The organism is Leifsonia sp. GW821-FHT13C05 (genome assembly GCF_058806515.1).
In genome coordinates this window covers 153477-209518 of sequence record NZ_JBXAPT010000006.1, presented here as the reverse complement: position 1 = coordinate 209518, position 56042 = coordinate 153477, and the positions used below count along the sequence as shown (strand labels likewise).

At 69.1% G+C, this 56042-nt stretch carries 51 protein-coding genes (1 of these 51 only partly in view); 15 read left to right on the top strand and 36 right to left on the bottom strand.

The window, feature by feature from the left end; genetic code table 11:
• The 8 genes from AC1ROC_RS16455 to AC1ROC_RS16420 all read right to left on the bottom strand — a co-directional run.
• Window positions 1-1458: DUF11 domain-containing protein (locus tag AC1ROC_RS16455; protein WP_493001471.1), on the bottom strand; the 1458-nt coding region annotated here is incomplete at its 3' end.
• Window positions 1459-1731: 273 nt separating this feature from the next.
• Complete coding sequence (locus tag AC1ROC_RS16450; protein ID WP_493001469.1) at window positions 1732-2409, bottom strand: phosphatase PAP2 family protein; 678 nt, start codon at window positions 2407-2409, stop codon at window positions 1732-1734.
• A gap of 118 nt (window positions 2410-2527) precedes the next feature.
• Window positions 2528-3757, bottom strand: a complete 1230-nt coding sequence (locus tag AC1ROC_RS16445; RefSeq protein WP_493001467.1) for a multidrug effflux MFS transporter — start codon at window positions 3755-3757, stop codon at window positions 2528-2530.
• 270 nt (window positions 3758-4027) lie between these two features.
• Complete coding sequence (locus AC1ROC_RS16440) at window positions 4028-5200, bottom strand: ROK family protein (RefSeq protein ID WP_493001465.1); 1173 nt, start codon at window positions 5198-5200, stop codon at window positions 4028-4030.
• A 40-nt stretch (window positions 5201-5240) separates the two neighbouring features.
• Window positions 5241-6338: a Gfo/Idh/MocA family protein gene (locus tag AC1ROC_RS16435; protein ID WP_493001463.1), complete on the bottom strand. Its 1098-nt coding sequence runs from the start codon at window positions 6336-6338 to the stop codon at window positions 5241-5243.
• A complete protein-coding gene (locus AC1ROC_RS16430) occupies window positions 6323-7015 on the bottom strand; it encodes a ThuA domain-containing protein (protein WP_085371011.1) in 693 nt (230 codons plus the stop codon). The genes AC1ROC_RS16435 and AC1ROC_RS16430 overlap by 16 nt, the downstream gene beginning before the upstream one ends.
• Complete coding sequence (locus AC1ROC_RS16425; protein WP_085371010.1) at window positions 7012-8235, bottom strand: Gfo/Idh/MocA family protein; 1224 nt, start codon at window positions 8233-8235, stop codon at window positions 7012-7014. Before AC1ROC_RS16425 ends, AC1ROC_RS16430 begins: the two co-directional genes overlap by 4 nt.
• Before the next feature lie 138 nt (window positions 8236-8373).
• Window positions 8374-9381: a LacI family DNA-binding transcriptional regulator gene (locus AC1ROC_RS16420; protein WP_493001460.1), complete on the bottom strand. Its 1008-nt coding sequence runs from the start codon at window positions 9379-9381 to the stop codon at window positions 8374-8376.
• Between the two features lie 76 nt (window positions 9382-9457).
• Here AC1ROC_RS16420 and AC1ROC_RS16415 point away from each other — a divergent pair, with 76 nt between their 5' ends.
• Window positions 9458-10426, top strand: a complete 969-nt coding sequence (locus AC1ROC_RS16415) for an acetylxylan esterase (protein WP_493001458.1) — start codon at window positions 9458-9460, stop codon at window positions 10424-10426.
• 13 nt (window positions 10427-10439) lie between these two features.
• Here the strand turns inward: AC1ROC_RS16415 and AC1ROC_RS16410 are convergent, their stop codons facing one another.
• From AC1ROC_RS16410 to AC1ROC_RS16395, 4 genes are all read right to left on the bottom strand, one after another.
• Window positions 10440-12860, bottom strand: a complete 2421-nt coding sequence (locus AC1ROC_RS16410; RefSeq protein ID WP_493001518.1) for a beta-xylosidase/alpha-l-arabinosidase — start codon at window positions 12858-12860, stop codon at window positions 10440-10442.
• A 102-nt stretch (window positions 12861-12962) separates the two neighbouring features.
• Complete coding sequence (locus AC1ROC_RS16405; RefSeq protein WP_168688700.1) at window positions 12963-13856, bottom strand: carbohydrate ABC transporter permease; 894 nt, start codon at window positions 13854-13856, stop codon at window positions 12963-12965.
• Window positions 13856-14887, bottom strand: a complete 1032-nt coding sequence (locus AC1ROC_RS16400) for a carbohydrate ABC transporter permease (protein ID WP_168688699.1) — start codon at window positions 14885-14887, stop codon at window positions 13856-13858. Before AC1ROC_RS16400 ends, AC1ROC_RS16405 begins: the two co-directional genes overlap by 1 nt.
• A gap of 9 nt (window positions 14888-14896) precedes the next feature.
• The gene (locus tag AC1ROC_RS16395; RefSeq protein ID WP_493001455.1) at window positions 14897-16186 is read right to left on the bottom strand and encodes an ABC transporter substrate-binding protein; all 1290 of its coding nucleotides are present in this window, start codon (window positions 16184-16186) and stop codon (window positions 14897-14899) included.
• 167 nt (window positions 16187-16353) lie between these two features.
• On the opposite strand from AC1ROC_RS16395, the gene AC1ROC_RS16390 reads away from it, so the two are divergent.
• From AC1ROC_RS16390 to xylB, 4 genes are all read left to right on the top strand, one after another.
• Window positions 16354-17382 (top strand): LacI family DNA-binding transcriptional regulator, encoded by a 1029-nt coding sequence (locus tag AC1ROC_RS16390; protein WP_085371003.1) that lies wholly within the window; start codon window positions 16354-16356, stop codon window positions 17380-17382.
• A 75-nt stretch (window positions 17383-17457) separates the two neighbouring features.
• On the top strand, window positions 17458-18714 hold the full coding sequence (locus tag AC1ROC_RS16385) for an endo-1,4-beta-xylanase (protein ID WP_493001453.1): 1257 nt from the start codon (window positions 17458-17460) through the stop codon (window positions 18712-18714).
• A gap of 11 nt (window positions 18715-18725) precedes the next feature.
• Window positions 18726-19916 (top strand): xylose isomerase, encoded by a 1191-nt coding sequence (gene xylA, locus AC1ROC_RS16380; protein WP_085371001.1) that lies wholly within the window; start codon window positions 18726-18728, stop codon window positions 19914-19916.
• Window positions 19917-20013: 97 nt separating this feature from the next.
• Window positions 20014-21447 (top strand): xylulokinase, encoded by a 1434-nt coding sequence (gene xylB / locus AC1ROC_RS16375; RefSeq protein WP_493001450.1) that lies wholly within the window; start codon window positions 20014-20016, stop codon window positions 21445-21447.
• A gap of 42 nt (window positions 21448-21489) precedes the next feature.
• On the opposite strand, the gene AC1ROC_RS16370 is transcribed toward xylB, so the two are convergent.
• The gene (locus AC1ROC_RS16370; protein WP_493001448.1) at window positions 21490-23322 is read right to left on the bottom strand and encodes a bifunctional sugar phosphate isomerase/epimerase/4-hydroxyphenylpyruvate dioxygenase family protein; all 1833 of its coding nucleotides are present in this window, start codon (window positions 23320-23322) and stop codon (window positions 21490-21492) included.
• Window positions 23322-24194 carry a shikimate dehydrogenase gene (locus AC1ROC_RS16365; protein WP_493001446.1) on the bottom strand — a complete coding sequence of 291 codons (873 nt, stop codon included), beginning with the start codon at window positions 24192-24194 and terminating at the stop codon, window positions 23322-23324. The genes AC1ROC_RS16370 and AC1ROC_RS16365 overlap by 1 nt, the downstream gene beginning before the upstream one ends.
• 136 nt (window positions 24195-24330) lie before the next feature.
• On the opposite strand from AC1ROC_RS16365, the gene AC1ROC_RS16360 reads away from it, so the two are divergent.
• Window positions 24331-25683 carry an MFS transporter gene (locus AC1ROC_RS16360; protein ID WP_493001444.1) on the top strand — a complete coding sequence of 451 codons (1353 nt, stop codon included), beginning with the start codon at window positions 24331-24333 and terminating at the stop codon, window positions 25681-25683.
• A gap of 103 nt (window positions 25684-25786) precedes the next feature.
• On the opposite strand, the gene AC1ROC_RS16355 is transcribed toward AC1ROC_RS16360, so the two are convergent.
• Both AC1ROC_RS16355 and AC1ROC_RS16350 read right to left on the bottom strand, forming a co-directional pair.
• Window positions 25787-26206: a DUF5684 domain-containing protein gene (locus AC1ROC_RS16355; RefSeq protein ID WP_256922111.1), complete on the bottom strand. Its 420-nt coding sequence runs from the start codon at window positions 26204-26206 to the stop codon at window positions 25787-25789.
• A gap of 184 nt (window positions 26207-26390) precedes the next feature.
• The gene (locus AC1ROC_RS16350; RefSeq protein ID WP_085370996.1) at window positions 26391-27806 is read right to left on the bottom strand and encodes an MFS transporter; all 1416 of its coding nucleotides are present in this window, start codon (window positions 27804-27806) and stop codon (window positions 26391-26393) included.
• Window positions 27807-27842: 36 nt separating this feature from the next.
• Between AC1ROC_RS16350 and soxR the strand changes: the two genes are divergently transcribed.
• Complete coding sequence (soxR, locus tag AC1ROC_RS16345) at window positions 27843-28307, top strand: redox-sensitive transcriptional activator SoxR (RefSeq protein ID WP_434951722.1); 465 nt, start codon at window positions 27843-27845, stop codon at window positions 28305-28307.
• A 5-nt stretch (window positions 28308-28312) separates the two neighbouring features.
• On the opposite strand, the gene AC1ROC_RS16340 is transcribed toward soxR, so the two are convergent.
• Together AC1ROC_RS16340 and AC1ROC_RS16335 are read right to left on the bottom strand one after the other, a co-directional pair.
• Entirely contained in the window at window positions 28313-29329 is a 1017-nt protein-coding gene (locus tag AC1ROC_RS16340) for a LacI family DNA-binding transcriptional regulator (protein WP_493001441.1), read from the bottom strand.
• Window positions 29330-29336: 7 nt separating this feature from the next.
• Window positions 29337-30659, bottom strand: coding sequence for an APC family permease (locus AC1ROC_RS16335; RefSeq protein ID WP_493001439.1), 1323 nt, complete (start codon window positions 30657-30659; stop codon window positions 29337-29339).
• Window positions 30660-30760: 101 nt separating this feature from the next.
• Between AC1ROC_RS16335 and AC1ROC_RS16330 the strand changes: the two genes are divergently transcribed.
• Complete coding sequence (locus AC1ROC_RS16330; RefSeq protein WP_493001437.1) at window positions 30761-31702, top strand: helix-turn-helix domain-containing protein; 942 nt, start codon at window positions 30761-30763, stop codon at window positions 31700-31702.
• Window position 31703: 1 nt separating this feature from the next.
• Here AC1ROC_RS16330 and AC1ROC_RS16325 read toward each other — a convergent pair whose 3' ends face one another.
• From AC1ROC_RS16325 to AC1ROC_RS16285, 9 genes are all read right to left on the bottom strand, one after another.
• On the bottom strand, window positions 31704-31982 hold the full coding sequence (locus AC1ROC_RS16325) for a hypothetical protein (protein ID WP_085370991.1): 279 nt from the start codon (window positions 31980-31982) through the stop codon (window positions 31704-31706).
• Between the two features lie 68 nt (window positions 31983-32050).
• Window positions 32051-32692, bottom strand: a complete 642-nt coding sequence (locus AC1ROC_RS16320) for a winged helix-turn-helix transcriptional regulator (protein WP_085370990.1) — start codon at window positions 32690-32692, stop codon at window positions 32051-32053.
• A 5-nt stretch (window positions 32693-32697) separates the two neighbouring features.
• The gene (locus AC1ROC_RS16315; protein WP_085370989.1) at window positions 32698-33132 is read right to left on the bottom strand and encodes a VOC family protein; all 435 of its coding nucleotides are present in this window, start codon (window positions 33130-33132) and stop codon (window positions 32698-32700) included.
• 86 nt (window positions 33133-33218) lie between these two features.
• Window positions 33219-34364, bottom strand: coding sequence for a glutamate--cysteine ligase (locus AC1ROC_RS16310; RefSeq protein ID WP_085370988.1), 1146 nt, complete (start codon window positions 34362-34364; stop codon window positions 33219-33221).
• A gap of 84 nt (window positions 34365-34448) precedes the next feature.
• Complete coding sequence (locus tag AC1ROC_RS16305; RefSeq protein ID WP_493001434.1) at window positions 34449-35741, bottom strand: calcium:cation antiporter family protein; 1293 nt, start codon at window positions 35739-35741, stop codon at window positions 34449-34451.
• Between the two features lie 329 nt (window positions 35742-36070).
• On the bottom strand, window positions 36071-36757 hold the full coding sequence (locus AC1ROC_RS16300) for an alpha/beta fold hydrolase (protein ID WP_493001432.1): 687 nt from the start codon (window positions 36755-36757) through the stop codon (window positions 36071-36073).
• Window positions 36757-37173, bottom strand: a complete 417-nt coding sequence (locus tag AC1ROC_RS16295) for a VOC family protein (protein WP_493001430.1) — start codon at window positions 37171-37173, stop codon at window positions 36757-36759. Before AC1ROC_RS16295 ends, AC1ROC_RS16300 begins: the two co-directional genes overlap by 1 nt.
• A 66-nt stretch (window positions 37174-37239) precedes the next feature.
• Window positions 37240-38415 (bottom strand): cystathionine gamma-synthase, encoded by a 1176-nt coding sequence (locus tag AC1ROC_RS16290; RefSeq protein WP_281727831.1) that lies wholly within the window; start codon window positions 38413-38415, stop codon window positions 37240-37242.
• Window positions 38412-39776, bottom strand: a complete 1365-nt coding sequence (locus AC1ROC_RS16285; protein WP_493001428.1) for a cystathionine beta-synthase — start codon at window positions 39774-39776, stop codon at window positions 38412-38414. The genes AC1ROC_RS16290 and AC1ROC_RS16285 overlap by 4 nt, the downstream gene beginning before the upstream one ends.
• 49 nt (window positions 39777-39825) lie before the next feature.
• On the opposite strand from AC1ROC_RS16285, the gene AC1ROC_RS16280 reads away from it, so the two are divergent.
• Window positions 39826-40494, top strand: a complete 669-nt coding sequence (locus AC1ROC_RS16280; RefSeq protein ID WP_168688685.1) for a metal-dependent transcriptional regulator — start codon at window positions 39826-39828, stop codon at window positions 40492-40494.
• Window positions 40495-40512: 18 nt separating this feature from the next.
• On the opposite strand, the gene AC1ROC_RS16275 is transcribed toward AC1ROC_RS16280, so the two are convergent.
• Both AC1ROC_RS16275 and AC1ROC_RS16270 read right to left on the bottom strand, forming a co-directional pair.
• A complete protein-coding gene (locus AC1ROC_RS16275; protein WP_168688684.1) occupies window positions 40513-41778 on the bottom strand; it encodes an Nramp family divalent metal transporter in 1266 nt (421 codons plus the stop codon).
• Between the two features lie 63 nt (window positions 41779-41841).
• Window positions 41842-43728 (bottom strand): ABC transporter ATP-binding protein, encoded by a 1887-nt coding sequence (locus tag AC1ROC_RS16270; protein ID WP_493001425.1) that lies wholly within the window; start codon window positions 43726-43728, stop codon window positions 41842-41844.
• A 136-nt stretch (window positions 43729-43864) separates the two neighbouring features.
• Here AC1ROC_RS16270 and AC1ROC_RS16265 point away from each other — a divergent pair, with 136 nt between their 5' ends.
• The 5 genes from AC1ROC_RS16265 to AC1ROC_RS16245 all read left to right on the top strand — a co-directional run bounded on the left by AC1ROC_RS16265 (window position 43865) and on the right by AC1ROC_RS16245 (window position 48455).
• Entirely contained in the window at window positions 43865-45148 is a 1284-nt protein-coding gene (locus tag AC1ROC_RS16265; RefSeq protein ID WP_085370981.1) for an ABC transporter substrate-binding protein, read from the top strand.
• A gap of 82 nt (window positions 45149-45230) precedes the next feature.
• Complete coding sequence (locus AC1ROC_RS16260) at window positions 45231-46265, top strand: carbohydrate ABC transporter permease (protein WP_085370980.1); 1035 nt, start codon at window positions 45231-45233, stop codon at window positions 46263-46265.
• A complete protein-coding gene (locus AC1ROC_RS16255; protein WP_085370979.1) occupies window positions 46265-47179 on the top strand; it encodes a carbohydrate ABC transporter permease in 915 nt (304 codons plus the stop codon). Before AC1ROC_RS16260 ends, AC1ROC_RS16255 begins: the two co-directional genes overlap by 1 nt.
• 4 nt (window positions 47180-47183) lie before the next feature.
• The gene (locus tag AC1ROC_RS16250) at window positions 47184-47432 is read left to right on the top strand and encodes a hypothetical protein (protein WP_085370978.1); all 249 of its coding nucleotides are present in this window, start codon (window positions 47184-47186) and stop codon (window positions 47430-47432) included.
• A 15-nt stretch (window positions 47433-47447) separates the two neighbouring features.
• Window positions 47448-48455 (top strand): LacI family DNA-binding transcriptional regulator, encoded by a 1008-nt coding sequence (locus tag AC1ROC_RS16245; protein WP_085370977.1) that lies wholly within the window; start codon window positions 47448-47450, stop codon window positions 48453-48455.
• A gap of 214 nt (window positions 48456-48669) precedes the next feature.
• On the opposite strand, the gene AC1ROC_RS16240 is transcribed toward AC1ROC_RS16245, so the two are convergent.
• Window positions 48670-49908 carry an MFS transporter gene (locus AC1ROC_RS16240; RefSeq protein WP_493001421.1) on the bottom strand — a complete coding sequence of 413 codons (1239 nt, stop codon included), beginning with the start codon at window positions 49906-49908 and terminating at the stop codon, window positions 48670-48672.
• A 91-nt stretch (window positions 49909-49999) separates the two neighbouring features.
• Entirely contained in the window at window positions 50000-50467 is a 468-nt protein-coding gene (locus AC1ROC_RS16235; RefSeq protein WP_493001419.1) for a MarR family winged helix-turn-helix transcriptional regulator, read from the bottom strand.
• Window positions 50468-50559: 92 nt separating this feature from the next.
• Between AC1ROC_RS16235 and AC1ROC_RS16230 the strand changes: the two genes are divergently transcribed.
• Window positions 50560-52083, top strand: coding sequence for an amino acid permease (locus tag AC1ROC_RS16230; RefSeq protein WP_493001417.1), 1524 nt, complete (start codon window positions 50560-50562; stop codon window positions 52081-52083).
• 47 nt (window positions 52084-52130) lie between these two features.
• On the opposite strand, the gene AC1ROC_RS16225 is transcribed toward AC1ROC_RS16230, so the two are convergent.
• From AC1ROC_RS16225 to AC1ROC_RS16205, 5 genes are all read right to left on the bottom strand, one after another.
• On the bottom strand, window positions 52131-52772 hold the full coding sequence (locus tag AC1ROC_RS16225) for a class I SAM-dependent DNA methyltransferase (RefSeq protein WP_493001415.1): 642 nt from the start codon (window positions 52770-52772) through the stop codon (window positions 52131-52133).
• A 474-nt stretch (window positions 52773-53246) separates the two neighbouring features.
• Window positions 53247-53633, bottom strand: coding sequence for a 50S ribosomal protein L7/L12 (gene rplL / locus AC1ROC_RS16220; RefSeq protein ID WP_085371183.1), 387 nt, complete (start codon window positions 53631-53633; stop codon window positions 53247-53249).
• A gap of 60 nt (window positions 53634-53693) precedes the next feature.
• Window positions 53694-54209 carry a 50S ribosomal protein L10 gene (rplJ, locus tag AC1ROC_RS16215; protein WP_085371184.1) on the bottom strand — a complete coding sequence of 172 codons (516 nt, stop codon included), beginning with the start codon at window positions 54207-54209 and terminating at the stop codon, window positions 53694-53696.
• A 255-nt stretch (window positions 54210-54464) separates the two neighbouring features.
• A complete protein-coding gene (locus tag AC1ROC_RS16210; RefSeq protein WP_085371185.1) occupies window positions 54465-55241 on the bottom strand; it encodes an alpha/beta fold hydrolase in 777 nt (258 codons plus the stop codon).
• A protein-coding gene (locus AC1ROC_RS16205) for a sensor histidine kinase (RefSeq protein ID WP_493001411.1) crosses the window boundary here: on the bottom strand, window positions 55238-56042 show its 3' portion. Its footprint extends 758 nt past the window's final position; only the last 805 of its 1563 coding nucleotides appear in the window; the start codon falls outside the window, past its right edge; the stop codon is at window positions 55238-55240. Before AC1ROC_RS16205 ends, AC1ROC_RS16210 begins: the two co-directional genes overlap by 4 nt.

Below are 56042 nucleotides of genomic sequence, written 5' to 3'. Positions count from 1 at the left end.
GTTCGTCACATCCGCCGACGCATCCGTCGACGCCGTCGGGTTCGCCGCAGCCTGCGCCGCAGCCTGAGCCGTCGTCGTCCCCGAAGCCGAAGCCACCGAATCCGCATTCCCGAACGCCGCAGCCTCCGCAGCAGGATCCGCATCCGCCGACGCCGCAGCAGAAGCCGACGCATTCTCGTTGCCCTGATCGACGAGCACCTCTGTGGTCGCCGCGGAAATGTTGTTCGTGAGGTCCGGGTCGTCCTCGTTCGCGATAAGCGTCGCGTTGTTTGTGACCGTCGTCGGCGCGCTCGGAGCCTGCGCTGTGAACTCGACACGGTGCACCGCGTTCGGGGCGAGAACCGGCACGTTGCAGGAGATGTCGCTTGCGTCGAGGAGGCAGCCCTCAGGCAGCTGGACGTTTGTGAGTCCAGCGGGCAGGGTGTCTGTGATCACCGAACCAGACGACGTGTCCGTGGCGGAGTTGTTCGTCACCTCGAGCGTGTAGGTGATCGTCGATCCGGGGGTGACCGTAGCAGGTGCCGACTTCACGAGCTGAAGGTCGGTCGAGAGGTCATCGAGCCCAACGAACGTGGCGTCAGACGCCGCGTTCGACCCGGGGTACATGTATCTCCCGACGAGCGTGAACGTGGGATTGCCTGATCCGGGGTTGTCGATCTTCAGCTGTAACGCGGGTCGACCAGATCCGGTGGCGATGTTCGCGTACATGAAGCCGAGGTTGCCGTTCGGGAAGGTCCAAGCGCCTCCCGAGCCGACCATGACTTCCGGAGCCAGATCTGCCGGGCGGGGGAAGATCGTCGTGGTCATGAGCGTCGGATCGATTCGGACGATCGAGGTCGCGCTGAGAGCCCAGTAGTACCCTTGCGAATAGGACAGGTCACCTCCGGTAAAGCTGATGTCCGGAATTTCCTTGTAGCTACCCTCGAGCGGATTACCGTCGCTGTCGACGGTCAGGACACCCGTGTAGTACTTGATCTCATCCACGACCTGGGCGAAGTACTGGAAAACGAAGGTGTTCGCGTACGCACCCTTTCCAAAGGCACCACCGGCGATGTACACGCCGTTCATGTCCGTGCCGTCGGGGAAGACGCCGCTAGGAATCCCGTACTGGGTGACCGCGCCGTCCGAAGCGATACTGGTCCACCAGCCGTTCCTCGTGAAAGGCCGCTCCGTGAATCCGAAGATGAACCCGGAATCTGCGTGATATCCCACTGCCTTGTAGCCGTCTTGAGGGTCGCCAACAGGCTCGACGGTCAGACCGGATTCCAGGTTCTGCACCCTGAGCAGCAGCGATTGCGTATTCGCTTGGTCGAGGGCAAGGCTCGTGTAGATCGCGCCGACCTCCGGGTCGAACGGCTGACCGGGTGCTGCGGCGGCCGGGAGCGCGACGATGCCGCCGGCTCCCACACCCCCCGCCACGGCGAGGGCAATAGACGTCCTCAGTTTTCGTGAACGCACGTTGTGTTGTCTCCAATCGCCAGCGGATGCGCGAGCCGACTATGTCGGTCGGGTTCTCGCATTCCGCGGGCAGGTTCGAATTCGAATTGTGATGCCCGGAGGTGACCGCCAGTCGAACCAGCAGTTCTCTCCTCAGGAATACCCAGAACGGTCTGCAGTGCGGCAGATCGCTAGGTGACCTCATACATCCAGAGTGCGAAACATTGTGTTGATAACGCGAGGAATACGAAATATTTCAGCGGTCGGGTCTGAGCGATCCGGCCGGCTCAGTTTCTAGCGCCGCGCGAGGAAGAACGGATGCGGCTCCAGCCGCTCCTTTGCCAGGCGCAGCGCCAGCGGCGCCCACACGATCACCGCGATGGCCGCGCCGAGCAGCAGCCCGCCGATCGTGTCGCTCAGCCAGTGAGCCCCCAGGTAGGTGCGGCTCACTGCCATCAGCACCGCCCAGAGCACGCCGACGATCCACACCCAGACGCGCGGGAAGACGATCGCGAGGACCACCACCATCGTCGCAGCGTTGGCCGTATGCCCGGACGGGAATGATCCAGTGTCGGAGTGCACGAGGATCTCGGTCGGGCGCGCTCTGCCCACCGTGTGCTTGAGCAGTTGGACGCACGCCACCGACAGGACGCTGGCCACAGCGAAGAAGGTCGCGCCCCACGGTCGCCGGAAAGAGAGCAGCAGCAGGAAGATCACGACGGGCACGACGATCGAACCGACGATGCCTCCGCCCGCGTAGTTGAAGAACAGGGCGGGCCCCAGCCAGATCGGCGAGCGGTGTTCGACGATCTCACCCATCCACTCGAGGTCGAGGGAGAACGGCTCCTTGGGGCGGAACGCGATGATCGCGCCGAGCACCACGACGAGCCCGACGGCGACCGACGCCGAGATCACCGGCCAGCGCCTGCTGACCTTCGCAGCCTGCCTGACCTGCTCGTGCGCCGTTCCCATTGCACCAACGTACTCATTCCACGGCGCGCATCAATCGAGTCCGAAGGTATTCACGGGTGCCACCGGCGTGTCGTGTGAATAACTTCGGACTCGATTATCAGGGGATGGGAAGCGCGGGTCAGTGGGCGAGGGCCGGGACGGTGCGGGGACGGACGATGAGCCAGAGAGCGGCGATCGAGACGACGGCGCAGATGGCCATGACGAAGCCCATCGGGGTCGCGCTGCCGACGCCGAGGATGCCGACGACCGGCGAGACGATGCCCGCGATGCCGAAGTTCAGAGCGCCGAGGAGGGATGCGGCCGTGCCCGCCTCGTGCCCGTGACCGTTGAGCGCGAGCACCTGGACGCAGGGGAAGCCGAACCCGCAGGCCGCGATGAAGAACCAGAGCGGGATCGCCGTTCCCCACAGGCCGACGTGCGCCTGGTCGAGGATGACGATGAGCACGCTGGAGACGAACATCACGACCGTCGAAACGGCGAGGATCCACTGCGGCCCGACGTATTTGGTGATGCGCGCGGCCGACTGCACGCCGATGATGATTCCGATGGAGTTCACGGCGAACAGCAGGCCGTACTCCTGGGCATTGAATTTGTAGATCTCCTGGAACACGAATGAACTCGACGAGAGATAAGAGAACAGGCCGGTGAAGTTGGCTGCGCCGACGATGGCGATGCCGACGAAGATCCGGTCGCTCAGCACGGCCTTGTAGCGCTGTCGCATCGTGGAGTGACCCGCGTCGTGACGGCGGGCTTTCGGCAGCGTCTCGACGATCCAGAGCGAGACGCAGATGACGACGAAGAGGCCGTAGCAGGCGAGCACGACGAAGATGCCGCGCCAGGGCATGACGAGCAGCAGCCAGGATCCGAGCACCGGGGCGAGCACGGGGGCCAGGCCGTTGACGAGCGCGAGGCGGCTGAGCATCCTGACCAGCGGGCGCCCGCCGAAGAGGTCGCGCACCATCGCCATCGCGACGACACCGCCGGCGGCGGCGCCGATGCCCTGCATGGCGCGGGCGAGGCCGAGCAGCTCGACGTTCGGAGCGACGGCCGCGCCGAGGCAGGCGAGGATGTGCACGCAGGTCGACAGGATGAGCGGGAGGCGGCGGCCGATCTTGTCGCTCCACGGGCCGACGAGGAGCTGCCCGACGCCGAATCCGATGGTGGTGGCCGTGAGGGTCAGCTGGATGGCGGCCGTCGAGACATTGAAGTCTTCCTGCAGCGTCGGCAGCGCGGGCAGGTACGTGTCGATGGTGAACGGACCGAGCGCCGTGAGCGCACCGAGGATGAGGATGTATGCGAGGCGCTGGCGGCCGGAGAGGGAGTCTCCGGGATGCACGACGGTGGTCACGAAAGTTCCTTGTGGAGAGAAGACGAACACCGCGACCGTGGCCGCGGTTGGTGGGAGGGGTGGGATTCTGCTCGCTCGTTCGAATCGATTCGACCGTCGTTGCCTGGTAATCCTATCGGATACCGGACGCGAATGTTACCGTGCACATCCCCCGGTTTCGGGGGGGGGGGGGGGGGGGGGGGGGAGGAGAACNNCGTACCTACCCCCCCCCCCCCCCCCCCCCCCCCCCCCCCCCCCCCCCCCCCCCCCCCCCCCCCCCCCCCCCCCGCGTCAGTCGGCGGGAGCGGCCAGCAGCGGCGCGAAGGCGAGTTCGGCGGCGCCGATCATCAGGATGTTCGCCCCGAGCTCTGCCCGCGCGATGCGGAGGTGCTCCCCCGATGCGGCGAGCGCCTCCCGCGACACGAGCAGGATCAGCCGCTCCGGCGCGACGGCGAACAGCGCGCCGAGGAAGCCGCCGAGCACCACCAGCTCCGGGTTGAACACGTTGGTCGCGTTGCGCAGGGCGATGGCGAGGAAGCCGAGCTGCCGTTCGATCTCCGCCAGCACGGCCGTGTCTCCGCGCTCGACGGCGGCGGCGAGCGCCCCGTCCAGCTCTTCCCCGTCCGCCGTCTCCAGCCCGAGGGCGGCGAGGAGCGCGCGCTGGTTCACCTCGGTCTCCAGGCAGCCGACGGCGCCGCAGTGGCAGCGGATCCCGTTCGTGTTGACGAGCGTGTGGCCGAGCTCCCCCGCGTATCCCGAGACGCCGGTGAGCGAGACGCCGCCGACGATGACGCCTGCGCCGATTCCGGATGCTCCACCGTTCAGGTAGACCAGGTCGCTCGCTCCACGCCCCGCGCCGAACAGCCGCTCGGCGTTCGCCCCGAGGTTGGCGTCGTTGGCCGCGCTGACGCTGAGGCCGGTCGCCTCCGCGAGCTCGGCGGCGAAGGGTTCGTCGCGCCATTCCAGATGAGGGGCGAGCCGGACGACGCCGTCGCTCTCCCGCACCAGTCCAGGCACGGCGACCCCGATGCCGACCACCCTGGTCGCAGCGGACAGGTCGGGGCGGAGCCCGTCGATGACCGCCGCGGCGACGGTCGCCGCCTCCTCGGCTCCCGGCACGTGGTCGAGCGGGAACCGGACGCGGCGGTGCACGACACCGTCGAGTCCGACGATGCCGACCGTCACGGCGTCGATCTCCGGGTTGACGGCGATGGCGACGACGCGGCTGTCTGCGACGACGACGGGAGACGGCCTGCCGACCCTGTTGCTCGTCTCCGGCTCACGCTCGGTGACGAGCCCGAGCTCGACGAGCTCCGCGACGAGCGCCCCGACGGTCGACCGATTCAGCCCGGTCGCGTGCGTCAGAGAGGAGCGGGCGGCCGGTCCACCCCGGTGGACGAGCCCGAGCACGGTGGCGAGGTTGTTCCGGCGCACGGTGTCGAGGTTCGTCCCGGTGGTGTTCATGGTCCTGTGTACTGTACCGTTTCGCGCCGGGCCGGACGGTTCACCAGCTCTCGGGCCGCACTCCGAACGGGACGGGCTCCGGTCGCTCCACCGTCGACGTGAGCGTGACCACCTCGTGGGCGCGCCCAGCGGCGATGATCGACTCCATGATCTCGAGCACGTGGAACGCCAGCTCTCCGGATGCGCGGTGCGGCCGCCCCGTCTCGACCGCGCGGGCGAGGTCGGCGAGCCCGACGCCGCGCCCGGCATCCGCATAGCCGGCCGACGCAGGCACCTCGCGCCAGGTGCGGTCGTCCGCGGTGGCGATGGATGCGATTTCCGAGAAGGCGTTCGGGTCGGGCACGGCGATGCTGCCGGTGGTGCCGAACACCTCGAACAGCGGAGCGCGGGACTCCCACACCTCGAACGACACCGTCACCGTGGAGATGACGCCGTTCGCGTGCTCCAGGATCGCGGTCACGTGCGTGTCCACATCCACCGGGATGGGGGTTCCGGCGAGCGGTCCCGTGGCGACGGTGCGCTCGCGCTCTGAACGGCCGACGGCGCCGGAGACCCGCACGACGGGTCCGAAGAAGTGGACGAGGCTGGTCAGGTAGTACGGGCCCATGTCGAACAGTGGCCCACCGCCCGGCTGGTAGTAGAACGCCGGAGCGGGGTGCCACAGCTCGTGACCAGGGGCCGTCCACGAGACGGCGGCGCCGACCGGGCGTCCGATCCTGCCGTCGTCGAGCAGAGCGCGCGCGGTTTGGATGCCGGTGCCGAGCACGGTGTCGGGGGCGCTTCCGACGCGCAGGCCCTTCTCGGCGGCGCGCTGCAGGACCGGAAGCGCGTCGGCCGTCGCGAGGGCCAGCGGCTTCTCGCCGTAGACGTGCTTGCCCGCATCCAGTGCCCTGAGCGCGATCTCGGTGTGCGCGGCGGGAATGGTGAGGTTGAGGACCGCGTCGATGCGCGGGTCGTCGATCAGCGCATCCACGGTGAGCGCGTCCACGCCCTGCTCGGCCGCGACCACGGATGCGCGGTCGAGATCGAGGTCGGCGACAGCGGTCAGCGCGAGGTTCGGGAGGTGCAGGAACTGCTCGAAGTACTGGCGGCTGATGTTGCCGACCCCGACGACGCCGACGTTCAACGGGCTGCCCACAGGAGTCCCCTTTCGATGATGGTGCGGACGGGCTGGCTCTCCACGATCTCGAGCCGGTGGCCGGGAGCAGAGACGAAGATGCGGCCCTTGCCCCACTGGCGGGTCCAGATGGCCGGCGCCGTGACGGGGCGGTTCCACGCATCCCACGGCCGCACGGACTGCGTCGTCGTGGCGAGGACATCGTTGTACTCGTCGCTCAGCACCCAGTACTGCTCGCTGACGAGGTCGAAGTCGTCGATGCCCTGCGTGATCGGGTGCGTGCGGCCGTAGTCGGTGATGTGCACCGTGTACGGGATGTAGTTGTCCGACTGCTCCCCGGTGCGCTCGGCGGGATCTTTGCCCGCGTGGTGGGCGAACTGCCCGCCGATCATGTGCAGGTAGTCGGCGTTGTCTCGGTAGGCGTCCGCGATGCCGCCGTGCCAGCCCGCCATGCCCGTCCCGTTGAGGACGGCGCGCTGCAGCCCGGCGAACTCCTCGCGGGTGATGGTGTTCATGGTGTTGATCTGGAGGATCAGGTCCACGGTGTCCAGATACGCCTCGTCGGTGTAGATGGCCGGGCCGTCCTCGATGCGCACCTCGAAGCCGTTCGCTTCGAGGTGCGGGATGAAGAGGTCGGTGGTCTCGACGGGCATGTGCCCGTCCCAGCCGCCGCGGACGACGAGTGCTTTCCTGGTCATGCTTCCTGTCCTGTCGATTCTGCTGTCGTCTGTTCTGTCGCCGTCCACGCGCTGCCTGTCGCGGCACTGCGCTCGACGGCGGCGAGGACTCGCTGCACGTGCAGACCGTCGGCGAACGACGGCTGCGGGTCGCGGCCGTCCGTGATGTCGTCGACGAAGTCTTTGATCTGGTGGCTGAAGGCGTGCTCGTAGCCGATGGCGTGCCCGGTCGGCCACCAGTTGGCCATGTACGGATGCTCGGGCTCCGTCACGATGATCCTGGTGAACCCCTGCTCCCCGGCGGGGAGGGTCGCGTCGTAGAACTGGATTTCGTTCATGGCTTCGAGGTCGAACGCGATGGCGCCGCGCGATCCGCTCAGCTCGATCCGCAGGGCGTTCTTGCGTCCTGTCGCATAGCGGGTCGCCTCGAACGCGCCGATGGCCCCGGAGGCTGCGCCTCCCCCGCCGAGCCGCGCGGTGAACCACGCTGCGTCGTCGACGGTCACCCGACCGCGCTCGGACGAGGCGGTGCCGGAGAGCCCGACCGTCTCGCCGAGCAGCGGGCGCTCCTCGACGAACGTCGCGAGGGTGCCGGAGACGCTGTCGAGGCGGGAGCCGGTGATGTGCTCGACCAGGTCGATCGCGTGCGCGCCGATGTCGCCGAGCGAGCCGGAGCCTGCTGCGTCCTTGTCGAGACGCCAGGTCATCGGGCCGTCTTCGTCCGTCAGCCAGTCCTGCAGGTAGAGCGCCCGCACCTGACGGATCGTGCCGAGCCTGCCCTCTTCCACGAGCCGTTTGGCGAAGCCGATGGCCGGAACGCGCCGGTAGCTGAACCCGACCATCGAGCGCACGCCGCGCGCCGCTGCACGTTCGGCGGCGGCGACCATCGCCTCCGCCTCCTCGACCGTGTTGGCGAGCGGTTTCTCGCAGAGCACGTGCTTGCCGGCATCCAGTGCCGCGATGGCGATCTCGGCGTGGGATGCCCCCGGCGAGCAGATGTCGACGATGTCGATCTCCGGATCGTCGATGACGCGGCGCCAGTCGGTCTCGGCGTGCTGCCAGCCGAAGCGGTCGCGTGCTGCCTCGACGCGGGCACTGTCCCGGCCGACGATGGTCCTCATCACCGGTTCCGCGGCGAGAGGGAAGAACCGAGGGGCGACCCGCCAGCCCTGTGAGTGCGCGGCTCCCATGAACCCGTAGCCGACCATCGCCACGCGCAGCTGCCTGGCAGCATCCGTCATCTCTCGCTCCTTCGCGTCGTTCCGCCGTACGACGCTATGGCCGGGGCGAGGGCGGCCACAAGTTTCGATAGATCATTGGAAAACTTTCGCATCCTGATGGTCGGAACGGCCGCTCCGACGGCAGCTGCGAACGCGGCGTCAGGCGGCGGGAGCAGCCGTCGAGTGCCGCACCACGAGCGACGTCGAGAGCTCCAGCCGCGCATTGTCGATCTCCCCGGAGCGCAGGCGCAGCGCCATCCTGGTGGCCTCCTCCGCCATCTCCTGCAGCGGTTGCCGCACGGTGGTCAGCGGCGGCCTGGCCCACAGCGCAGGCCGCACGTCGTCGAAGCCGACGACGGACAGGTCGCCCGGCACGTCGAGCCCGAGCGAGGCCGCCGCGTCGTAGACGCCGAGGGCCTGCAGGTCGTTGCCTGCGACGATCGCGGTCGGGCGATCCGGCAGGCTGAGCAGCCTCCTGCCCTCCCGCTCGCCGACCAGCTGCTCGAAGACGCCGCCCGCCGAGAACTCCTCCACGATCGGGATGCCGGCCTCGGCGAGCGCAGACTGATATCCGGCCACCCGGGCGCGGGAGCACATCAGGTCGGCGGGGCCGGAGATCACCCCGATCTTCGTGTGGCCGAGCGCGATCAGGTGGCGCGTCGCCGCGACCCCGCCCGCCCAGTTGGTCGCTCCGACCGCCGGGACGTCCGCGGGCGGGTCACCGGCAGGGTCGACGACGACGAACGGGATGTTCCTCGTGCGCAGCTGCCTGCGGTGCTCGACAGTCAGGTCGGAGAACTGCAGGATCACCGCGACCGGCTTGCGCTGCAGCACCCCGGTGATCCACTCCTCGTGCGGGCGGTGGTGGTCGCCGAGGGCGGACAGCGCCAGGACGAACCCGGATTCGCGGGTGATCCGTTCGACGCCGCGGATGATCTCCACCGACCACTCGCTCTGCAGGTTGTCGACGACCAGCTCGACCAGCCCGCCGCGCTCGGGGTCGAGACCGCGCCGGGCGTACCCGGAATCGCGCAGCAGTTCTTCGACGCGCTGCCGGGTGGCCGTGGAGACGCCCGGGCGCCCGTTGAGGACCTTGGATGCGGTCGACAACGACACGGACGCCTGCTGCGCTATCGCCTCCAGGGTGGGCCTGGTTCGATCGGACATGCTCACACTGTGCCACAATGTGGCCCATCCCTTTCGCCCGATCCGGCGAAAACTTCCCAGGAGGATCCCCTCAGCGATGGCTTTCACCGACTTGTCCCCCGCCGAACTGCTCGCTTTCCGCCCCGAGGTGGACGAGCCGGACGACTTCGACGCGTTCTGGACGGAGACGCTCGCCGAAGCGCGCTCCGCCGGCGCAGAGGTCACGCTCACCCCGGCGGACACCCCGATCACGCAACTGATCGTCGACGACCTGACCTTCCCCGGCTTCAACGGGGAGCCGGTGCGCGCGTGGGTCTCCCGGCCGAGGGATGCGGAGGGTCCGCTGCCCGCCGTCGTGCAGTTCCAGGGCTACGGAGGAGGGCGGGGACTCCCCGGAGAGAACGTGCTCTGGGCGCTCGCCGGGTACGTGCACGTCTTCGTCGACACGCGCGGGCAGGGCAGCAACTGGGGCACGGGAGGAGACACCCCTGACCCGCACGGCTCAGGACCCGCGACCCCCGGATACATGACCCGCGGCATCCACGACCCGCGCGAGTACTACTACCGCCGCGTCTTCACCGACGCGGTGCGGGCGGTGGATGCGACGCGGGCCTTCCCGTTCGTCGACGCGGACAGGATCGCCGTGACGGGCGGGAGCCAGGGCGGCGGCATCGCCATCGCAGCGGCGGCGCTGGCCGACGGCGTGCGCGCCCTGCTGCCGGACGTGGCGTTCCTCAGCGCCTTCCGCCGCGGAGCAGAGGTCGCGATCGGCGGCCCGTACCTAGAGCTGGCCACCTACCTGTCCGTGCACCGCGACCAGGTGGATGCGGTCTTCCGCACCCTCTCGTACTTCGACGGCGTGAACTTCGCCCGCCGCATCCAGGTGCCGTCGCTGTTCTCGGTGGCGCTGATGGACCGCGTCGTGCCCCCGTCCACCACGATGGCCGCGTTCAACCACCTCGCGGCGGAGGACACGACGATCGAGGTCTACCCGTTCAACGACCACGAGGGCGGCTCCGCCGTGCAGTGGCAGAAGCAGGCGAGGTGGCTGGCCGAGCGGTTCTAGATCCCGAGCGGTCCTAGACCGCGTCCACCATCTCCTCTGCCCGCTCGGACAGCAGCACTCCGACCGTGCGCCGGTCGGCGGCGGTCACCTCGTGCACGTCGCCGGTCAGCGTCACGATGGCCCGCCCGGTCGCCGTTCCGGCGATGTGGCGCACGTCGGCCTGCTTCTCGTTGACGATCGCACCGCCGGTGACCTCGTCTCCGCGAAGGCCGGTGGATGCCGCTGCGTGCGTCGCCGCCCACACTTCCACGTCGCCGGGCTCGACGACCCTGACCATCCTGCGGTCGCTGAATGCGAGCCTGGTCGCCGGCACGTCGAAGGTCACCCGCACGGATTCGCCGGCCTCCAGGTCGACCCTGGTGTATCCGAGCAGCTGAGCGACCGGCCGCGTGACCGTTGCCGTGACGTCGTGGCCGTAGAGCTGCACCGTGTCCGTGCCGCGCACGGAACCGGTGTTGGTCACGGTCAGGGTCGCGGCGAACGCCCCGTCGGTGGATGCGTCTGCGTCGACCTCGAAATCGGAATACGCGAACGCGGTGTACGTCAGGCCGAAGCCGAACGGGAGCACCGGAGTGGAGTCGGTGGCCGTCACATCGGACGGGCCGCCCAGGATCGGGTGCAGGTAGGAGTACGGCTGCGCGCCGGCCGAGCGCGGCATCGAGACGGGGAGACGGCCCGAGGGGTTCACCCGTCCGGTCAGGATGTCGGCGATGGCCGGGCCGCCGCCCTCGCCGGGGAAGAAGGCCTGGAGCACGGCGCTCGGGGCTGCGTCTCCGTTCAGCGCCCAGTCGATGGCGTACGGGCGGCCGGTGAGCAGCACCATGACCACCGGCGTGCCCGTGGCGATCACCGCGTCGACCAGGCGCCGCTGGGCGCCGGGCAGCTCGAGCGATTCGGAGTCGTTGCCCTCGCCGACCGTTCCGCGGCCGAACAGGCCGGCCTGGTCGCCGACGACGACCACCGCGAGATCGGCGCCGGTCGCCGCATCCACTGCCGCAGCGAAGCCGGACTCGTCGTCGCCCTCCACGGCGCAGCCTTCGGCGTGCACGAACTCGGGAAGGGGCAGCCCCGCATCCGCGAAAGCGGTGGGCAGCGCTTCGAGCACCGTCGGGATCTCGAACCCGAGCGGGAGGCCAGGGTGTCCGGCCAGCACGTGGTTGGCGAACGAGTAGCAGCCCTGCAGCGCCTCCGCGCGGTCGGCGTTCGGGCCGATCACGGCGACCGTCGAGACGGGCGTCGTGCGTGAGCCGAGCGGCAGGACGCCGTCGTTCGACAGCAGCACGACCGACTCCTCCGCCAGGCGCCTGGCCAGCTCGCGGTGCCGCGGAGAGTCGAGGTCGACCTCGGCGGGCGGCTCGTCCTCGAACGCGTCGGCGTCGAGCAGGCCGAGCTCCTCCTTCTGGGCGAGCGCGCGGAGCACGGCGCGGTCGACGTACGCCTCGTCGAACTCCCCCGACCGGATGCGGTCGGCCAGCGGCTGCAGGTACGCGTCGCCGGTCGGCAGCTCGATGTCGATGCCGGCCTCGAGCGCCAGGGCTGCCGCCTCACCGCGGTCGGCGGCCACGGCGTGCATGACCTCCAGGAACGCCACGGCAAAGTAGTCGGCGACCACCACGCCGTCGAAGCCCAGCTTCTCGCGCAGCGTGCCGGTGAGCAGGCCGGGGTCCGCGGCGACGGGGACACCGTCGATCTCGGTGTACGAGTTCATCACCGAGCGGGCGCCGCCATCCAGGATGGCCATCTCGAACGGGGGCAGGAACACGTCGGCGATCTCCCGCGGACCGGCGTGCACGGGCGCGTGGTTGCGCCCCGCTCGCGACGACGAGTATCCGAGGAAGTGCTTGAGCGTGGCGTGCACGCCCGACTCCTGCAGACCCCGCACGTACGCGGTCCCAACGGTGCCGACGAGGTACGGGTCCTCGGCGATGCATTCGTCCACCCGGCCCCAGCGGGGGTCGCGGATCACATCGAGCACCGGGGCGAGGCCCTGGTGGATGCCGAGCTGCTTCATCGAGTCGCCGATCGCGGCGCCGACCTCCTCCACGAGCTCCGGGTCGAACGACGCACCCCACGCGAGCGGCGTCGGGAAGGTCGCCGCCTTCCACGTCGCCAGCCCGGTCAGGCACTCCTCGTGCACCAGTGCCGGGATGCCCAGCCTGGTCTCACGCTTCAGCCTCCGTTGCTCGTTCCACAGCCAGGCTGCGCGCTCGGCGGGCTCGACAGGACGCGTGCCGTACACCCGCGTGTAGTGCCCGATGCCGTGCCGGGTGACATCGGCCAGGCTGCCTTTCGCATCCTGCGTAGCGGCCATCTCGCCCTGCATCGGGGCCACGAGGCCGTTCTGATCGAGCCAGTACCCGACGATCTGCGCGAGCTTCTCTTCGAGGGTCATCCGGGCGTGGAGCGCGCGAACACGCTCCGACACGTCTGGCATGGCCGCGGGAAGAACGGTCGCGGACTCAGTGCTTTTCTTCACAGGAACCAATCACAAGAGAGAGCTGAATGCAGTGGGACGAGAAACGGACGGCGGCCGCGGTCAGCCCTTGACCGCGCCGGTCAGGCCGCCGACGATCCGCTTCTGGAAGATCGTGAAGAAGATCAGAGCGGGGATCATCGAGAGCGACGTGAACGCCAGGACCTTCGCCGTGTCGACGGAGTACTGCGACGCGAACGCCTGGACTCCGAGCGGCAGGGTGAACGTCGACGGGTCGTTCAGGATGAACAGCGGCAGCAGATAGCTGTTCCAGCTCGCGATGAACGCCAGGATGCCCGTGGTCACGACACCCGGGATCGACAGCGGCATCACCATCCGGAAGAAGAACCCGAGACGGCTGGTGCCGTCGAGCGCCGCGGCCTCCTCCAGTTCGACGGGGATGGCCCGGATGAACGGCACCAGGATGATCACCGTCGTCGGCAGGGAGAACGCGATCTGCGGCAGGATGACGCCCGCCAGGCTGTTGGTGAGCCCGAGATCCTTGACCAGGATGTAGAGCGGGGTGATCGCGACCGTCAGCGGGAACATGAGTCCGGCCGCGAACAGCGAGTAGATCGCCCCGCGGCCGCGGAACGTGTAGCGGGCGAGCACGTAGCTGACCATCAGCCCGAGGGCGACGACGCCGACCGTGGTCAGGATGCCGACGATGGCCGAGTTGCCGACCTCCAGCCAGAACGTCGAGCTGGTGAGCACGTCGGCGTAGTTGACCATCACCCACGGGTTGGGAAGACCGGCAGGCGACGTGGTGATCTGCGAGTTGGTGCGGAAGCCGCCGATGATCGTGTAGAGGATCGGGGCGAGGCACACGGCGATGAAGACCAGCGCGATGAAGTAGGTGACGGGGCTGCCCCACTTCTCACCGTTCTTGGAGAGACGCTGCCTGCGGCCTCGCTGTTCCCTCACCGGCTGAACCGTTCCGGCTGTCGTTGCTGACATTACTTCTTACCCTCCGTAATGGCGCCGACCATGTCGCGACGAAGCACGAAACGCTGGTAGACCAGGGCGATCACGAGCGAGATGAGGAACATCACGACCGCGACGGCGTTGCCGAAGCCGTAGTTGCCTGAGCCGCGGCCGTTCACGACCATGTACGTCGCCATGGTCGACGTCCCTGCGGTCGCAGCGACGTACTGACCCCAGATGATGTAGACGAGGTCGAACAGCTGCAGGGATCCGATGATCGACAGGAACGCCCAGATCCGGATGGTCGGGCCGAGCAGCGGAAGCGTGATGCGCCGCTGGATCTGCCAGTAGCTCGCCCCGTCGATGGCTGCCGCCTCGAACAGTTCCTCCGGGATGCTCTGCATTCCGGCGAGGAAGAGGATCACGGCGAAGCCGATGTACTTCCAGGAGATGATGAACATCAGCGACCAGATCGCGATGCTCGGGTCGGACAGCCAGTCCTGCTTGAACGCACCGAGGCCGATGCTCTGCAGCAGGTCGTTGACCGCGCCTGCGCTCTGCAGCATCAGGCTGAAGCCGGTTCCGACGATGACCTCGGAGATCACGTACGGCACGAAGATCAGCACGCGGATGATGGTGCGGCCGCGGATCTTCTGGTTGAGGAGCAGGGCGAGCACGATCGCCACCGGCCCCTGCATGACCAGGGAGAGCACCAGGATGATCCCGTTGTGCGTCAAGGCGTCCTGGAACGTCTTGTCCTGGAAGATGATCAGGTAGTTGTTGAGCCCCACGAAGTCGGTCGGGGCTCCGTAGCCCTTCCACTTGAAGAAGCCGTAGTACGCGGCGAGCACCACCGGGAAGATGACGAACGCCAGGAACATGATGATCGCCGGACCGGCCAGCAGGGTGATCTCTGCTCGCTGACGCCAACCACCGCCTCTGCGGCGTCGCGGGGGACGCGACCGCACAGGGGGTGACGCCACGACGGCGTCACCCCCGTTTGTGCGAACGCTCGGAGCTTGTTGCTCGTCGATGACCGACTTTGCACCGAGGGACTCACTCATGATCGAGAACTATCCCTTTGCTCCGGCGTCGTTGACGGCCTTGACGATCGCCTCCGGGCTGCCCTTGCCTGCGAGCATGTCGACGACACCGGCGTTCAGAGCGTTACCGACGCTCTGTCCGTAGAGGGTGTCGAGCCAGACGGACACGTACGGTGCCTTGTTGTACGCCTCGAGGATCTTCTTCAGCGCGGGGTCGGTGACGACGTCCTGGGCGTCCTTGCTCGCCGGGAGGGTCTGGAACGCGGTCGCGTAGCCCTCCTGGTACTTCTTCTGCATGAAGAAGTTGAGGAACTCCGGGCACTCCTTCGGAGCCTTCGTGGCACAGGTGAAGCCGTCGACGCCACCCATCATCGCGTCTGCCTTGCCCTTACCGCCGTCGATCGCGGGGAACGGGAACCAGCTGAGGTCGGCCAGCGGCTTCTGGTCGGGGGTGAGCGATGCGATCACTCCCGGGTCCCAGGCGCCCATCAGTTCCATCGACGCCTTGTGGTTGGCGACGAGACCGGCGGAGCTGCCTGCGCCCTGCTGTGCCGTGGTGGTCAGGAAGCCGTCGTTGAACGGCTTCGTCGCGGCGAAGGACTGGAGGTCCTCACCGGCCTTGAGCCAGCAGTTGTCGTCGAAGCTGCGCGACTTGGCCGCCTTGTTCATCGTGTCCTGCGAGCACTCGCGGAGGGCGAAGAAGTAGTACCAGTGCGCTGCGGGCCATGCGTCCTTGCCACCGAGGGCGATCGGCTGAACGCCGGTCTTCTTGACGGCCTCGACCGTCGCCTCGAGTTCCGGGATGGTGGTCGGGGTAGTGGTGACGCCGGCCGCCTTGTAGAGGTCCTGGCTGTAGTAGATGCCGCCGGGGAGCACGGCGGTCGGCATGCCGTAGATCTTGCCGTCGACGGCGAACGAGTTCAGGACGCCCTCGCTGACCGCCGACTTGGTCGCGGAGTCGATCTTGTCGCTGATGTCCATCGCCTGGCCTGCTGCGACGACGTCGGCGAGCTTTCCGCCACCGCGTGCCATGAAGATGTCGGGACCGTCGCCGGAGTTCAGCGCGGTCTGCAGCTTGCCGTCCATGTCTTCGTTCTGGATGGACTGGATCTTGATCGTGACGTTGGGGTTGGCCTTCTCGAAGTCCGCGACCGTCTGCTGCCAGTAGGCCTTGCCCGGTCCGGTGGTGGAGTTGTGCCAGAAGGTCATCGTGACCTTGCCGTCAGCAGAGTTGCCGCCGTCGCCAGTACACGCCGTTGCGAGAAGGGCTGTGCTCGCGACGAGTGCGAGCAAGCCCGCCGCTCGAATTTTCCTCTTCATTGTGGAAACTCCTTGGTTGTCCTCATTGACGCACATTCGTCCGCCCGCCGAGAGCTTCGCATCCCATCCTGTGATTTGTCAAACGATGTCGATAACGTTTTCGACAACGTTATCGAAATGTCGCTGCAAACCTGGAAAAGCGCTGGGCGCACGGTACTGTGTCCACTATGTCCACGGAACTCGACCCCGCCGCCTTCGGCAGGGTGACGATCAACGACGTCGCCCGTGCGGCAGGAGTCTCGGTGTCCACCGTCTCCAAGGTGGTCAACGAACGCTACGGCGTCGCGGCCACCACCTCCCAGCGCGTGATGGAGGTGGTGAACGAGCTCGGCTACGAGACCTCGCTCGTCGCGAGCAGCCTGCGCAGGCGCAGCACCAACGTCATCGGCATCCTCGTCGCCGAGTTCGAGCCGTTCTCCGTCGAGCTGCTGAAGGGAATCTCGGTCGCCGCCACCGGCACGGGATACGAACTGCTCGCGTACACCGGGCTCGTCTCCGGCGTGAGCAGCGTCGGGTGGGAGCGCAAGTCGCTGTCCCGCCTGGCAGGCACGCTCATCGACGGGGCGATCATCGTCACGCCCACCACGCTCATCCCGAGTTCCTCCATCCCGGTCGTGGCGATCGACCCGCACACGGGGCAGGGCGGCCCTGCGACGATCGACTCGGACAACGTGGGAGGCGCGCTCGTCGCCGTCCGCCACCTGATCGGGCTGGGGCACACCAGGATCGCGCACATCCGCGGCCGACGGGATCTGGCCTCCGCCCAGCTCCGCGAGGACGGCTACCGTCAGGCACTCCAGGAGGCGGGCATCCCGTTCGACCAGGACCTGGTGCTGTACGGCGAGTACTCCGCGGCACAGTCCGCCGTCGTGGCGCGCGAGCTGCTGGACCGGCCGGACCGGCCGACGGCGGTCTTCGCCGCCAACGACACCTCGGCGATCGGCGTGCTCTCCGTCGCCAGGGAGCTGGGCCTCCGGGTGCCGGAGGATCTCTCGATCGTCGGCTTCGACGACATCCCGGATGCGGCGAACTCCACCCCGCCGCTGACCACCGTCGCGCAGCCGCTGCACGAACTCGGCGAGCGCGCGCTGCAGATGCTGCTCGCCCTGTTGGACGGACAGCCCGTCGCGACCGGCGTGCACCTCCCTGCCGAGCTGGTCGTCCGCGCGAGCACGGGTCCCGCCCCGACCGTCTGAGAAATTCGCATTTCCCATCGGCCGCTCTCGCTGATATGTTCTTAGAAACAACAATTCCCCTCCGAGAGTGAATCAGTGTCGATCTATTCCGCAGCCGAGCCGTCGACCACGGCGCCGGCCCACCGCATCCACGAGGCCGTCGTCACGGTCCTGGATGCGCGAGGAGAGCCGCTGGCCGGCGCCGAGGTCACGGTCGAGCAGACCAGGCACACGTTCGGCTTCGGCAACATCGGCTTCGACTTCATCGGCCTGGCGAACGGGGAGGGGAACGAGGCGGACGAACGTCTCGCCGAGCTGTACACCGGCGTGTTCAACACCGCGACGCTCCCGTTCTACTGGGGCCGCTTCGAGCCACGCCGCGGAGAGCCGGACACCGCCAGGCTGCAGCGCACCGCCCGCTGGTTCCGCGACCGCGGCGTCGCGCTCAAGGGCCACCCGCTGGTCTGGCACACCGTGCAGCCGGACTGGCTGCTCGGCCTGCCGCTCGACGAGGTCGAGCGCCTGCAGCGCGAGCGCATCCGCCGCGAGGTGCACGACTTCGACGGCCTGATCGACACCTGGGACGCCATCAACGAGGTCGTCATCATGCCGGTGTTCGACAACGGCGACAACGCGATCACCCCACTCGCCCGCGCCAAGGGACGCATCGCCATGATCCGGATGGCGTTCGAGGAGGCCCGCGCCGCCAACCCGAACGTGAAGCTGCTGCTCAACGACTTCGACCTGTCGACCGCATACGAATGCCTGATCGAGGGCGTGCTGGAGGCCGGCATCCCGATCGACGCCATCGGCCTGCAGACCCACATGCACCAGGGCTACTGGGGCGAGGACGCCGTGCTCGCGACGGTCGATCGGTTCGCCCGCTACGGCCTTCCCCTGCACCTGACGGAGACGTCGCTGGTGTCCGGGCACCTGATGCCGGCCGACATCGTCGACCTGAACGACTACCAGATCCCCGAGTGGCCGTCGACGCCGGAGGGCGAAGAGCGGCAGGCCGACGAACTGGTGCGGCACTACCGGTCGCTGGTCGCGCATCCCTCCGTGGAGGCGATCACGTACTGGGGTCTCACCGACGCCGATGCGTGGCTCGGCGCGCCGATCGGCCTGGTCCGCGCGGACGGAACGCCCAAGCCGTCGTACGAGGCGCTGCGCAGGCTCATCGCCGACGAGTGGTGGCTGAGCCCCACCACCACCATCGCCGACGAGAACGGACGCGTCGCCGTCTCCGGCTTCAGCGGCGACTACCTGGTGCGTGTCGGCGACACGGCCACCCCGATCACCATCGACCGAACCACCGATCGCATTCAGATCTCCATCCCATCGAACAACTGAAGGAAATTGCTATGACTGCCACACCCACCCGCGAGGACAAGTTCTCGTTCGGACTCTGGACCATCGGATACAACGGCACCGACCCGTTCGGCGGCCCCACCCGTCCGCAGCTCGACGTCGTCGAGGCCGTCACCAAGCTCAACGAGCTCGGTGCGTACGGTCTGACCTTCCACGACGACGACCTGTTCGCCTTCGGCTCCACCGACGCCGAGCGCCAGAAGCAGATCGACCGCCTCAAGGGCGCCCTCGCCGACACCGGCGTGATCGTCCCGATGGTGACCACCAACCTGTTCAGCGCTCCGGTCTTCAAGGACGGCGGCTTCACCTCCAACGACCGCGCCGTCCGCCGCTTCGCGCTGCGCAAGGTGCTCCGCAACCTCGACCTGGCCGCCGAGCTCGGCGCCAAGACCTTCGTCATGTGGGGTGGCCGCGAGGGTGCGGAGTACGACTCGGCCAAGGACATCCGCGCCGCGCTGGAGCGCTACCGCGAGGCCGTCAACCTGCTCGGCCAGTACGTCACCGACAAGGGATACGACATCCGCTTCGCCATCGAGCCGAAGCCGAACGAGCCCCGCGGCGACATCCTCCTCCCGACGGTCGGCCACGCGATGGCGTTCATCGAGACGCTGGAGCGCCCCGAGCTGGTCGGCGTGAACCCGGAGGTCGGACACGAGCAGATGGCCGGCCTGAACTTCGCGGCAGGCATCGCCCAGGCGCTCTACCAGGGCAAGCTGTTCCACATCGACCTCAACGGTCAGCGCGGCATCAAGTACGACCAGGACCTGGTCTTCGGTCACGGCGACCTGCAGAACGCGTTCGCGCTGGTCGACCTGCTCGAGAACGGCGGCCCGAACGGCGGCCCGTCCTACGACGGCCCCCGCCACTTCGACTACAAGCCGTCGCGCACCGAGGACATCACCGGCGTCTGGGACTCCGCAGCGGCGAACATGCGCACCTACCTGCTCCTCAAGGAGCGCGCGCAGGCCTTCCGCGCCGACCCCGAGGTGCAGGAGGCGCTCGAGGCGTCGCGCGTCACCCAGCTCGCGCAGACCACGCTGGCCGACGGCGAGAGCTACGACGACCTGCTGGCCGACCGCGCCTCGTACGAGGACTTCGACGCCGACGCGTACTTCGGCGGCAAGGGCTTCGGCTTCGTGCGGCTGCAGCAGCTGGCGCTCGAGCACCTGCTCGGCGCTCGCTGAACCCGCTGAATTGCGACTGAATCACACCTGAAACACCTCGAGGGGCGCCCGCGATCCGGGCGCCCCTCTCCCCCATTCATCGGAAAGGACAGAGCGGATGACGCTGGTCGCCGGAGTCGACTCATCGACGCAGAGCTGCAAGGTGGTCGTGCGCGACCTCGAAACGGGAGCCGTCGTGCGGTACGGGCGCGCCGCGCATCCCGATGGCACCGAGGTCGACCCCGCCGCCTGGTGGGCCGCCCTGCAGCAGGCCATCGAGGAGGCCGGCGGACTCGACGACGTGGCCGCTGTGTCCATCGCCGGGCAGCAGCACGGCATGGTGACACTGGATGCGCAGGGCCGGGTCGTCCGCGACGCCCTGCTCTGGAACGACACCCGCTCCGCCCAGGCCGCCCGCGACCTCATCGACGAGGTCGGAGCCGCCGAATACGCCGCCCGCGTCGGCGTCGTCCCCGTCGCCTCCTTCACGGCGACCAAGCTGCGCTGGCTGCGCGACGCGGAGCCGGCGAACGCCGAACGCGTGGCAGCGGTCGCGCTCCCCCACGACTGGCTCACCTGGCGCCTGCTCGGCTACGGCCCGGCGGGCGAGAGCGAGCTGGGCGCCGACCTCGACGCGCTGACGACCGATCGCTCGGACGCGAGCGGCACCGCATACTGGGGCGCAGCATCCGGGGCGTACGACCTCGACCTGTTCTCGCGCGCCTTCGGCCGCGCGGCCCGGGAGGCAGGCACGGCCGGCGACGGCATCGTGCTCCCGCGGGTGCTCGGGCCGGCGGAGTCGGCCGGACGCACCCCCTCCGGCGTGCTGGTGGGACCCGGCGCAGGCGACAACGCGGGCGCCGCGCTCGGGCTCGGTGCCGCCGACGGCGACGTGGTCGTCTCGATCGGCACCAGCGGCACGGTGTTCGCGGTGACCGATGCCCCCGTGTCCGACGAGAGCGGAACGGTCGCAGGCTTCGCCGACGCCAGCGGTCTCAGCCTCCCGCTGATCGCGACGCTCAACGCCGCCCGCGTGCTCAGCTCCATCTCCGGCCTGCTCTCCGTCGACTTCGACGAGCTGGCCGACCTCGCGCTGTCCGCGGAGGCCGGCGCGGAAGGCGTCGTCCTCGTGCCGTACTTCGAGGGAGAGCGCACCCCGAACCTGCCGGACGCCACGGCGAGCATCCACGGGCTCACCATCGCCAGCACCCGCCCGTCCACGTTCGCCCGCGCCGCCATCGAAGGGATGCTCTGCGGGCTCGCGGACGGCCTCGACGCCGTGCGCGCGGTCGGTGTGCGGGAGAAGCGCGTGCTCCTGATCGGCGGGGCCGCGCAGAACCGTGCGGTCGCCGCCATCGCTGCGCAGGTGTTCGACGCTCCCGTCGTGGTGCCGGCGCCTGGCGAGTACGTGGCGAACGGCGCGGCGGTGCAGGCCGCGTGGGCGCTGACCGGCGAGCGGCCGGAGTGGACGGTGGATGCTGCACCGGCGCTCGCGGTCGACACCCGCCCGGTGATCCGCGAGCAGTACGCACGCGCGACCGCGGGGGTCTGAGCGCCGGGTGGTCCGGGCGCGGTGGCGAATGCGCGACCGCGCTCAGGCCGCGGCGTGCTGTGCGGCCATCCGCACCGGGGCGTTGCCCGCGCCGTAGCCGTCGTATCCGCCGACCCGCTGGACCAGCTCGATGAAGACGCTGCCGAGCGTCGGCGTGTAGAAGTGCACGAACTCGCCGTCCGCGTCGCGGTCGTAGAGCAGGTCGAGCGAGCGCAGTTCGGCGATCCTCTCTGCGCCGAGGTCGAAGCGTGCGGCGAGGTCCTCGTAGTAGTTGGCGGGAACGGGCAGGAACCGCAGGCCCCGCTCCCGCGCACGCGTGGCCAGGCCGACCACGTCCGAGCAGGAGATGGCGACGTGCTGGGCGAAGGGCCGCGCATCCGGGGTCGCGTCGCGCTCGGACAGCGACGGAGCGACGTTGAGCGCGAACCGCACGCCCCCGTCGCGCGAGCGGACCACCTGGCTGCGGACCAGCCCGACGGGGCCGGCCACCTCGGTCGTGGCCGACGGCCGCAGCGCCAGCAGGCTTCCGTAGAACAGCACGGCCTCGTCGAAGTCGGCGGCAGGCTGGGCGAGGTTGACGTGGTCGATTCCGCGGATGGCCGCGTCTCCGGCACCGAAACCTCCACTGAACTCGGCCACCCAGTCCGGAGTCGCCGACCCGGGCGTCGGTGTCGACCAGAAGATCTCGGTGCCGTCCGGGGCGACGACGGCGGGGAGGTCCTGATCCTGGGCGCTCGTGCGGCGGAACGCGCGAGGCACGCTCAGCGCCGAGGCCCGCGACGCTGCCGCCGCCGGGTCCGCCACGTCGAGACCCACCGCGGCGATGGACGGCTCACGGCCACGCGCCTGCTGTTCGTTGAGGACCACCCGCGCGTCGCCCTGCGACCAGAGGCGCACGTCCTTCGTCCTGTGCTGCCCGGCGAACGCGAAGCCCAACTGGTCCAGCAGGACGGCGACGGCGTCGGTGTTCTCGGCCTTGATCTCCACGAAGTCGAAACCGCGCGGCTCCGGCACGGCGGTGACGGTGGCGAGGTCGGTCGCGCCGCCGGGCGCGCTCGCCAGCAGCCGCGCCGTCGCGTCTTCGAGCACGCGCAGCGACCGGTGCGCGTGCCTGGCCGTGCGCCAGGCGTCGGTCTGGCGGAAGGTGTCGTTGAACACTTCGAGCGACAGCGGACCGCGGTATCCGCCACGCACGACGTTGGCGAGGAACGCGGGCAGGTCGAAGCCGCCTTCACCGGGGAACAGGCGGTGGTGACGGCTCCAGGAGAGCACATCCAGCGACAGCAGCGGGGCGTCGGCCAGCTGCACGAAGAACACCTTCTCACCAGGGATGCTCTCGATCCCGGCCGGATCGTGCCCGCGCGACAGGATGTGGAAGCTGTCCAGGCAGACGCCGAGCGCCTCGTGTCCTGCCAGCTCCACGATCCGCCAGGAGCGGCGGTAGTCGTCCACGAAGCGGCCCCACGCGAGGGCCTCGTACGCGATGCGCATCCCACGCGCCGCCGCCCTGTCCGCCAGCCGCGCCAGCTGGGAGGCGGAGACGGCGTCGTCGTCGACGGTCGCCGTGGCCACGTTGCTGCACACGAGCACCGTGTCGATGCCGAGCCGCTCCATCAGCTCGAACTTGGCCTCCGCGCGGTGGAGCACGGCGCGGAAGACATCGTCGCTGACCCCCTCCGCATCCCGGAACGGCTGGTACAGCGACAGCTCGAGTCCGAGTCTGTCGCTCAGCGCGCGCAGCTCCTCCGGCGACTGCTGGGCCACCACGAGGTCCGGTTCGAAGATCTCGACCGCGTCGAAACCGGCGTCGGCCGCCGCGTGCAGCTTGTCGACGATGGTGCCGGAGAGGCAGACCGTGGCGATGGAGGTGCGCATCAGCGGCCCAGCGCCACGAGGTCGAGGAACTGGGCGTGCATCCTGGCCCTGTCCGGCTCACGGCCGGTGATGAGGCGGAACGCGTCCGCCGCCTGTCCGACGGCCATGTGCCCGCCGTCGAGCACGCGGCACCCCGCTGCGCGTGCGGCGGCGACGAGTTCGGTGACCACGGGCCGGTAGACGATGTCCGCCACCCAGAGACCGGGATGCAGGAGCGTCGCGTCCACCGGGATGCCCGGATGCGAGTGCATGCCGACGAAGCTCGCGTTGACGAGACCGTCCGCGTCGGCGAGGAGCGCCTCGAGGTCGGCGGGGGCCGCGGAGGAGACCCGTGCCGCCGGGAAGGCGGCGGCGGTGTCCGCGGCGAGCCTGGCAGCGGAGGCGGGGACGACGTCCACGATCGCGAGACGCGCGACCCCGGCGCCGAGCAGCGCGTGGGCGACCGCCCCGCCTGCACCTCCCGCGCCGATCAGCACGACCGAGCCGAGGTCTGCTCCCGGCAGGCCGTCGGCGAGCGCCGACTCGAACCCGGTGACGTCCGTGTTGTGGCCGACCAGCTTCCCGTCGACGATGAGCACCGTGTTCGCTGCGCCCACCGCTGCGGCCACCGGATCGACCTCATCCAGGGCGGAGAGCACCTCGCGCTTGCACGGGTGGGTGACGTTGAAGGCGGAGAAGCCGAGCGCCCTTCCCTCCGCGATGATCGCTCCGACCTCATCGGCGCGCCTGCCCAGGACGGCCAGGTCGAGCGGGCGGTAGAGGTAGCGGATCCCGTGTGCGTCCCCCTCCGCTTCGTGCATGGGCGGGGTGAGCGACGGGAGTACGCCGTCGCCGATCAATCCCACGAGATACGACTCGCCTACCACGCTCATTGCGCCTCCTCGCTGCAGAAATTGGATGTTGGGATTCAGTTGACACCGACCCCGTCAGCTTCCTAACGTACCGTATGATTCATGCAGCATTTAAGTTGCGTGAAGCACCCACTCTGACGTACGCGAGGACGATTCAATGACGACAACCGCCCCTCCCCCCGGCACCTCCCCCAGCAAGACCCCGCGGCGCGCGGCCGTGGCCAGCTTCCTCGGCTCCGCGGTCGAGTACTACGACTTCTTCATCTTCGGAACGGCGGCGGCCCTGATTTTCCCGCACGTCTTCTTCCCGGACGCCGACACGAACGCGCAGGTGATGTCGTTCGCGACGTTCGGGTTCGCGTACATCGCGCGCCCCGTCGGCGCCATCTTCCTCGGCCACTTCGGCGACAGGATCGGGCGCCAGAAGGTGCTCGTCTTCACCCTCGTCCTGATGGGAATGTCGACGTTCATCATCGGCTGCCTGCCGACCTTCTCGGCCATCGGCTGGTTCGCCCCGGTGCTCCTGGTGCTCTGCCGGCTGATGCAGGGCCTCTCCGCCGCCGGCGAGCAGGCGGGCGCCAGCTCGATGACGCTCGAGCACGCACCGGAGAACCGCAGGGCGTTCTTCACCTCCTGGACGCTCACCGGCACCCAGGGCGGCCAGATCCTGGCAGCGCTCGCGTTCATCCCGATCCTGGCCGCGCCGGACGAGTTCACGTATTCGATCGGCTGGCGCATCCCGTTCTGGCTGTCGGCGCTCGTGGTCGTGATCGCGTTCGTGGTGCGCCGCTCGCTGCCGGAGTCCCCGGAGTTCGAGAGCGCGAAGAGCAAGGGCGAACTGGCCAAGCTGCCGGTGGCCGACCTGCTGCGCGACCACTGGCGGGATGTGCTCCGCGTCGTGCTCTGCGCGACCATCGCCGCCGTGTCGACCGTGTTCGGCAGCCTGGCCATCGCATACGGGATCAGCGTCGGCGTCGACAAGGAACTCACGCTCTGGCTCGTCGTCGCGGCCAACGCGGTCGCCATCGCGACCCAGCCGCTGTTCGGGATGCTCGCCGACCGCATCGGCCGCAAGCCCGTGTTCGTCTACGGAGCGCTGGCGAGCGCCGTGCTCATGCCGTTCTATCTCGTTTCGATGTCGCAACCGAACATGCTCATCGTCTTCGCGCTCTCCGTGGCGACGTTCTCCTGCGGGTACGCGGCGTCGAACGCGGTCTGGCCGGCGTTCTACAACGAGATGTTTTCGCGGCGCGTCCGGTTCTCCGGCGTCGCGATCGGCACCCAGCTCGGCTTCCTGGCAGCCGGGTTCACCCCGAGCATCGTCACCGCACTCGGCGGCACCGGCGAGAACGGCTGGGTGGTCATCTCGCTCTTCACGGCGGGCATCGCCGTGCTGGCCTCCGTCGCGGCGCTCACGGCGCGCGAGACGGCGCACGTGCCGACCGACCGGCTGGGGCTGGATGGCGCATCCCGTGCCGTCGAAGTGCCGGAGCCGGTCGCGGTGCGCTGACCCAGCAGACCGAAACAGAAGCGGCACGAAGCAGAAGCGGCACGAACGAGAAAGGTGCGGCCGGGACTCCCGACCGCACCTTCTCCGTTTCGTTCTCGCGTGCCTACGCGGTGACCGCCTCGCGACGCCCGCCCGGCCCGACGTACTGCGAGCTGCCGTAGCCGACGATGAAGTAGCCGATGATCGCGAACAGCCAGAGCAGGAAGATGCTGAAGGCGGCCCCCTTGCCGAACGCGCGGCCGACGCCGAGCGCGACGATGATCGCGACGATGATGTTGACGATCGGGATGAAGTACAGGATCACCAGCGCACCGTGGAATCCACCGATCTTCACCAGCAGGTAGGTGTTGTAGATCGGGATGAGCGCGCCCCAGCCCGGCTTGCCCGCCTTGGTGAAGACGGGCCACAGGGCGATGACGACAAGGATGTATCCGATGAGGCCGCCGATGATGGACGGCACCGGGTTGTATGCGGTGGTCTCGGTGGCGATCAGGCCGTCGGCGGCCAGGGCGATGGGGAACATGGGTGTCCTCTCTCTGAACGGAAATGACAGTATCCATTCAGCGTTTCAACAGGGGGACGCCAGGTGAACCGGGCGTGTCGCACGGACGGCGACCGCGTATCGTCGCGGCGGCGGACGGCTGTCGCTCGGCCCCGCGGTTCGGGAGCCGTCCGGCGCCGCCGCGACGAGTCTGTAAGGGCGCGCGTCAGCGGCGCGACACCAGGATGCGCGGCCCGGCGACCCACGACGCCAGACACAGGATGCCTGTGAAGGCGAACACCCCGACGAACGGCCACGCGCCGCCCAGCCCGGACAGCGCGGCGAACACGATCGCGGTCGCGGCGAGCGAGATGGCGGAGCCGATCGCGTCCGCGATGGAGAGCGCAGAGCTGTTGAAGCCCTGGTTCTCCGTGGTGGAGTACTCGAGCGTCAGCACGCCGAGGCGCGGGTAGAGGATCCCCATGCCGGCACCGGCGAACGCCCAGCCGACCACCACGACCACCGGAGACAGGTGCAGCAGAGCGGTCAGCAGCAGTGAGGCGATCGCGACGCTCAGCCCGATCGAGCCGAGGCGCGCCGCCAGCCGGTTGCCGATGGCGGGGAACCGGCCCTGCACCCACGACGCCGCCGCCCAGCTCACCCCGGCCGCCGTCAGCGCGAGGCCGGACAGGGCCGCGGTGAGCCCGAACTCGGTCACCAGCAGCAGAGGCACGTAGACCTCGGCCGCGAAGAACGTCGCGGCGACGAGGGCACGCACGAGGATCACGCTCGGCAGCCCCCGGGCGGCGCGCAAGGCGCGCGGCGGCAGCAGCGGCCGGATGGCGACGATCGCGACAGCGACCGCGAAGACGGGTGCGATCCACTGCACGGGTCCGCGGGCCTCCGCGGTCAGGTTGAGCGCGAGCACCGCGACGGCGACCAGCACCGCCCAACCGATGCGTCGCAGGTCGAGCGGCGGGCGCTCCTCCCCCTCGTCCGGCCGGTGTACACCGCGCATGGCGGGCACGACCATCAGCATGGCGAGGACAGCGAGCCCGACGACACCGAGGAACACCCAGCGCCAGCCGACCGACTCCGCGAGCGCTCCCGCGATCAGCGGACCGACGAGCGACGGGATCACCCAGGCCGCCGCGAACCCGGCGAAGATCTTGGCGTGCAGGTTCGGCGGGTACACCCGCGCGACGATCACGTACAGGGCCACCGTCAGGGCGCCGCCGCCGAACCCGTGGATGAGCCGGCCAGCGACGAAGACGCCCATGTTCTGGGCGGTGCCCACCACGAGCAGCCCTGCCACGAACATCCCGACCGAGGCGAACAGCGCGTTGCGGGGACTTCCCCTGTCGCACCACGCCCCGGCGAGCACCATGCCGACGACGCTCACGGCGAGCGGTCCGGCGAAGGCGAACGCGTAGAGGCTCGCGCCGTCGAGTTCGCGGCTCACAGTCGGCATGATCGTGGTGACCGCGAGCGCCTCGAACGCCGCGAGCATGATGAGCGCGCACATCCCGATGCTGACCCAGCGATAGCGGGCGCTCAGGACACCGCCGGGTGGCGGGAGGTCGGCGACCGCGGCTCCCTGCTGCAGGGGCGTGCTGGTGCGTTCGCGGTCGTCAGTGGTCATGGTGCGAGCCTATGACCTCAACTACGGTTGAGGTCAATGACTCCCTCCGAACCGATCCTCAGCGTCGGCGACATCGCTTCCCGCAGCGGCGTCGCCGTCTCCGCCCTGCACTTCTACGAGCGACAGGGACTGATCAGCAGCGAGCGGACGGCGGGCAACCAGCGGCGATACCGGCGCGATGTCCTGCGGCGGGTGGCGTTCATCCGGGTGTCGCAGCGGGTGGGCGTGCCGCTCGCCGAGATCCGTCTCGCGCTCGACTCGCTGCCGGAGGGCAGGACGCCGACGAAGAAGGACTGGGCACGGCTTTCCCGGCTGTGGCGGGATGCGCTCGACGAACGGATCAGAGACCTGGAGCATCTGCGCGACGACCTCACCGGGTGCATGGGATGCGGGTGCCTGAGCCTGCGCACGTGCGCGCTGCAGAACCCATCGGACGAGCTCGGCGGCAGCGGGCCTGGGCCACGGAGGTGGCTGGACGGCGCGACCGAGGAGGAGGACTGACGCGTTCAGCGCGGCGCCGTGGACGCGCGCACGATCAGCGCGGGCTGCACGTTGCCGGGGTGCGGCTCGGCGGTCGACTCGATCTCGGCCACCAGCCGGGCGACGCAGCGGCGGCCGAGCTCGGCGAAATCCTGCCTGACCGTCGTGAGCGGAGGGCAGAAGTGGGCGGCCTCCGGGATGTCGTCGAAACCGACCACGCTCAGGTCGCCCGGGATGTCTCTGCCCTGGTCGCGGGCGACGTGCATGATGCCGAGGGCCAGCTGGTCGTTGGAGGCGAACACGCCCGTGATGGCCGGGTCGGCGAGCAGCTCCTCCCCTGCCGCGTAGCCGGACTGCGCCGTCCAGTCGCCGCGGATCGGGGAAAGCACGTCGAGGCCGGATGCGCGCAGCTCGTCCTGGTAGCCTCGCAGCCTGGCCTGCGCCTCGATCCAGCCGAGCGGCCCGGAGACGTGCACGATCCTGCGGTGGCCGAGGTCGATCAGGTGGCGGGTTGCAGCGCGGGCCCCGGCGAGCTGGTCGACGGAGAGCTCTCTCTCCGCATACTGGTCGCCCGCCTGCATGGTCACGTACGGCACATCCAGCCCGGTGGAGGCGATCAGGTCGAGCACCCGCTCCTGCGGCGCGATCACGACGATCCCCTCCACCGCCTGGGCGAGCAGATGGTCGATCCCGTCGGCGATGCTCTCCTCGGTGAGGTCGGCGAGCTGGGCGACCGCCACGTAGTACCCGGCCTCGCGCCCCGCCGTCTGGATCGCGCCCATGCTCGACACCGGCCCGTAGAGCGCGGCGGCGGAGGCGGCGAGCACGCCGATCGTGTTCGACCGGGCGGTGACGAGCGCCCGCGCGGCGCGGTTGGGCCGGTAGTGCAGTTCGTCCATCGCCCGCACGACCCGCTCGCGCGTCGAGTCCCGGATGCTCGGGTGCCCGTTCAGGACGCGCGACACCGTCTGGTGCGAGACCCCCGCCACCCGCGCGACATCGCGCATGCTGGCGGCCCGGCTCGCAGCGTCGTCGTGCGTCATTCCCTCATTATGCGCTCCGCCCACGCGCGCTCCCGCTCCCGCGACGGGGGCGGATGAGGAGGGCGGCGACGGCGAGGACGAGCGGGAAGACGAGGTGCCAGCCGGCGAGCAGGAGGAGACCGGCGGCGAAGACGCAGGAGGCGAGGGACATCCACCAGCCGAGCGACCAGCGCGGCAGCAGCACGAGCGCCGACGCGACGCCGAGCGCATACACGGCCGCCGCGATGCTGGTGTGCACCAGGATGAACGGCGGCAGGTCGCCGCTCGCGAGGACCAGTGCGGAGTATGCGGCCATGATCACCGCGGACAGGAGCAGGCCGCGCCGGGCGATCCCGCCGTTCTCGGCTCCCCTGCCGAACCAGCGCGGCAGGTCGCCGTCTCTGCCCATCGCGGCGCCCAGCTTGCTGAACGCGGCGAGGTAGGCGTTGAACACCCCGGTGACCACGATGGCGGCGATCACGGCCACCACCACCCCGCCGCCCGGGCCGGACGACACCGTCACGAGGTCGAGAAGAGGCACGGCACTCGTCGATGCCGCGTCGCCGAGCACGAGCACCGTCACCGTCTGGATGGCCAGGTATGCCGCAGAGACGATCACCAGCGCCAGCGCTGTCGCCCGCGGGATGTCCCGCCGCGGGTTGCGGAACTCGCCGCCGATCCCCGCCACGGCCTCCCACCCGGCGAACGCCCAGATGTAGAGGCTCATCGCGAGCCCGACGCCCTCCCAGCCGTGCGGGAGCAGCGGCTGCAGGTTGGCCGGATCGGAGTGCGGGACGGCGGCCGCGAGCACGAACACGAGCACGGCCACCAGGGCAGCGGACAGGACGAGCTGCAACCAGCCGGCGAAGCGCACGCCGAACGCCGTGACGATCACCGGGATCACCATCAGTCCGATGGCGATCAGCACGGTGGTCAGCGCATCCCCGCCGATCACGGCGACCACGTATCTCGCCGTCATCAGGGCCGCGATGGGCGCACCGATCGGCGTGCCGAAGAAGAACCAGTAGCTGATGACGCGGGCGGCGGTCGGCCCGAACGCGCGGCGGGCGAACGTGGCGACACCACCCGCATCCGGATGCCGCCTGGCGAGAGCGGCGAACGTCGCCGCCAGCGGGATGGAGATGACGGCGAGCGCCGCGACGGCGATGATCGAGCCAGGGCCGGCGACCGACGCGGCGAGCGCCGGCAGCACCAGGATGCCCGTGCCGAGCACGGCGGCGACGTAGAGGGCGGTGCCCCCTGCGACGCCGAGATGCCCGTGTGTGGCGCCAGGCGGTGCATCCGGTGTCGCGCCGCGGGCGCGCGCGATCGATGGCCCGCTGTCCGTCATTCCTCCATCATGGCGGTGGCCGCCGACATCGGCAGAATGTCGCCGCACGGAGACGTATGCTTGCATTTCGACCGCAGGACCGCACGTGCAAGGAGACACAGGTGTCTGAGACGTTTCACGACTCCACTGTCACGCGCGACGTCGACACGGCCGAGGCGAAACTGCAGGCCACGTACGCCTCGATCGTGCTCGGCACGGACCCGCACACCAACGGCCTCCGCTACGCCGAGGAGGTGCACGGCGAGAATCGTTTCGTCGTCGCCCGCCACCTGTTCGACGGCGACGTGGAGTGCGCGGCCGAGCTGCCGTTCTTCACGGTCGCGTCCGTCGTCGGCAGCTACCTCTGGCGGACGGGCGGCGAGGAGGGGGACCTCAGTCGGAGTCCCGCGATCTTCCAGCCCGGCCGGCGGCTCGACGCCTCGGTCTCCCACGCGGACGTGAGCGCGGTGAGCATCACCGTCGAGAGCCTGGCCGCGACGGCCGCAGCGCAGTTCGGCGACGGAGTGACCATGCGCTTCGATTCGGCGCTCCCCGTCACCAGGGCGCTGGGCGAGCGCTGGCTCGCGGTGGCGCGACTGGCCAGGCAGACCGCGCTGACGGAGGCGTTCGAGAACGACCTGGTCCGCGCATCCATCTATCGCCAGCTGGCCATCGCGACCATCGAGGCGTTCCCACTGACCGGCGATCACCAGGCGCGGCGCACGACCGTCGCATCCCGGGCTGTCGCCTTCAAGAGGGCCGTCAGCTACATAGACGACCACGCGTCGCTGCCCATCACCGTCGACGACATCGCCACCGCGGCGGGCACCACCGTGCCCGAACTCGACAGGGCGTTCGACATGCACCTGCCGTACACCGCAGACCAGTACCTGCACAGCGTGCGGCTCTCCGCCGCCCACCGCGACCTGCGCGAGGGGAAGACCGACGTGCACGGCGGGGTGGCTGCGGTGGCGGCGCGATGGGGGTTCGTCGATGTCGACGCCTTCGAGGCGCACTACCGCTTCCGATTCGGCACGAGTCCGGAGCAGACGCTCGGCTGCTGACTCAGAGCCCGGCGTGCACCGCCAGCACCTCGACCGCGAGCCGCCAGTCCCTGGATGGCGCGGCCCCGGCGGTCCCGGCGTCCTCCTCCTCGCCGGGCAGCCTGGCCACGAACATCGGCCACGCTTCGCCGGCGGTCCGCACCTCCTCGATCAGCCCGAGGTACTCCCCGCCGTAGTAGACCTCCCACGCGGCCGTCGCCGTCGGGCTGTACATGAGCGTGAGCGGCGTCGTGCCATAGCTGTAGACCGCGTGCTGGTGGTCGAGCTGGTTCCCGGTCATGTTCGGAAGAGTATGCGCTATCCCGCCCGCACGGTAGCGGTCGGGCGCACAGGGTCACGCGATTCCGTTCAGGCGGCCAGGTGGAAGGTGCTCGCGAAGCGGTCGAGCAGGTCTCCGCGCCCCCGCAGCACCTCCACCACGCCCGTCTCGATCGCCCGTTCCGGGGCGAGTTCGCCGGAGATCAGCCTCCGGATGTCCGGGCCGGTGGAGAAGGCGAGGTCGACCGGTCCGTCGCCGCGCGTCACATCCAGCGTCGTGCCGTCCACCCGGATGTGCAGCTCGGCCTCCCCGAACCGCGCACCGTACGCCGTGGTCGGCAGGGCGGCGGCGACCTGCGGGCGGAACGCGGTCCGCAGATCCATCGTCATCGAATCCGGCGTGATGATCTGCTCCTCCCTCGGCTCGCTCAGGGTCTTGAATCCCCACGCACCGAGCGCGAGCACCACCGGTTCGAGCTCCCGGCCGTACGGCGTCAGCTCGTAGACGATCACCCGCGAGTGCGGAACGCGATGCAGCACCCCGGCCGCCTGCAGCTCCTTCAGCCGCGCGGCCAGGATGTTGCTCGGGATGCGCGGAAGCCCGGCCGCGAGCTCCCCGTACCGGCGCGGCCCCACGAGCAGGTCGCGGACGATGAGCATCGCCCACCGTTCCCCCACCAGCTCGAGGGCCTGCGAGAAGCCGGAGTACTGCCCGTAGTCGCGTGCTGCCATCGCCCTCAGGCCTGCTGGTTCGCGGCGGCGGCCGGTCCCTGCTCGGCGGCGACCGGGTCCATCCAGCCGAATTCGAGGAGGTTGCCGTCCGGGTCGTTGAGCTGGCGCTGGTACATGAAGCCGTAGTCGGAGGCCGGACGTGCCTCGGAGCCGCCGGCCGCGATCCCGTCTGCGATGGTCTTGTCCACGTCCTCGCGGCTGTCGAGGAAGATCGCGGTCGACACGGACGGGTTCACGGCGGGGTCGCCGATCGGCAGGTCGGTGAAGGTCTGGAAGTACTCGCGCACCAGGATCATGAAGTAGCTGTGGTCCTCCTCGACGACGACGCAGGCCGCGTTGTGGTCGGTGAAGAGCGGATTGATGGTGAACCCGACCGCCGTGTAGAACGCCTTCGCGCGTTCCAGGTCGGTCACCGGCAGGTTGACGAACATCGCGGTCATTGTGGTCTCCTCAGGTCGGTCCGTCTGTGGACGCGTTAACACTTGCAAAAAACAAGTGAGGAGTCAATACCCCGGACAATAGCCGGTCAGGAGACGGGCAGATCGTCGCCGGACGGACTCAGCTCGTGCGTCGCATCCACCGCTGCCTGCACCACATCCTCGAGGCTGCCGCGCACCGCGAACGCCGCGCGCTGCCTGCCTGCCCCTCCCCCGGACGCCACGATCCTCGCCAGGCCGTCGTGCACGAGAGCGGCGTCGCCGTTGGCCTCCAACGCCCTCCGGATGTGGACGACCAGCGCATCCAGTGCGTCGGTGATGTCTGCGCCCGCCCCGTGCTGGGGATGCGGCAGCCGGCCGTGCACACCGGTCAGCGCCGCCTGCCACCCGGCTAGGCGCAGTGCGGCGGCCGGCAGATCGGACGGCCGCACCCCGGCGTGCCAGTCCGCCGCCGCGGTGTCGACCAGGGCGCGGACGATCGCGGCCAGGACGACGGCATCCCGCGCATCCAGGCAGACGTCGGCGATGCGCACCTCGATCGTCGGCTGCTTGTGCGACAGGCGGGCATCGAGGTAGACCATGCCGTAGTCCATGATCACCTCGGTGTCGACGAGCAGCCGTTCGAATCTGTCGTACTCTTCCACCGAACCGAACACGTCGGTCGGGCCAGCGCTCTGCCACTGGTGCCAGGCGAGGAAACGGAAGCTCGCATATCCGGTGTCCCCGCCCCCGGCGAAGGGCGAGTTGGCGCTCAGGGCGAGCAGCAGCGGCAGCCAGGTCCTGATCCTGTCCAGGATGGCGACGCCCTCCTCGCGCGACTCGATGCCGACGTGCACGTGGCAGCCGCAGACGAGCGTCGTCTGCGCGGTTGCGCCGTAGCGGCGCATCATCTCGTCGTAGCGGTCCTTCTGCGTGGGATGCGGCTGGACCGGCAGCGGCGACATCCCCACCGCGACCGCGCGCGCGCCGAGCGTGCGGGCCAGCCTGTCCGCCCGCTCCCTGCCCGCGACGATGTCCGCCAGCAGCTCGTCCGTGGAGGTGAGCGGCCTGGTCTGCGTCTCGATCATCTCCTGGTGGATCTCGGCCGAGAGCTGGGGACCAGGTTCTTCCGCGCCGTTCCTGGCCCGCGCGTCGTCGGCCTCCGCCGCGGCGAGCGCCTGCGGGGCGACGGCCATCGGAGCGCCGGTGCGCTCGTCGACGAGCAGCAGTTCTTCCTCCACCCCGAAAGTCCTCATAGACCAACTATCCGCGCCAGCACCTGCGGTGGCCAGCCCCTAGCGGGAACCTCCAGGTTGTGACGTAACCGGACGACGCAGAGCTCAGGCGGAACGCTCCGGCTCCAGGGCGGCGGGCTCCTCCCGCTTCGCGAACCGGAACGGAGCGGTGATGGTCGGCAGCAGCGTCCGCCTCCGCACGACGAACAGGGCGACGGCGAGCACGGCGTACACGGCGGACACGATCAGTCGCGCCTCCGTCGACGTGAACACGAACGTCGCGGCGAACAGCACGAACAGGGCGACCGCCCAGCGTCCGCTGAACCGGAGCGTGAGAAGCATGGCGACGCCCAGGATGGTCTGGGTCGCGGTCAGCGTGAACTCCTCCACCTGCCGTGCATCCATCGGCAGGGCCATCCCTCCGCCGCCGATGAGATGTGCGATGGGCAGCGTCCCGACCAGCGCCGTCCACTGGTTGACCTTGCTGGCGAGCAGGATGCCGATGCCCATCGCCGCCTTGCCGCGCAGCGCGAAGAGCACAGCGATCACGAACTCCGGAGCCTCGGAGGCGAGCGGTGCGAGCCACTGCACGAGCAGGAAGTCGTCGATCCCGAGCGCCCGCCCTCCCTCGACCAGGCTGGTGGCGAACGGCTCGGCGAGCAGCAGGATGATGACGGCGGCGAGGACGAAGATCGTCACGACCGTCGCCCGGCGGGCACGGGTCGGCAGCGTGCCGATGCTGTGCGCGACACCGACGAGTTCCGGCTCGTCGCTCTCGCCGGTCGACACCCGCCACAGGTAGTAGGCGAAGAGCGCGAGCAGCAGGACACCGAGCACGACGTGGATCTGCCCGGTCAGCGGGATGACCAGCGTGAGCACCGACGCGACAAGCAGCAGCCCGAGCTCGACGCGGTTGCCGTGCGGCAGCCGGATCGCGAACGGCTTCGCCTGCACATCCGGATCGGCGGCCGTCCGGCGGCGACGCGCTGCCAGGAACGCGAGGAACGCCACCAGCAGGATGAACGGCCAGCCGAACCCGAGCAGCAATCGGTTGGAGCCGGTCATATTGGCGGCGGCGTACGGAGCCTGAGACGGGTCGGAGCCCGCGCTGAACGCGAAATACAGGTCGATCGCGTACTCGGGCAGGATCGCGATGATCGCCAGCAATCCGACGGCGAGACCGCCCGAGATGTCGACCTCGGCCGCCTCCCCGGCCCAGGCGAGAGCGAAGGCCGCGGCGACGATCGCGACGCCGAACGACAGCACCCCGATGAGCGGGGGAACGTGCACGCCGGTCAGCGTCAGGGCGACGCCCTGGGCGGCGATCAGCGTCACGATGCCGAGCGGGAGGACGAGACGGCGCCAGACGGACGCGGTGGGAGGGTGCGGATTCGACACGGGGAGACCCTTTCGATCACAGGCGGCGACCGAGAGAATGCACAGGGGTGACTCGGTCGCCGGGAATGGCCGACCGAAGGTCTCGTTCGCCCGCACGCAGGCTGCACTGTGCGGGTGGTGCGCCGGGCCGGTCTCCGTGACCAGCCAGTATGTCGACGAACCGCGTCGCCGTCCCCGCACCGTGCGACGGATCGCAACCGGCGGTTCGGGCGGTGGGAACTACTCCCCTTCGATGCCTTCCATCCTGCCCGGGATGCGCGCCCCGCGAGGGGTCGGCCGGGCACTCTCCCAGCGTTTAGGCCCGCCTGACATGCGCGCGCAGGCCGGCCTCATTCCGCCGTTCGGCCTGCCGTCAGGAGAAGCTCGACGATCGGCTCTGGATGCGACAGCGCGGCGAGATGACCGCCGGGCACGCGGTGCGCATCCACGGAGAGGCGCTCGCGGGCGACGCGCTCCTGGAACGCGGCGGGGAACAGCCGGTCGTCGTCGCCGGCGATCACCGTGAGCGGCACGTCCGGCCAGCCGGGGAAGTCGCACGGCTCGGCAAACATCGTCTCCGAGTCCGCCTCGCCCTCCTGCTGTTCCAGCGCGTCGCGTTCCTCCTCTGGCACGTCGTGGAAGAAGTAGAGGTCGATGTCGAACTCGGCGTCGGGGTCGCGCCCTGCCGCGATGTCGTTCTCGCGCATCGCGGCGTCGTGACCGACCGCCTCCCACCAGCCTCCGGCCGACTCGCCGGGCACGGGGATCATCGCGTTGAGGAACACGATCCCGCTCACCGGCAGGCGCTGCGCGGCGACGGCAGCGGTGAAGCCGCCCATCGACTGTGCAACCAGCACGACACCGTCGGCGCCCTCGGCCGCGGCGACGGCTGCGTCCGCGTAATCGGCGAGCCCGTGGCCGTCACCGGTCACGAACTCGACGGCCACCGCATCCATCCCCCTGGCGGTCAGCTGCTCCACCACGCGATGCCAGACGAATGCGGCCCCACCCGCCCCCGGCAGAAGCACGTACCGCATCAGATGGTGAGCGTTCCGTCGTCGTTGACGGTCCAGTCCGGGTTGTACGCGACCTCCCAGACGTGACCGTCGAGGTCGGCGAAGTATCCCGAGTATCCGCCCCAGAACACGCGCTCCGCCGGCTTCAGGATGCTCGCCCCCGCTGCCTCCGCCTCGGCGAACACCCGGTCGACGGCCTCCTCGGACGGCTGGTTGATGGCGATGGTGACGCCGCTGAACGTGCCGCCGATCGGATGCTTCGCGTCCTCGGCGAGGTCATCCCTGCCGAACAGGCCGAGCGCGATCCCCGGCAGCTGGTAGAAACAGACGCCGTCGAGCGCCTGCGTCGGCGTCCAGCCCAGCCCCTCCTCGTAGAAGCGCCGCGCCCGCTCCAGGTCGGCAACACCCAACGTGATCAGACTCACTCGCTGTTCCATGGCTCGACGCTAGCGCCCGCCGCCGACATGCCGCGAGCGCGGCCGACTTGGAACGAGCGCCGCCGCCTACCGGGACAGCGCCTGGTCGATGTCGGCGAGCAGGTCGGAGACGTCCTCGATGCCGACGGAGAGCCGGATGACGTTGTCCGGCACCTCGAGCTCCGTGCCGCGCACCGAGGCGTGCGTCATCTCGCTCGGGTAGCCGATCAGGGATTCGACGCCGCCGAGGGACTCCGCGAGCTGGAACACCTCCGTCGACTCCGCGAAGCTGCGCGCCGCCGCTGCACCGCCGCTGAGGGCGACGGAGAGCATCCCGCCGAAGCCGCTCATCTGGCGCGCGGCCAGCTCGTGGCCGGGGTGGCTGGGCAGGCCGGGGTAGTAGACGGCGTCGATGCCGTCGCGGCCGACCAGGGCCTCCGCGATGGCCTGCGCGTTCTCGGTGTGACGCTGCATGCGCACGGCGAGGGTCTTGATGCCGCGCGTGGTGAGCCACGCATCCATCGGGGACGACACGGCACCGGCCGCGAACTGGATGAACTGCACCCTGCCCGCGAGCTCTTCGTCGGCGAAGACGAGCGCCCCGCCGAGCACGTCGGAGTGGCCGCCGAGGTACTTGGTGGTCGAGTGCGCGACCACGTCGGCCCCGAGCGACAGCGGCTGCTGCAGCGCAGGGGACGCGAACGTGTTGTCCACGACGACGAGCGCTCCGACCGCGTGACCGAGCTCGGCCAGGGCGGCGATGTCGCTCACCTTCATCAGCGGGTTGCTCGGCGTCTCGATCCAGAGCACCTTCGTGCCGTCGGCCTGCAGCGCGGTGCGGACCGCATCCAGGTCGGTGAGGTCGACCGTGGTGTTGCGGATGTCCCACGCACCGTGGATGCGGTTGATCAGCCGGTGGGTTCCCCCGTAGACGTCGTTGCCGAGCACGACGTGGTCGCCCGGCTTCAAGACGGCGCGCAGCAGCGCGTCCTCCGCCGCGAGTCCGGACGCGAACGACAGCGCGCTCACTCCACCCTCCAGCGCGGCGAGCAGCGTCTCCAGCGAGGTGCGCGTCGGGTTGCCGCCCCTGCTGTACTCGTAGCCGCCGCGCAGGCCGCCGACACCGTCCTGGACGAACGTCGACGTCTGGTAGATCGGCGGGATGATCGCGCCGGTCGTCGGGTCGAACTCCTGGCCGACGTGGATGGCGTTGGTTGCGAACTTCATGGGTCTGTCTGCTGTCTTTCTGGAGTCGTTTTTCATTCGCTGAGGAAGTTGAGGAGGTCCTGCCGGGTGAGCACGGCGACCGGTTTGCCGTCCTCGGTCACGAGCAGGGCGTTCTCGGTGGCGAGGGCCGCGCGCGCCGCGCTGACCGGCTCGTTGATGCCGATCAGCTGGAACGGAGCGCCGATGTGCGCGCCGACGTCGTCGGTCATCTGGGCGCGACCGCTGAACACGGCGTCGACCAGCGAGGTCTCGTCGAGCGCTCCCGCCACCTCGCCCATCACCACGGGCGGCTCCGCCGTGAGAACGGGCAGCTGCGAGACGCCGTAGGTGTTCATGATCTGGATGGCGTCGCGCACGGTCTCAGACGGGTGCGTGTGCACCAGGTCGGGCAGTGCGCCGCTCTTCGTCTTGATGGCGTCGTGCACCGTCGCCTCGTCCGGGACGTCGCTGAAGCCGTAGGACCGCATCCACTTGTCGTTGAAGATCTTGGCGAGGTAGCCGCGTCCGCCGTCCGGGAGGATGACCACGACGATGTCGTCCGCCGACAGGTCTTTCGCAGCCTTGAGAGCCGCTGCGACGGCCATGCCGCTCGACCCGCCGACCAGGATGCCCTCCTCGCGGGCGAGCCGCCGCGTGACGTGGAACGACTCCGCGTCCGAGATCGCGATGACCTCGTCCACCACGGTCGGGTCGTATGCACCCGGCCAGAAGTCCTCTCCGACACCCTCGACGAGGTACGGGCGTCCGGTGCCGCCGGAGTAGACCGAGCCCTCCGGGTCTGCGCCGATCACGCGCACGGCGCCGTCGGACGCCTCCTTGAGGAACTTCCCCGTGCCGCTGATCGTGCCGCCGGTGCCGACGCCGATGACCACGTGGGTCACCTTCTGGTCGGTGTCGCGCCAGATCTCCGGACCGGTGGTCTCGTAGTGGCTGCGCGGCCCGTTCGGGTTGAAGTACTGGTTGGGCTTGAACGCCCCGGGGATCTCCGCCGCCAGCCGGTCGGAGACGCTGTAGTAGGAGTCGGGATGCTCCGGCGCCACCGAGGTCGGCGTGACCACGATCTCCGCTCCGTATGCGGTGAGGACGTTGCGCTTGTCCTCCCCCACCTTGTCCGGCAGCACGAAAACGCACTTGTATCCGCGCTGCTGGGCGACGAGCGCGAGCCCGACGCCGGTGTTGCCGCTCGTCGGTTCGACGATCGTCCCGCCGGGCTTCAGGAGCCCCTCTTTCTCCGCAGCGTCGATGATGCGGGTTGCAATGCGGTCCTTCGACGAACCTCCGGGGTTCAGGTACTCGAGTTTGACGAGCACCGTCGCCGCGATTCCGTCGGTCAGCCTGTTGAGCTTCACGAGCGGAGTGTCGCCGACCAAGTCGATGATGGTCTCTGCGTAATTCACGCGACCAACCGTAACAGTGCCGCGTGCGCACCGCCCGTAGAATTACGACATGCCAGTGTCCGACCTCTCGACCGTGGCCCAGGATTACCTCAAAGTCATCTGGTCCGCGACCGAATGGGCGGAGACGCCCATCACGGTCAAGCAGCTCGCCGAACGCCTCGGCGTCCGCGCCGCCACCATCTCCGACGGCATCCGCCGTCTCGCCGACCAGGGGATGCTCGTGCACGAGCCGTACGGCGGCATCGAGCTGACGGACGCCGGCCGCCGCCACGCGGTCGCGATGGTGCGCAGGCACCGGCTCATCGAGACGTTCCTGGTGGAGGAGCTCGGCTACGGCTGGGACGAGGTGCACGACGAGGCGGAGGTGCTGGAGCACGCCGTCTCCGACGAGCTGGTCGAGCGCATCGACCGCAGGCTCGGCTACCCGTCCCGCGATCCGCACGGCGACCCCATCCCGAGCGCGGACGGCATCGCGCACCGACCGGATGCGACGCCCATGCTCGCCGCGCACACCGGCGTCCCGCTGACGGTGTCGCGCATCTCGGACGCCGACCCCGCGATCCTCCGCTACCTCGCCGACCGCGGCATCGTGCCGGACGCCCAGCTGAGCGTCGACGAGCACCGCCAGTTCGCCGGGGACATCACCGTGCGGCTGGGAGGCGCAGAGGTCGTGCTCGGCGAGACGGCCGCCGGCGCGGTGTGGGTGACAGAGGCCTGATTCAGCTGGTGGGCGGCATCAGCCGACCCACTGCGCCACCGTCAGCACCACCAGCGCGACGTTGAGCACGACGACGAGCGCCGCGATCCCGATCCCGGCCACGCGCATCCACACGCTGTCCGCACGGTCGCCCATCACGTCCTTCGACGCGGTCAGCCGCAGCAGCGGGATCATTGCGAACGGGATGCCGAGGCTCAGGAACACCTGGCTGATCACGAGCGCCCAGGTCGGCTCGACGCCCAGCGCCAGGATCACGATGGCCGGGATGAGCGTGACGATGCGCCGCGTCAGCAACGGGATGCGCACCGTCAGCAGCCCCGCCATGATCGTCGCCCCCGCGTAGCTCCCCACCGACGTGGATGCGAGCCCGGACGCCAGCAGCCCGACCGCGAACGCGATCCCCACCACCGGTCCGAGCGCCGCCGTGATGGCCGCGTGCGCCCCCTCGATCGTGTCCGTCCCATCCGCCCCGCCGAGGGAGGCCGCGGCGAGCAGGAGCATCGCGATGTTGACGGCGCCGGCGAGCACGAGGGCCGCGACCACATCCACACGGGTCGCGCGGAGGAGGGTGCGTCGCGCATCCGGGGTGGAGGCGTGGCCGTGCCTGTCCCTGGCGAGCGCGGAGTGCAGGTAGATGGCGTGCGGCATGACGGTCGCTCCGAGCATGCTCGCCGCCAGCAGCACCGTCGGAGCCCCGTCGAAGCGCGGCACCAGGCCGCCCGCCGCAGCACCCCAGTCCACCGGGCTCACGAACAGCCCGGCGAGGAAGCCGACCGAGATCACGCCGAGCAGTCCGAGGATGACCGCCTCGAACGGGCGCTGGCCTCTGCGCGACTGCACGGCGAGGATGCCGATGGCGACCACGCCGACCACCAGGCCGCCGAGCGGGAGCGGCAGCCCGAACAGCAGGTTGAGCGCGATCGCGCCGCCGATCACCTCCGCCAGGTCGGTCGCCGCCGCGACCAGCTCCGCCTGCACCCAGAAGGCGCGCCGCCCGCCGGTGCCGAGCCGGGAGCCGAGCAGTTCGGGCAGGCTGCGGCCGGTCACGATGCCGAGCTTCGCCGACTGGTACTGCACGAACACGGCGATCACGTTCGCCGCGACGAGCACCCAGACCAGGAGGTAGCCGTACTGCGCGCCGGCGGTGAGGTTGGCGGCGACGTTGCCGGGGTCGACGTAGGCGATGGCGGCGACGAACGCGGGTCCGAGCAGCAGGAACAGGCGGGACGATGGGCGCCGGGCGCGCGCCGGACGCGACTCCGTCGTCTCCACGGCCTCCGCCATCGCATGCCCCTAACCCGATTGTTAGCCCAGCCTAACACTGGCGGGCATGGTGGCGAGAAGGCGTCAGTCGTCGAGCAGCGCGCCCTCCGTCTGCTCACGGTAGAGCCGGGCGTACACGCCGCCCTGCTCCAGCAGCTCCCGGTGCGTGCCGCGCTCGACCAGCCGGCCGTGGTCGATCACGAAGATGACGTCGGCAGCGACGATGGTCGACAACCGGTGGGCGATGGCGATGGTGGTCCTGCCCCGGGATGCGGTGTCCAGGGCCTGCTGCACCACGCGCTCCGAGATGGAGTCGAGAGCGCTGGTCGCCTCGTCGAGGATCAGCACCTCCGGGTCCTTCAGCAGCACGCGCGCGATGGCGATGCGCTGCTTCTCCCCGCCGGACAGCCTGTAGCCGCGTTCGCCGACCACCGTGTCGTAGCCGTCGGGGAACCCGGCGATGGTGTCGTGGATGTTCGCCTTCCTCGTCGCCTCCTCGATCTCCCCCTGCGTCGCATCCGGGCGGGCGTATCGCAGGTTCTCCCCGATGGTGGCGTGGAAGAGGTACGTCTCCTGGCTGACGACGCCGATGTGCGACACCAGAGAGTCCTGCTGCAGCGCCCGGATGTCCGTGTCGCCGAACAGGATGCGCCCACTCGTCGCGTCGTAGAAGCGCGGGATGAGGTACGAGACGGTGGTCTTGCCCGCGCCGGACGGGCCGACGAACGCCGCGAACTCGCCGGGCCTGATCACGAACGACACGTCGTCGAGGGTGTTCCGCTCTCCGTCGCGCGCATCCGGATAGCGGAACACGACGTGGTCGAACTCGATGCGGCCGAGGTCGCGCGCCGGGTCGACGGGGACCGCATCCGGCTGGTCGGCGATGGCGGGCTTCAGGTCGAGGTACTCGAAGATGCGGGCGAACAGGGCTCCGGAGGTCTGCAGGTCGAGCGCGACCCTCATCAGGGCGAGCAGCGGGAAGAGCAGCCTGGCCTGCACCGTGGTGAACGCCACGATCGTCCCGGCCGTGATGTCGGTCGCGCCGCCCAGCACCAGCCAGCCGGAGACCAGGTAGACGATGGCGGGGATGGACGACAGGAAGATGTTCACCATCGCGAAGAACCACTGGCCGCTCATCGACTGCGACACCTGCAGGCGGATCTGGTTGGCGTTCTCGTCGGAGTACCTGCCGACCTCCGCCGCCTGCCTGTTGAAGCTCTTCGACAGCAGGATGCCGGACACGCTCAGTGTCTCCTGCGTGATCGCCGTCATGTCCGACAGCGACTCCTGCGTCTTGGTCGCGATCCGCGCGCGCACCTGGCCGACCCTGCGCTGCGCGATCACCAGGATCGGCATCAGGATGACGGCCACGATGGTCAGCTGCCAGTTGAGCAGGATCATCGCCACGAACGCCGCGATCACCGTGACCGTGTTGCCCAGGATGCTCGACATGGTGTTGGTGAGGACGTTCGCCACCCCGCCCACGTCGTTCTGCAGCCGCGACTGGATGATGCCCGTCTTGGTCTTCGTGAAGAAGCTCAGCTCCATCGACTGCAGGTGGGAGAACAGCCGGACGCGCAGCGCCCCCATCACCTTATTGCCCACCGAGGCGGTCAGATACGTCTGCCAGACGCCGAGCAGCGCCGAGCCGACGAACACCACGATCATCACGACGACGATCGTGATCAGCGCCTCCATGTCCGGCTTCCCGCTCTTCGGGAACAGGCCTTCGTCGAATGCCCGCTGGGTGAGAAGAGGAGGAACGACGGACAGCGCTGCTCCGATGAGCACAAGCACCATCGTGACGATGATCGCCGTGCGGTGCGGCGCGAACAGCGTCGTGATGCGACGGAACAGGTTCGGGATCTTCGGGGCCGTCGCGTTCAGAGCCCGCTGCGCCTCGGCGTCGCCGCCGCTGACCCGGCCACGACCGCCGCCTCCACCGCCGGCCATGCCGCGCATCCCGCTCATGGTTTCAGCGTAGCCCTGGCGTGACCCAACCGTGATGCAAGCGCTTGACGTAAACGCTTGCATTCCACCCCACGACGGGGGTAGCGTCCGTCTCGGGCGCGCCCGCGTCCGCACCAAGAGCTCAACGAGGAGTGAAATGAAAGCAGCACGTCTCTCGGTGATCGCCGGAGTGGCCGTCGTCGGCCTCGCGCTGGCGGGATGCACCGGTGGTGGTTCAGGGGGCAGCGGGGGCGGAGACGCCAGCGCCAACCTGACAGGGAAAGGCCCGATCACCTACGTTCAGGGCAAGGACAACTCCAACGTCGTCCGCCCCCTCGTCGACAAGTGGAACGCAGCCCACCCGGACGAGAAGGTCACCTTCAAGGAGCAGTCCGACCAGGCAGACCAGCAGCACGACGACCTGGTCCAGCACTTCCAGGCCAAGGACTCCGGATACGACGTGGTCGATGTCGACGTGGTCTGGACAGGAGAGTTCGCGGCCAAGGGCTGGCTGCAGCCGCTGACCGGCGACCTCAAGATGGACAACTCGGCGCTCCTGGCTCCGACCGTCAAGTCCGGCACCTACAACGGCACGCAGTACGCGGCGCCGCAGACCTCGGACGGTGGCATCCTCTACTACCGCAAGGACCTCGTGCCGACCCCGCCGAAGACCTGGGACGAGATGCTCAAGGACTGCGACATCGCCAAGGCGAAGGGCATCGGCTGCTACGCCGGTCAGTTCGCCAAGTACGAGGGCCTCACGGTGAACGTGGCTGAAGCCATCAACACCAACGGCGGCACCATCGTCGGCGACGACGGCAAGACGGTCACCGTGGACAGCTCCGAAGCCAACGCCGGTCTCACCCGGCTGACGGACGGCTTCAAGAACGGGCAGATCCCGGCAGAGGCCATCACGTACCAGGAGGAGCAGGGACGCCAGGCGTTCGAGGCGGGCAAGCTCCTCTTCCTGCGCAACTGGCCGTACGTCTACAACCTGGCCAAGACCGACGGAAGCTCGACCGTGAAGGACACCTTCGGCATCGCTCCGCTTCCCGGCGTCACCGCCGACAAGCCCGGCGTGTCCAGCCTGGGCGGCCACAACGCGGCGATCAGCGTCTACTCGAAGCACAAGGCGACGGCGTTCTCGTTCCTGAAGTTCCTGCAGAGCGAAGAGACCCAGAAGTTCTTCGTGACCCAGGGCTCGCTGGCACCCGTGCTGTCGTCGCTGTACGACGACGCCGGCCTGAACACCCAGCTGCCGTACCTGTCGACCCTGAAGACGTCGATCGAGAACGCGGTCCCGCGTCCCGTCTCGCCGTTCTACCCGGCCATCACCAAGGCGGTGCAGGACAACTCCTACGCAGCGCTGAAGGGTGACAAGTCGGTCGACCAGGCGCTGAAGGACATGGCTGCGGCCATCAAGACCGCGAGCGCCGGATAACCGACCGGATGCGGCCACCGGGCGGCGGGAACTCTCCCGCCGCCCGGTCCCTCTTCCCCTGAAATCGTCTCGGAGGCCTCACATGTCAACGTCGAACGTCGTCGCCCCGCCAGGAACCCGCAGCCCCAAGTCGCCGCAAGTGCGCGCTGGGGTGAAGAAGAACCGCCGTCAGCAGAGTCGCTGGGCGCTCTACCTCATCCTCCCCACCCTCGTCCTGCTCGCGATCGTCATCGGCTACCCGGTGGTGAGCGCGATCATCATGTCGTTCCAGAAGGACGCCGGACTCGACCCGGCGACCGGCCTGTTCGTCCAGGGCGGCTTCGCCGGCTTCCAGAACTACGCGCACTGGCTGTTCCAGCAGTGCGCAGGCCCGAACGGCGAGACCATCACCTGCCCGCCGGGCAACCTGGGATCGCAGTTCTGGAACGCCGTCTTCGTCACCTTCTTCTTCACCGTCACCACGGTGGTCCTGGAGACGGTGCTCGGGATGTGGTTCGCCTTCATCATGAACCGCACGTTCCGCGGCCGCGGCCTCGTCCGTGCCGCCATCCTGGTGCCGTGGGCCATCCCCACCGCCGTCACCGCGAAGCTCTGGTACTTCATCTTCTCGGTCGCCGGAATCGCCAACGCCGTGCTCGGAGCGCACATCCTCTGGACGAGCGACGAATGGGCATCCCGGTTCGCGGTGATCATCGCCGACACCTGGAAGACCACGCCGTTCATGGCGCTGCTCATCCTGGCCGGACTGCAGATCATCCCGGAGGAGGTGTACGAGGCCGCCAAGGTCGACGGCGCCACCACCTGGCAGCGGTTCTGGCGGGTCACGATGCCGCTGGTGAAGCCCGCGCTCCTCGTGGCCGTGCTGTTCCGCGTGCTCGACGCCCTCCGCATCTACGACCTGCCAGCGATCCTCACCGGCGGAGGTGGTGGCACCGGTAATGCCACGACCACCCTCTCGATCCTCGTGGTCGATCAGATCAGGCAGGGCTTCAACAGCGCCTCCGCCCTGTCGACGATCACGTTCATCCTCATCTTCCTCGTCGCATTCATCTTCGTCAGGTTCCTCGGGACCAACGTGGTCAGAACGCAGGAAGCCCAGCAGAAGGGAGCGAAGTGATGACCACCGTCGCAGGCCCGGCAGCGGCCACAGCGGAGGCGAAAGCACTCCCCCGCACCAAGCAGAGGTCCAAGGCGAAGTCGCGCCAGCGCAACGCGGGCATCCGCACCGGCGTCAGCGCGATCATCATCGTGCTGTGGTGCCTCCTCCCGTTCTACTGGATGGTCGTGACCTCGTTCCGCGATGTCGGATACACGTTCGACACCACGCCGTGGTTCACCCACTTCACCTGGGACAACTACGCGACGGCGTTCTCCACCAAGCTCGGCAACCATCTCGGCCAGGCGCTCCTGAACTCGCTGTTCATCGGAGCCTGCGTCACGATCATCGCCCTGCTGGTCGGAACGTTCGCCGCGTACGCGCTCGCCCGCCTCGACTTCCGGTTCAAGGGCATCGTGCTGGGGCTCATCCTCGGCGCATCCATGTTCCCGGGCGTCGCGCTCATAACGCCGCTGTTCCAGCTGTTCACGAACATCGGCTGGATGGGCACGTACCAGGCTCTGATCATCCCGAGCATCTCGTTCGTGCTGCCGCTCACGGTCTACACGCTCACCTCGTTCTTCCGCGAGATGCCGTGGGACCTCGAGGAGGCGGCCAGGATCGACGGGTGCACGCAGGCTCAGGCCTTCCGGAAGATCATCCTCCCGCTGGCGGCTCCCGCCGTCTTCACGACAGCGATCCTGGCGTTCATCTCCTCGTGGAACGAGTACCTGATCTCCAGCCAGCTGTCGAGTGACGCCACGCAGCCCGTCACCGTCGCCATCGCCTCCTTCGCCGGCAGCCAGCCGCACCAGGAGCCGTACACCGCCGTCATGGCGGCCGGAACGATCGTGACGGTCCCTCTGGTCATCCTGGTGCTGATCTTCCAGCGCCGTATCGTCGCCGGGCTCACCGCCGGTGGTGTGAAAGGCTGATCACATGCGCTGGGACGATTCGCTCGAACTGGTCGATGTCGGTATCGGCATCGCCGGGTTCTTCGCGTTCGCGTTCCTGATCGTCACGATCGTCTGCGAGCTGACCGGTGTCGACGCCCTCGGCTGGGCGCTGACGCTGCTGGCTCTCGTCCTCATCCTCGTGCTCCTCTGGCAGGCGCGGCGGCGCATCGTCGCCTCGCGCCTGCCGGCGGAGGACGGGGAGCGCGTCACTCAGCCCCACCAGGGCTCCTGACCGACGGGGAACGGCATGGCAGGGATCGACGAGGTCGCGCGCGCGACGGGCGTCTCGACCGCGACGGTTTCGCGCGCGCTCCGGGGGCTGCCGAACGTGTCGGACAAGACGCGTGCCGCGGTGCGGAGGGCAGCGGACGAGCTCGGCTACGTCGCGTCGTCGAGCGCCTCGGGGCTGGCGAGCGGGCGGACGCTGGCGATGGGTGTCGTCGTGCCGTCCGTGAGCCGCTGGTTCTACACCTCCGTGCTGGAGGGCGTGGACGCCGAGCTGCGCTCCGCCAGCTACGACATGATCCTGTTCAACCTGGGCGGCCACCGCGGCGACAGGGAGCGGGTCTTCCACCGCAGCATCCTGCGCAAGAGGACGGATGCGCTGCTTGCCCTCTGCCTCGACTTCACGCCGGATGAGCGCCACCAGCTCGCCTCGCTCGGCCATCCGACCATCGTCGTCGGCGGCCCGGTGAAGGGCCTGCGCAGCGTCGGCATCGACGAGCGCGCGACGGCGCGCACCGCGACGGAGCACCTGATCGGGCTCGGTCACACCGACATCGCGCACATCGGCGGCGAGGACGAGGAGGGCCTGAACAGGCAGGTCCCGATCGGCCGCCTGCACGGCTTCCAGCAGGCGATGCGGGATGCGGGCCTCCCCGTGCGCCCGGAGTGGGTCATCCCGGGCGGGTTCTCCCTTCCGCTCGGGCGCTCGGCGATGAACGCCCTGCTCGACCGGCCTGGCCCCCGGCCGACGGCGGTCTTCGCCGGTTCGGACGAGATGGCGATGGGCGCCATGCTCGCCGCGGCGGACCACGGTCTGTCGGTGCCGGGCGACCTGTCCGTGATCGGGATCGACGACCACGATTTCGCCGCGTCGTTCCAGCTGACGACGATGGCGCAGGACCCGTTCGACCAGGGTTCCGTCGCCGCGCGCATCCTGCTGGACGAGCTGGCAGGCGGTCAGCCGCGCAGCCGGTCCGTGCGGTCGACCGCGACGCTGAAGCTGCGTGGTTCCACCTGCCCGCCGCGCTGAGGGCGCATCCCGACACGCGCGGCAGTACAACGTGGTAGGTCGCACGCTGACCGATCTGGAAGAATAGCCGAGCGAACGTCCGGCTGATCGTGCCTTTCGGGTAGGCGCGATCAACTGCTGTCGATGTCGCCTGTTCTCGAGCACCTAACTCGGGAACGGGAAGAGCCGCCCTGCCTAGGAACAGGGCGGCTCTTCGAAATCTCGGGCGTTCGCGCTAGGCGGCGTCTCCGATCGAGACGGCCTCCGCCTCTTCGATCGTCGTCTCCTCCACGCCGTCGACGCGCTTGAGGTGACGGTGGCCGACCACCACCAGGATCACCGCGACCAGCACGGAGACGGCACCGGCGAAGAACGGAGTGGCCGGGGAGATCGTGTCGGCCAGGAGGGTCGCCGCCGGCGGGGCGATGGCGCCGCCGAGGAAGCGCACACCGGAGTACGCACTGGATGCGACGGAGCGCGGCAGGTCCGTCGCCTCCATCACGCACTCGGTGAGCACCGTGTTCAGCACGCCGAGCAGCAGACCGCCGACGATCACGCAGACGATCAGTCCGACGAGCAAGCCGATCAGCAGCCCGGCGACGGCCAGGTCGATGGCGAGCAGCGGCATCACGATCCAGAGCACCCTGGTGCGCGGCAGCCTGCTGGTCAGCAGCGGTGCGCCCCAGACCGAGGTGATCGCGAGGGCGACGCCCCAGCCGAAGAAGACCAGTCCCAGCGAGATCGCGCTGCCCATCCCGAGCGGTACCAGGGCGAACGGCGTGTACGCGAGCAGCACGAAGAACCCGATGTTGTAGAACAGGGCGGCAGCGGCGAGGAAGCCGAGCGCCGGCTTGGCGAGCGCCTTGAACGGCGCGGAGATGCTGGTGGGCTGCGGTTTCTCCGGCGACTTCTTCAGCATCAGGACGATGGCGATGAAGCCGACCGCCATCAGCGTCGCTGTGCCGAAGAACGGTCCGCGCCAGCTCCAGCTGCCGAGCAGGCCGCCGAGCAGCGGACCGATCGCGATGCCCAGACCGAGAGCCGCCTCGTACAGGATGATCGCCGACGACGTGCCTCCGGCCGCCGCTCCCACGATGGTGGCGAGGGCGGTGGAGATGAAGAGCGCGTTGCCGAGCCCCCATCCTGCGCGGAAGCCGATGATCGACTCGACGTTCTGCGAGAGACCGGCGGCGAGCGCGAACAGCACGATGAGCGCCAGGCCGATCAGCAGCGTCTTCTTGGCGCCGATCCTGCTGGAGATCCAGCTACTGAAGAACATCGCGATGCCGGTGATCAGGAGGTAGCTGGTGAACAGCATCTCCGTCTCCGTCGGCGTCGCCTCCAGGCTCTTGGCGATGGCGGGGAGGATCGGGTCGACGAGGCCGATGCCCATGAAGGCGATGACCGACGCGAAGGCGACGGCCCAGACGGCGCTCGGCTGCTTGAGGAGGTTGCTTGGTTTGTCGTGGGACATAGAGGTGATGGGCTCCGATTGGTCGGTGGGGAAGCGTGAAGCGGTGACGGTGCCGGGTGTGCGGACGACGCCGGCGGCGGCGAGGGATGCGCTACGGGGCGGTGGCGAGCGCCTCGGCCGGTGCGGCGAGGCCGACGCGCGATCCGATGATGCGCACGGTGGCGCGCAGGGCGGCCAGCTCGTCGTCCGTGAGGTCGTCGAACATCGGCACGAGGGCGCCGGAGAGTTCGTCGCGCCAGTTCTGCAGCGCCTTCTCGCCCTTCGGCGTGACGGCGATCTGCCAGGCGCGGGCGTCGTCGGTGTCTGCGATGCGCTTGACCCACTCCGCCTCGACCAGATTGCGGACGAGCTTGGTCATGGTGGGCTGCGAGACCCTGCTGTAGGCGGCGAGCTCGCCGAGGCGCATGGCGCCGGAGGACTGCAGGACGCTGAGTGTGCGCCAGGTGGCGGGCGACTCGGTGTTGCCCGTGACGCGGGCGGCGAGGCGTGTCAGCCGGTGACTCGCGACGACGAGGTCGCCGAGGGTCTCCCGGAGATCACTGGGGGTGCTGTGTGTCATGCCTCGATTATATATAGCCACGCTATATAAATCAATTGATTTCGTTTCAGTATTTCAAATGCCTACGTTTTAGTTTCGTGTTTAATGTTCAGATGCCCAGCACCCGACGCACCCCGCACGAGACCGCCGAACTGCTCGCCGCTCAGGACGACGCAGGCTCGTACGAGAAGGGCCTCAAGCGCCGCCACATCCAGATGATCGCTGTCGGAGGGGCCATCGGCACCGGTCTCTTCCTCGGCGCAGGCGGACGCCTGGCCTCCGCCGGGCCGAGCCTGCTCATCGTCTACGCGATCTGCGGCCTGTTCGCGTTCTTCATCCTGCGCGCGCTGGGCGAGCTGGTGCTGCACCGGCCGGACTCCGGCTCGTTCGTCTCGTACGCCAGGGAGTTCTTCGGGGAGAAGCTCGCCTTCGTGGCCGGATGGTCGTACTGGATCTACTGGGCGATGATCGCCATCGTCGACATCACGGCCATCGCTCTCTACCTCTCGTTCTTCGGCACGTACGTGGAGTTCTTCGCCGTCGTGCCGCAGTGGATCTTCGCCCTCGCCGCTCTGGTCGTGGTGCTGCTGCTCAACCTGCTGTCCGTGAAGGTGTTCGGCGAGCTCGAGTTCTGGTTCTCCATCATCAAGGTGGCCGCCCTCGTCTCGTTCCTGGTCATCGGCATCCTCTTCGTCGTCTTCGGCACCCCTATCGACGGGCGCACCCCCGGCTTCGCGCTCTTCGCCGAGAGCGGGGGCTTCTTCCCGAACGGCGTGCTCCCGGCGGTCCTCGTCATCCAGGGCGTCGTCTTCGCCTACGGGGCGATCGAGCTCGTCGGCACGGCGGCGGGAGAGACCCCGGACCCGCAGAAGACGATGCCCCGCGCCATCAACTCGGTCATCCTGCGCATCGCCCTGTTCTACGTCGGCTCGATCGCCCTGCTGTCGCTGCTCCTGCCGTACACGGCGTTCGAGAAGGGCACCAGCCCGTTCGTCACGTTCTTCGCCTCCATCGGGGTCGAGGGAGCGGACGTCGTGATGAACATGGTCGTCCTGACCGCGGCCCTTTCGTCGCTCAACGCCGGCCTCTACTCCACCGGTCGCATCGCGCGGTCGCTCGCGCTCCGCGGCACCGCCCCGGTCTTCACCACGAAACTGAGCAGGCACGGGGTGCCGTACGGCGGCATCCTGGTCACCGGTGCGATGGCGCTGCTCGGCGTGGGGCTCAACGCCGTCGTCCCTGAGGACGCGTTCGAGATCGGCATCAACCTCACGGCGCTCGGCACCCTCACGGCGTGGGGTGTGATCGTGCTGTGCCAGATCCGGCTGCGCAGGCTCTCCGTCGTCGGCCTCGTCCGGCGCCCGTCGTTCCGGCTGCCGGGAGCGCCGTTCACGGCGTACCTCACGCTCGGCTTCCTCGGAACGGTCGCCGTCCTCATCCTGCTCGACTACCCCACCGGCACGTTCACCTTCGGCACGGCGGTGGTGGTCGTCATCCCCGCCCTCGTCCTCGGCTGGTTCGGCGTGCGCCGCCGCGTCGCCCTCGTCGCCGCGGCCAGGGCCGCCCGCGCGCTTCCCTCCGCCGACCTCACCCCCACCGGCCCTATCCCCACCGCCGAGTCGTCGAGACACCAGTAACTGTCGCGAAACGCCCGGGATGCGCAGCAGTTACTGGTGTCTCGTCGTCAGCGGCGGGCCAGCAGGTAGGCCTGGGGCACCTTCTCGGGATGCTCGGGGGCGCGCACGAGGCGGGTGTGCTCGGTGAAGCCCGCGTGGGTCAGCAGGCTCCGGATGCGATCGGGCGACTGGCGGTACGCATCCAGTTCCAGGTCGTGGCCGTACGCATGCCGCAGGGCGACGACATCGTCGCCCACCTGGAACGCCAGCAGCAGCCACCCGCCGGGCCGCACCACCCTGGCGAACTCCGCGAACAGGATGTGCTGCCGCTCGGGCGGCGTGTGGATGATCGAGTACCAGGCGACCGCGCCGGCGAGCGCAGCATCCGGGAGGTCGAGCGCCGCCATCGTGCCCACCTCGAACAGCAGCTCCGGATAGCTCTCCCTGGCGACCTCGACCATCGCGGGAGACAGGTCGATGCCGAACGCGTCGAGCCCGAGGCCGGCAAGGTGCACCGTCACCCGTCCAGGACCGCAGCCCAGGTCGGCCACCTCTCCCCCGCCGTCCGCCACGACGTGCTCCGCGAATGCGGCCAGCATCGCCCGGTCGAGCGTCTTCCCCGCCAGCTCGTCCCGCAGCAGCGCCGCGTAGTCGACGGCGACCGTGTCGTACGCGTTCCTGGTGGCGATCACATCCGGATGCTCGGTCATGCCAGCAGTCTAGAGAGAAGGTCTACCGAGAAAAGGGAAACGCCCCCGGCCACCTGCGATGGACACAGGAACCGGGGGCGTTCTCATGGGGTCGGGGGCTACCGCAGGAACCGCTCGTACAGAGCGGTGCTGCGGTAGAGATCCGGCGGGTGAGCTGAGCTCTCCCTCGTCTCACCCGACAAGGTTGCGACGGTCAGGTCGCGCCAGTATGCGGCGTATGCACGCCACCTGGATCGGTTCATCGTGGTTCTTCCTTACGGTTGTGCGTCCTTGCACACCGATGCACGCAAGCAGGCGCGATCGGACGCGGTGGGTGGTCGAGCATCCACGTCGATCGGCGTCGTTAAACGCACGAAGGGCGTCGCCCCGTTGCGGGGGCGACGCCCTTCACAACGCGGATACTCGTCTTGCGAGGAGTCCGCGTCGCGTTACGGCAGTCAGCCTGCGGTAGAAAGAGCCCCGATGGGGCGCCGACTACTTGAGGGTGATGGTGGCGCCAGCCTCTTCGAGCTGTGCCTTTGCCTTGTCTGCGGTCTCCTTGTTGGCGCCTTCGAGCACGGTGCTCGGAGCGCCGTCAACGAGGGCCTTCGCCTCACCGAGGCCGAGGCTGGTGAGGGCGCGCACCTCCTTGATGACCTGGATCTTCTTGTCACCGGCAGCCTCGAGGACGACGTCGAAGGAGTCCTTCTCCTCGACCTCTTCCGCGGGAGCGGCAGCGCCTGCACCGGCCGCAGCAACGGCGACGGGGGCGGCGGCGGTGACCTCGAAGGTCTCCTCGAACTTCTTCACGAACTCGCTGAGCTCGATCAGGGTGAGCTCCTTGAACGCCTCGAGCAGCTCGTCAGTCGACAGCTTTGCCATGATTTTCTCCTTAGATTTTTCTCGTGTACTCACCGCTGGTAACGCATCCCGGGGGATGGATTACGCAGCGGACTCCTGCTTCTCACGCAGCGCGTCGACCGTGCGAACGGCCTGCGACAGCGGTGCGTTGAACAGATATGCGGCTCCGAACAGCGAGGCCTTGAAGGCGCCGGCCAGCTTGGCCAGCAGAACCTCACGGGACTCGAGGTCGGCGAGCTTGCCTACCTCTTCTGCGGTCAGCGGGTTACCGTCGAAGTAACCGCCCTTGACCACCAGGAGAGGGTTTGCCTTGGTGAAGTCACGCAGCGACTTCGCGACGGCGACAGGGTCACCGTGGACGAAAGCGATCGCGGAGGGGCCAACGAGCTCCTCATCGAACGACGAGATCCCGGCCTTGTTGGCAGCGATCTTGGTCAGCGTGTTCTTCACCACGGCGTACGTCGCGTGCTCACTGATGGACTTGCGCAGCGTCTTGAGCTGAGCAACAGTGAGACCGCGGTACTCGGTCAGCAGAACGGCGGTCGAGCTCGTGAACAGGTTCTCGAGTTCGGCAACCGTGGCTTCCTTGTTCGCCATGGCCTACTCCTCTATATCTACGTCGCACACCGCGGGAGCGATGTGCGCCCAGACCGCCGGCATGAAAAAAGCTCCGGCGCAGAGGCACGGAGCTGGCGACGCAGGAGAACCTGCGAGAACTGCTTCATACACCTGCGCGGGCGCCCACCTGAGTGGAACTTCTCGTCGTGCGAGCACGACAACCAGCGGTCTTTGGCTTCGTACAGCGTACGGGATGCGCGGTGCTCGCGCAAATCCGGCCGGCGAAGCCGCCGCTCACGCGTGCGCGCTGAGGAATCCGGCGATGTCCCGCGCGAAGTGCGGGTGCAGCGGCACCCCGCCGTGCGCACGGCCACGGTAGACGATCTGGCTGGCGCGCCTGATGCGCTCAGCGGTCTCCCGTCCCAGCGTCGGCGGGTAGAACACGTCACGTTCACCGGACAGGATGAGCGTGGGAGCGGTGATGCGGTCCGCCCGGCCGAGCATGTCGTAACGGTCTTCGGCGCGGACCAGCGCGATCAGGCTCTCCGGGTCGTCCGGCTTGGGAGCGATCCTGCTGGCGAGCCTGACCACCCCGTCGAAGTGCCGCGAGTTCATGGTGGCGCTGGCCAGCTCGGCGTACGCGCGCCGGTCGGCGGCCGTGAGCAGCGAGACGTAGCGGCGCTGGATGGCCCTGCCGCGCGCGCTGAGCCGTCCGGAACCCGCCGCGACGACGAGCGACTTCACGAGCGCCGGGTGGTCGGCGGCGAGCTGCAGCGCGACGCTCGCTCCCGTCGACAGGCCCATCAGCGCGACGGGCCGGTCGAAGTGCTCGCGCAGATAGCGGGCGTAGATGTCGGCGATCTCGGGCATGTCGAAGTCGGTGGGCAGGTACGCGGGTCGTCCGACCGCGTGGACACGGCTGACGCCGGCGGGACCGCGCAGGATCAGGCGCTCCATGATGCGGTCGACGCCGCGGGGGTTGTCCACCTCGGCGGGGAGGGCGCGGATGAACAGCAGCGGTGGCGCATCCACCCGGCCGTAGGTAGCGGTGGCCAGGATGCCCGGGGTCACGGAGTCTCCTCGCCGGCCGGATGCGCGAGCGGCAGCGAGACGGAGAAGACGGTCTCTCCCGGCTCGCTCCGCACGGCCAGTTCGCCGCCGTGCGCATCCACCACCGCGCTCACGATGGCGAGACCGAGACCGGTGGATCCCGTGGCCCGGTTGCGGGAGCTGTCTCCGCGGGCGAACCGCTCGAACAGGGTCGACCGCAGTTCGTCCGGGATGCCGGGGCCGTCGTCCGCGATGGAGATGATCGCGCGGTCTGCCGCCTCGTCGACGGCGAGCTCGGCGACGACCTTCGTGCCCTCCGGCGTGTGGACGCGCGCGTTCGCCAGCAGGTTCGTGACCACCTGGTGCAGGCGCGGCTGGTCGCCGATCACTTCGACGGGCTCGTCCGGCAGGACGATCGACCAGGTGTGGTCCGGCCCGGCGGCGTGCGCGTCGCTCAGCGCGTCGATCAGCAGCATGGAGAGGTCCACCGGATCGCGGTCGCGCTCGCGGCCCTCGTCGAGCCTGGCGAGCAGCAGCAGGTCCTCGACCAGGGAGGTCATCCTGGTGGCCTCCGACTCGATCCGGCCGAGCGAGCGAGTGACATCGGCGGGCAGCTCGTGCGGCGAGCGCCTGGTCAGCTCCGCGTAGCCCCGGATGGAGGCGAGCGGTGTGCGCAGCTCGTGGCTGGCGTCCGCGACGAACTGCCGCACCTTCTGCTCGCTCGCCTGGCGGGCGGTCAGCGCGGAGGCGACGTGGCCGAGCATCCGGTTGAGGGCGGATCCCACGGTGCCGACCTCGGTGTGCGGGTCGGTGTCCGCCTCC

Excerpts from the sequence above, each read along its gene's own strand:
- AC1ROC_RS16450 (WP_493001469.1), bottom strand. The coding sequence starts at position 2,409 with ATGGGAACGGCGCACGAGCAGGTCAGGCAGGCTGCGAAGGTCAGCAGG.
- AC1ROC_RS16440 (WP_493001465.1), bottom strand. The coding sequence starts at position 5,200 with ATGAACACCACCGGGACGAACCTCGACACCGTGCGCCGGAACAACCTC.
- AC1ROC_RS16430 (WP_085371011.1), bottom strand. The coding sequence starts at position 7,015 with ATGACCAGGAAAGCACTCGTCGTCCGCGGCGGCTGGGACGGGCACATG.
- AC1ROC_RS16425 (WP_085371010.1), bottom strand. The coding sequence starts at position 8,235 with ATGACGGATGCTGCCAGGCAGCTGCGCGTGGCGATGGTCGGCTACGGG.
- AC1ROC_RS16420 (WP_493001460.1), bottom strand. The coding sequence starts at position 9,381 with ATGTCCGATCGAACCAGGCCCACCCTGGAGGCGATAGCGCAGCAGGCG.
- AC1ROC_RS16415 (WP_493001458.1), top strand. The coding sequence starts at position 9,458 with ATGGCTTTCACCGACTTGTCCCCCGCCGAACTGCTCGCTTTCCGCCCC.
- AC1ROC_RS16410 (WP_493001518.1), bottom strand. The coding sequence starts at position 12,860 with ATGCCAGACGTGTCGGAGCGTGTTCGCGCGCTCCACGCCCGGATGACC.
- AC1ROC_RS16405 (WP_168688700.1), bottom strand. The coding sequence starts at position 13,856 with ATGTCAGCAACGACAGCCGGAACGGTTCAGCCGGTGAGGGAACAGCGA.
- AC1ROC_RS16400 (WP_168688699.1), bottom strand. The coding sequence starts at position 14,887 with ATGAGTGAGTCCCTCGGTGCAAAGTCGGTCATCGACGAGCAACAAGCT.
- AC1ROC_RS16395 (WP_493001455.1), bottom strand. The coding sequence starts at position 16,186 with ATGAAGAGGAAAATTCGAGCGGCGGGCTTGCTCGCACTCGTCGCGAGC.
- AC1ROC_RS16390 (WP_085371003.1), top strand. The coding sequence starts at position 16,354 with ATGTCCACGGAACTCGACCCCGCCGCCTTCGGCAGGGTGACGATCAAC.
- xylA (WP_085371001.1), top strand. The coding sequence starts at position 18,726 with ATGACTGCCACACCCACCCGCGAGGACAAGTTCTCGTTCGGACTCTGG.
- xylB (WP_493001450.1), top strand. The coding sequence starts at position 20,014 with ATGACGCTGGTCGCCGGAGTCGACTCATCGACGCAGAGCTGCAAGGTG.
- AC1ROC_RS16370 (WP_493001448.1), bottom strand. The coding sequence starts at position 23,322 with ATGCGCACCTCCATCGCCACGGTCTGCCTCTCCGGCACCATCGTCGAC.
- AC1ROC_RS16365 (WP_493001446.1), bottom strand. The coding sequence starts at position 24,194 with ATGAGCGTGGTAGGCGAGTCGTATCTCGTGGGATTGATCGGCGACGGC.
- AC1ROC_RS16360 (WP_493001444.1), top strand. The coding sequence starts at position 24,331 with ATGACGACAACCGCCCCTCCCCCCGGCACCTCCCCCAGCAAGACCCCG.
- AC1ROC_RS16355 (WP_256922111.1), bottom strand. The coding sequence starts at position 26,206 with ATGTTCCCCATCGCCCTGGCCGCCGACGGCCTGATCGCCACCGAGACC.
- AC1ROC_RS16350 (WP_085370996.1), bottom strand. The coding sequence starts at position 27,806 with ATGACCACTGACGACCGCGAACGCACCAGCACGCCCCTGCAGCAGGGA.
- soxR (WP_434951722.1), top strand. The coding sequence starts at position 27,843 with ATGACTCCCTCCGAACCGATCCTCAGCGTCGGCGACATCGCTTCCCGC.
- AC1ROC_RS16340 (WP_493001441.1), bottom strand. The coding sequence starts at position 29,329 with ATGACGCACGACGACGCTGCGAGCCGGGCCGCCAGCATGCGCGATGTC.
- AC1ROC_RS16335 (WP_493001439.1), bottom strand. The coding sequence starts at position 30,659 with ATGACGGACAGCGGGCCATCGATCGCGCGCGCCCGCGGCGCGACACCG.
- AC1ROC_RS16325 (WP_085370991.1), bottom strand. The coding sequence starts at position 31,982 with ATGACCGGGAACCAGCTCGACCACCAGCACGCGGTCTACAGCTATGGC.
- AC1ROC_RS16320 (WP_085370990.1), bottom strand. The coding sequence starts at position 32,692 with ATGGCAGCACGCGACTACGGGCAGTACTCCGGCTTCTCGCAGGCCCTC.
- AC1ROC_RS16315 (WP_085370989.1), bottom strand. The coding sequence starts at position 33,132 with ATGACCGCGATGTTCGTCAACCTGCCGGTGACCGACCTGGAACGCGCG.
- AC1ROC_RS16310 (WP_085370988.1), bottom strand. The coding sequence starts at position 34,364 with ATGAGGACTTTCGGGGTGGAGGAAGAACTGCTGCTCGTCGACGAGCGC.
- AC1ROC_RS16300 (WP_493001432.1), bottom strand. The coding sequence starts at position 36,757 with ATGCGGTACGTGCTTCTGCCGGGGGCGGGTGGGGCCGCATTCGTCTGG.
- AC1ROC_RS16295 (WP_493001430.1), bottom strand. The coding sequence starts at position 37,173 with ATGGAACAGCGAGTGAGTCTGATCACGTTGGGTGTTGCCGACCTGGAG.
- AC1ROC_RS16290 (WP_281727831.1), bottom strand. The coding sequence starts at position 38,415 with ATGAAAAACGACTCCAGAAAGACAGCAGACAGACCCATGAAGTTCGCA.
- AC1ROC_RS16280 (WP_168688685.1), top strand. The coding sequence starts at position 39,826 with ATGCCAGTGTCCGACCTCTCGACCGTGGCCCAGGATTACCTCAAAGTC.
- AC1ROC_RS16275 (WP_168688684.1), bottom strand. The coding sequence starts at position 41,778 with ATGGCGGAGGCCGTGGAGACGACGGAGTCGCGTCCGGCGCGCGCCCGG.
- AC1ROC_RS16270 (WP_493001425.1), bottom strand. The coding sequence starts at position 43,728 with ATGAGCGGGATGCGCGGCATGGCCGGCGGTGGAGGCGGCGGTCGTGGC.
- AC1ROC_RS16265 (WP_085370981.1), top strand. The coding sequence starts at position 43,865 with ATGAAAGCAGCACGTCTCTCGGTGATCGCCGGAGTGGCCGTCGTCGGC.
- AC1ROC_RS16260 (WP_085370980.1), top strand. The coding sequence starts at position 45,231 with ATGTCAACGTCGAACGTCGTCGCCCCGCCAGGAACCCGCAGCCCCAAG.
- AC1ROC_RS16255 (WP_085370979.1), top strand. The coding sequence starts at position 46,265 with ATGACCACCGTCGCAGGCCCGGCAGCGGCCACAGCGGAGGCGAAAGCA.
- AC1ROC_RS16250 (WP_085370978.1), top strand. The coding sequence starts at position 47,184 with ATGCGCTGGGACGATTCGCTCGAACTGGTCGATGTCGGTATCGGCATC.
- AC1ROC_RS16245 (WP_085370977.1), top strand. The coding sequence starts at position 47,448 with ATGGCAGGGATCGACGAGGTCGCGCGCGCGACGGGCGTCTCGACCGCG.
- AC1ROC_RS16240 (WP_493001421.1), bottom strand. The coding sequence starts at position 49,908 with ATGTCCCACGACAAACCAAGCAACCTCCTCAAGCAGCCGAGCGCCGTC.
- AC1ROC_RS16235 (WP_493001419.1), bottom strand. The coding sequence starts at position 50,467 with ATGACACACAGCACCCCCAGTGATCTCCGGGAGACCCTCGGCGACCTC.
- AC1ROC_RS16230 (WP_493001417.1), top strand. The coding sequence starts at position 50,560 with ATGCCCAGCACCCGACGCACCCCGCACGAGACCGCCGAACTGCTCGCC.
- AC1ROC_RS16225 (WP_493001415.1), bottom strand. The coding sequence starts at position 52,772 with ATGACCGAGCATCCGGATGTGATCGCCACCAGGAACGCGTACGACACG.
- rplL (WP_085371183.1), bottom strand. The coding sequence starts at position 53,633 with ATGGCAAAGCTGTCGACTGACGAGCTGCTCGAGGCGTTCAAGGAGCTC.
- rplJ (WP_085371184.1), bottom strand. The coding sequence starts at position 54,209 with ATGGCGAACAAGGAAGCCACGGTTGCCGAACTCGAGAACCTGTTCACG.